The sequence below is a fragment of the Bacteroidia bacterium genome, assembly GCA_016218155.1.
Lineage (GTDB): Bacteria > Bacteroidota > Bacteroidia > Bacteroidales > GWA2-32-17 > GWA2-32-17.
Genome location: JACREQ010000102.1, coordinates 1 through 57,671 on the forward strand (window position 1 = coordinate 1; position 57,671 = coordinate 57,671).

Genomic DNA, 57,671 nt, shown 5'->3' on the forward strand with positions numbered 1-57,671 from the left:
GCTTAAAGAACAGGTCTGACCGTCGGGACCGGCATTTGCTACCGGTTGGGCGGTGAAGGTTATGTCCACCTGATCAAAGTTGGTGCAGTTTACACCATTGTTCTCGAACCATTGGAATGTATAAGTGCCGGATGTTGTTACAGTAACACTTGAGGTTGCTAAGCTGGAGTTTGAAAATACGCTTGTGCCTGGACCTGAAATCTGAGACCAGCTGCCAGTGCCTATATTTGGAACTGCTTGTAAAGTATAATTTAAAAGGCAAGTACTTCCATCTGGTCCGGCATCAGAAGCAGGAGCTACACAACAGTTTGGACTACCTGCAGTTTCAACAAAAACTGTAACAGTTGTATCATAAACACAACCAAAATCATCAGTAGCAGAAAAAGTATAAGTTACATTTCCTGTAACAGTAGGAGTTGCTGTAGCAATACCATTTGCCTGAGCTCCAACTCCACTACCAGTCCATACATAGTCAACAGGGTTATATGTGTTTCCAAAAGTCCACAATGGAGGAATTATAGAAGGATCAAAATTTAACATCCAGTAAAATATATAACCATCATCTGCTCCTAAATGATCTATAACATGTATTGTCCAATCGCCATTTAACGGACAACCTAAAAGATTTGTAAAAGGGGTTTCAGGAGCATAGTTTCCAATAGGAATATAAGAAGCACTTGTGATAGAATTACCTTCCAAATCTGTAAAACTGTGAGTCACAGTATTTGCAACTGAGGCCATAGTAGCTGTGGCTGAAGGATTCCAGCAATAATCATACCCAACACCTGGGCTTGTTGCAGGTGTCATATCACAAGGTTCTCCTAAGTGAGTTGCACCTGGACTTGGAGAAAGTGGATAAGTTGCTGCTATAAAATTAATAATTTGTCCATTGGGACAAGTTAAATACATTTCAAGATCTCCCATATAAGAATGCTCCATATTTAAGCAAATAGATTGGAGATCATTAACATTTGTTAAGGTCTGACCCGGACCAAACATAGTATGAGTAATTGAAGTAGAATAAGAAGCTCCGCTACCATCCGGAAGAAAAGTTAATCCAGATACAATATTAGGAACAGGTTGTGTCCATGGGTTAGTTGTTGCCATTCCTGTTAAATTAACAGTTTGTCCAATACATATTGTGTCTGGTGTTAAGCTTGTACCCGTAAATAATGGCGAAGTAGAAACCATCACCATATTTCTTGCATAATTAGAGTTATTACAACCGCTAATGTCAACACCTGAAACTGATGTAAAATACCCACCACCATTAGGAAACATATGAGTTACTGTAGAAAGTCCAGCACCTGTCTGTACAGGCGAACCATCACCAAAATCCCATGTAAATACTGTTGTTGCATCTGATTGCGGGTAATTCACATTATTATTAGGATATGTACCAGCTGCATTGAATGTTATAGGCTGACCCTGACAAACTCTTATTGTATCTCCATTAAAATACGGAACATTTGCACCTGTAATATTCACATCAAATACCTGACAAGGAAAAGTACAACTGATTGCAGCTGCCCATCCAGCATGGGTTACAGATCCATCTGCAGTAAATACAAGTGTTAAACACCCACTCCCCTGAGAAGTTATTGTTTGCCCTTGCAAAGTAGTTCCTGTAGCATTTACAATTAACAATCCACCAGAAGTATTTCCCTCATAAATTGCAAGATGTTCGAAACCACTTTCTATATCAAATTGTGTAAAATTTAATGAAACCTGTGCACCAGGAATACCAGCACATATTGTTAGTGTATAATTTTCACTATTTTGATATGTACCACCTGATCCACCACTATCATAAAATATTCCACCACATTGACTTACCGATCCAGTATGCATATTCACATTCTGCGAAAATGCATATGAACTAAAAAACATTGCTAAAACAAAAAATATTTTTTTCATTATCTGTTATTTTACAGATTGTTTTAATTTATTATATCTGTCTGCCATTTCTTTTAAAGAATAAAAAATAACAACCTCATTGCTATTTCCAATTCTGTATGAAGTTCTTTGGCTATAACTTAACTTCAAATCATAATTAAGAATATTAAAACTTGATTTATTTATTGACTCAACAACATTCTGAGTTGATGATTTTGTTTGATTATCAAAAAGAGTAAGTTTTGGAGAATTCACAAATTTATCGCTACCTTCTGAAATAAAATAACACGAATTATCCAAACAAAAATTCAAATAGTCTATATTTTCAGGATTATTAATTAACATACTAGAAATATAATCTTGACTATACTTTACAAATAGCCTTTCGTCAGGTTTAATTTCGTTCTGAGCAATAATTCTAACACTAAAGCTTAAAAAAACAATAACAAAAAAAAGACAACCAGCTAAATATTTGCACTTTAACATATTCTTCAATATTAAATTAACAATTAGAAGACGTAAAAGTAACTAAATCGTTGCCTTAAATAATATGTTTTTAAATATAAACTCGAAATTTTTAATTAATTAGAGCTTCAATATTTTTATTATTTACAATATTTTTTCCTTCAGAACTATATAAAAATTCAATTCTTGTTTTATATTTTTCTGTTATTTTACCTCTAACCATTTTAAGAGTAGAATTTAATAAATGATTTTCTTCGGTAAAAGCTTCGCTTACAATAGCAAATGTTGCCGGCATCCATCTTTGAGGAAATGTTCCTTCAAATCTACCTCCACTTTTAAATTCGTCTAACTCTTTCTGAATCATTGCCAATGCCGCATTTTGTCCATTTTCATTGCTAATACTTAAACCATTTTTTTGCAAATCAGCAAGTAAAGCAGACTTATTAATAACAACAAGTACAATAGTGTACGTATTCTGATTATTGTACAACATGCATTGGTCAATATATTTTGAGTTTTCTACAAATGCTTCCTCAATTCCTTCTGGGCTATACTTTTCACCATCATTCGCAATCAGTAAACTTTTAAAACGTCCCATAACATATATAAAACCATCATTATCCATATAGCCTAAATCACCGGTATAAAGCCAGCCATCTCTTAAAGCTTCTGATGTGGCTTTCTCATTTTTCCAATACCCAACCATAACATTCTCACCTTTAACGACAATCTCACCTTTTTGACCTACAGGTAAAGAATTTCCTTTTTCATCACAAATTTTAAGCTCAAGATTTTTTACTAAAAATCCTGATGTACCAATTTTATGTTTCCCCATTGAATTAGCAGAAATTATAGGAGCTGCTTCAGACAAACCATAGCCTTGAAACATTGGAATTTTTAGTGCATAAAAAAACTTTTGTAAATCAATATCCAACAAAGCACCACCACCAATAAAAAATTGCAATTCGCCACCAAATCCGGCTCTTACTTTAGAAAAAATAAGTTTATCATAAATTGCATACATAATTTTATTCCAAATCTGGAATCCAGTTCCCTTCGACCAACCATCACGATTATATGCATAAGCAACTTTCAATGCCTTGTTAAATAATTTCTCAACTTTTGGTCCTTTTGCCTGAATTCCCTTTTCAATGTTTTTTCTAAAGTTCTTTGCTAAAGCAGGAACAGACATTAAAACATGAGGTTTAATTTCATTTATATTTATTGGAATATTTTTAATAGTTTCCATTGGTGTATTTCCTGCCTGCACAGAAGCAACGCTCGCTCCATATGCCATAAACGCATAAATTCCTGCTGTATGGGCAAAAGAGTGATCCCATGGTAATATTAACAACGTGCGATAATTTTCTTCTATTGTCATTAAAGAACATGCTTGTTCTACATTTGCTGTATAGTTTCTATGCGAAAGTATTATACCTTTAGGATCGGCAGTAGTACCTGAAGTATAACAAATGTTAGCATAGTCATTTCCTCTTACCGATGTCCATCTCTCTTCAAATTGTTTGTAATTATTTTTGATAAACTCATTACCTGATTTTTCGATATCACTAAAATATAATTCATTTTCATTCAAAATTTCATTATCATCAATAACAATGACCTTTTCAACCAAAGGTAACTGCCCCTTCAGTGATCTTATTTTTTTTAAGTGGTTTTTAGAAACTATTATAAATCTTGATTCTGAATGTTCAATTCTAAATTTTAACTCTGATAATTCATCTAATTTAACAGAAAGTGGAACATTTACAGCACCTGCATACAACATACCTAATTCTGATATAACCCATGCATTTCTACCTTCAGATAATAGTGCAATTCTGTCACCCTTATTAACACCTAATGCTATTAGTCCAGCTGCAAACGAATAAACTTTTTCTCTAACTTCCTTATAAGAAGATGATACAAATACATCACCTTTCTTTTCCATTAAGTATATATTGTTAGAATATTTCTTTACACTTTCTTCAAATAAGTTAATTATGGTTTTCATGTTTAATAAATTTGGGTGTAAATATACAATATCTGATTAAAGTCATAAAAAATCGAATATAGAATAAAATAAAATTTATCAAAACTATATCTTTACACTTTAATTTATTCATTGCATTAATGAACAATAAGCCAACAAATTTTAATTTCATATCTTCAGAACTTACTGAGTGCAAAATCTGTCCAAGAAACTGTAAAGTAAACCGCATTAACCGTGAATTAGGTTATTGTAAAACTGATGCAGGGTTTAATATTTCTTCAATCTGTATTCATAAAGGCGAAGAACCTGCTATTGGTGGAAATTTAGGTGTTTGTAATATATTTTTTTCACATTGTAATTTGCAATGTATTTATTGCCAAAATCACCAAATCAGTTGTAATGATATTTTTACCAATAATTCCATTTCACTTGAAACAATACTATCCCAAATCTTAAAAATATTAAATACTGGAATTAATGTAGTTGGTTTCGTTTCTCCTTCACATGTAGCACCTCAGGTAAAAGAAATAATTACTGCAATTAGAAACTCAGGCTATAACCCTAAGTTTGTCTGGAACTCCAACGGGTATGACAAACCGGAAACTCTTAGAAGTTTAGAAACATTTATTGACATTTATTTGCCAGATTTTAAATACATTGATGAAGTTGATTCCAAACAGTTTTCTGATGCAAACAATTATCCAGAAGTAGCAATTAAAGCTATTAAGGAAATGTATTTTCAAAAGGGTTCAAAGTTAATAACAGATGAAAATGGAATTGCTGAAAGTGGTTTGATAATTCGTCATTTGGTTTTGCCGGGAAAAGCAGATTCAAGCATTAAACTTTTAAATACAATTGCTGAAGAAATAAGTACCAGGGTAACTATCTCACTTATGGCACAATATTTCCCGACCGATAATGTAAAGAATCATCCAATATTAAAAAAACAAATTACAGAAGAAGAATACAAAAAAGTAACTGAAGCTATGTATAAATTGGGTTTTAATAACGGATGGATTCAGGAATATGAGAGTCATTTAAATTATCGTCCCGATTTTGAAAAAGAAAATCCGTTTGAAAACTAAAAACCCCACGTTAAATTAACAATGGGGTTTTCTTCGTTCGGGTTAAAATATTATTTATTTTGTTAAGATAACAAATTCAACTCTCCTGTTTAAAGCTCTTCCTTCTTCTGTGTCATTTGTTGCAACAAATTTTGTTTCACCATAACCTTTTGCTATTATTCTGTTTTCGGTAATTAATTTTCCTAATAAATATGTAACAACAGCTTTAGCTCTATCGTCTGAAAGTTTCATATTTGCCTGTTCACCTCCAACATTATCTGTATGTCCGCTGATTTCTATATTAACCTTTGGATTTTCTAACAAAAATGCAGTTAGCTTTTCGAGTTCGAAATTTGACTCAGGTTTTAAATCAGCTTTACCTGTTTCGAAAAATATATTATTTAAACGAATAATCTGACCAACTTCAATAGGAGCAAGATACAAATCTCTTTTTATTTCTTTATACTCTGTAATATTAGTAGCATCCATATTTTCACTTATGGTAATATACTTATCAGAAACTGCTCTGAATGAATAATTTTCTCCTGCCGGCAAAGTAATTGTATATTCTCCCGTTGTCGCATTAGAACGTGCATAACCTACAGTTTTATTTTGTGATAACAATTCAAAAGTAATTTCAGCCTCTAATGGAAGATTTGTTTTTTTATCAAGAACTTTACCAGAAATAAGTACTACAGGTTTAGGGCGAATTGTTTCAACAATAGGAGTTTCAGCTTTTGGTTTAGCAAGTTTAATTCTATATAAATCTTTTGTATCTACTGTCGCACCTTTTGTAAAATAGGCATATTCGCCGGATGCAGTTATAGTAAAATACCTTTCTTTTTCCGAACTGTTTATTTGAGATCCTAAATTTACTGGTTCTGACCAATTTGTCCATGTTTCATCCAATCTTCTGGTAACATATATATCATAATCCCCATAACCCAAATGACCATTACTACTAAAATATAATGTAGCATTATCAGGAGAAAGAAAACAAGGAATTTCATCACCAGTAGTATTTATAATATCACCCATATTTATCAACTCAGAAAAATCCCCATTGGGTAATCGCTTAGCAAAATATAGATCTTCGTGAAATATATCTAAACTTCCGGGTCTCCATTGTGTAATAATAAATGTACTCCCATCTGCAGACATAATTTCATTTTGGTTTGCGTCTTCATTATTAAGATATCCTTTTACCCTAATTTCGCGTTTTTTTAATTTTGATTTCTTATCAATATACACTTCATAATAAATAGGTTTTTTGCTCATGTTGCTAATTATTGCAGAATTTCTATCAGGCATTACAGCAACCAATCCAGTTGCAGTAGATGTTTCTACCGGTAAATTAAAAAAACTTGGCATTACACCAAGACATTTTCCGTCTGTTCCTAATTTAGAAGAATATATATTTTCGTAACCATTGTTATGGTCAAAATATATATAGTTACCATCTGCTGATATTCTTGGTGCCGACGGTCCCTTTTCACCAGTAATATCTTCATTAATATTAAAAGGTTCTCCTTCAAATGGTAGTTCTGCCGGTAAATTAATTTTAGGACTATATGGTTCTTTAGAATCAGAAATTGCAACTGCTGCTATTTGATTAACCCCTTCTACCGCCTTATAATCAACACTAATCCAAACATCAGTCACATCAAAATCTGTAAGGGGGCAAGTTAAATTTAGAATTCTATATTTTTTTTCAGTTGCTTTTGCTTCTGCTGAATAAATTTCTTTTTTAATTCCATTTTTTCCATCTGTCCCATATTCAATTTTTGTTATAGCTCCAGGATTATAATTTTCGATTACAATAATTTGTTGAATTTTTAAAGGTTTAAATTTATAATGTAAAATCGCAGGACTTTTTTCACTTTTCTTCAGGGATTCTCCAACTGCATCTTCTGCCTCAACAGCACCAGAATATTTCCAGAATCTATAATCGGATACCCATGGCTTTCCGTAACCCCATACAGAACCATCTACTTTATACGACCAACGTACCTTTTGAGCAACTGAAAAGTTTGCAATTATTAAAAGCAAAATAAGAATTATTATATTTTTCATTATATAAATTTTTTATAAAAAAGACCTCACAATATTTTTATCTGTGAGGTCTTTACATACTTGGGTTAACGAAAATGTTTTATTTATTTTTTAACTTTGTTAATAACATAATTACAAAGTCTTCCGGATATAGCTTTCATAACATTATCCATATTATCATAACTCTGTGTTTTTTCTTTTTCGTTCTGGAATTCTAACATTCCCTGACTGAAGAATCTAACTCCACAATAGAACTGTCCTCTATTTTTATCTTCGGGTCCTTCACTTTTTGGATTTGGTCCGAACATATAAAGGTTTACAGCATTTACAACATAATTTTCTTTATTCATTTTAGGTTTACGAGTAACAATATAGCATACAACAACAGCATCTACTCCTAACCCTTTGCAAAGTTCATATCCAAGACTTGAAGACATTGTTCTGTTTGCACCCATAACACCAGCGTTCATAAAATGTGTAACAACAGACTCAGTCATCTCTTCATTTGTTACAAAAAAAGCTCTATAACCTTTTCCTGTCGGACAAATTTTTAATGTAGAAACAGAAGCTTCTGCAACACTTGAAATTGATGAACCTGCTGCTTTTCTAATTGTTCTTTCTGTTTTTTCTTTTCTAGCACTTTCCTGACTAAAATTATAATAAAAATCAGCTTTCTCATCTGTATCAATAAATTCTTCAGGAGTTAATAATTCCATTCCATAAGTTTTAAATTCTGATTTTAATACATCAATACTTTTAGCATAAAACCCATCCACATGAGTTTGTGCAACTTCGTTTGCAGTTCTCCAGCAAGAAACAGAAACCGAGCCGGTATAAGAACCACCTGTTGACTTACCACAAGCAGGATCATAAAGATAATAGCTAACTAGGGCTACTTTTTTAGGTTTTGGGTCAAGTAAATCTACATTTACACTATAACCACCGCCATTTTTAGCATTTCTTCCTTCAGCTGGGAAATCGAGCCATGATCCGATTTTATCTACATTTGCAGTTTTATCGGCAAACTCTGTTGTTGTTTGTGCAATTGTTGGCATGGCAAACATTGCAAACATTAAACCTGTAAAAATTGTTTTTTTCATAATTATATAATTTAAATTGTTATTATTACTCTATTGATTTTAAAACTATAGTGCCAAGTATGCAACCATATTGGTCATAATTAATAGTTTTGGCGACTGTTAAACCCGGAATAATCCACTCTTCTTTATATGTAACAACATACCCTTCTTCATTAGCACCAGTGTACTCATTCATTTTTGCTGCTAATTTTTTTCCTCCTTTGTCATAATTCTTTTGAAGTTGTTTATTTATCTTATCGTTGATCGGGTCATTAAAATAATTTTGTCTTTCAACTACTACATTTGCTTTGTTATCGTTTTTTGTCCATATCTCAGTTCCAACTACAAAACTTTTATAATCTTTTCCTGAAATATTTAACATTTCTTCGCTGTTTACTGTACCACCCTGATATAATTTTAACATTCTGAAAGATATATCATAATCGACAGTTGCCGTAACATAACCGGAATAATTATAGCCACCATCACCTACATTAAAGTTTTGTTTAACTTTAGATTGAGATGTTGTTGACATCACAGATTCATCTATATAACCAGGAGTATTTCCACCAACTTTTAAGTTAACAGGTATTCCTTGTGCACCATAAGTATAAAAGCCCATTGTATCGTTGTTTGTAACAAGTGGCATCATTCCTTTTGCACGAAGAATATAAAAAGTATCATTTTTACAGGACAAATAACTATCATATGTTTTATCTGCTATTACTGTAGAAAAAATATATTCACCAGTTGGTGTAGTTCCTGAGATAGTATAAACCATGTTTGAAACTGACTTAGGTGTTACCTTTCCGGAATTAATAGCTGTTTTATATTCATCAATTTTTTTATCCTTATCTTTTTGCTTCATTGTATAAAAAGCAGCACCTTCTTTTTCGAGTATCATTGGATAAGAAGTAACCTCAAAAGTAAATTTCATTCCTTTTGATAACATTGTGCAATTTTGCGCAATAGTACTGATTGAATTTGCTATGAACAAAGCAGCAATCAGGATAAACAAATTTGATTTTTTCATGATTTTATCTATTATTGGTTTTTATTTAATAATTATTAGATTTTGATTCTTAATCCAATTTTAAGATCATATCTTCTGATTTTAACTTCGTTTCCAAGACCATCATTTAATTTTGAAAATCTAAGTAGATCAAGACCTGCAAACAATCCAAATTTTGTAAAGAGTTCAATGTTATGCTCCCAAATTGCAGGATTGCCTTTTCCTTTTTGTCCGCTTGCATATGAAAACAGAGGTCCTGTTGAAAGTCTTACTGCAAACCAATCAGTTATTGCTCTATCTACATAAACATTTGGTCCAACAGACAACCAATCATTTTTAACACTTGCCAAACCATTTGTTATAAAGTAACTATGATTAAGCCCTACATTTAAAACAAAATTATCTTTTCCTATAACATTTAACCCTAATCGGAAATTAGGCAAAAATCCGAAATCAGATAAATAATAAACTCCACTAAAATTCTTTTTCTTTGAGCTTTTAATAACTATACCTTTTAATAAAAAAAACATGTCGGATAACTGACGTTCTCCACAATAAAAAGATAATCCCCATTGCTTGGATTTTGATAGTGTTGTTCCAAGATCTATCACACCCCAAAAATTCATGCTCTTATCCATACCTAAAGAATCTCTGGTTTTGGATACTGACGACATTCCGCTAAAAGGAGTATATATTTCGAATGATTTGTTATAAAAATCATCTAAAGATTGAGCAAAAATATTTACAGTCAGAAATCCAAAAACTAATATCGTTACTAACTTTTTCATAAAGTTTTTTTTAATTATTTGTTACTACTAAAGTTTATCGTTAAGTCTTACCGCACCTTTACTTATAAGATAATCCATTATTTCCTGATTTTTCACCAGATAAGCCTGATCTAAGGGACCTACGATATACCATTCTGTATAACCAGTCGATCCTTCTTTATAATTTTTTGTAGCTTTCTTGCCATTTGTTAAGTTAGCACCACCTTCTACTAAAATCTTAACAAGTTCCAGATTTTGCTTCTCAATAGCTTCTAATAAAGGAGTGTTTTTTTCAGGAACTTTTGCCCAATCTCTTGCTACATCCTTATCTACATACTTATAAGCACTCAAATAATTTACATTTCCCTGTACTTTTTCAAGCCATGCATCAAATCTATATTCTAAATTTACTTTTTTAGAATCAATCATTACTTTAACTATTTCTAACTTATTTTTTTGAACAGCATTTAAAAATGGAGTACCTATTTTAACAGACATATTACCAAGCAAGAAATTAGGATCTGCACCTAAATCAATAAGAGTTTTTACCTTGTCTGCAACTTTTGAAAATCTATTAATATCTTCATGAACTAACCATTTTGCCACTTTTGCAGTATCACCCTTAACTCTGCCAATAAGTTTTTCGTTAATTTTTTTATTCTTTTCTAATAATATTTCTGGCTCTTCACCATTATCAACTAGAAAACTTAATGCAGTGCTGCCACTCATATTTGTTTCATCAACTTTAGCCCCTTTTTCAACCAAAAGTTTTATCATTTCACTATTACCGCTATTAGCAGCCCATAAAATCATAGGTGCACCCGAATATTTTTCATTTGCATCTGCTCCAGCATCTAATAATTCTTTCATTAATTTCATATCCTGACGACTTACAGCTTCATATAAACTTGGACTTTTTCCAGGTTTAAACGACATTAAAAAAATTGCTACTAAAGCAATTAAACTGATAAAATAATTCTTTTTCATATTGTTGATTTTTAATTTACATTAATTAATTTCTACTAAATTATTTTTTAAAGCATATTTGAATAATGCTATTAAATTATTTGATGAAGTCTTTCTCATAATATTTCGTCTATGAGTATCTATCGTTCTTTTGCTAACACAAAGCTTATTGGCAATTTCAACGGTTGATATTTCTTCAAGAATTAATTTGAGGATTTCAGTTTCTCTGTCGGTTAAATTTTTCATTCAAATATTCATTTAATTCTTCCATACAAAGAAAATATGTTATTTGACATAAAAATATCGGTATCTGTACTGAATTTTTATCAGTACAAATACCGATTAATAAATTTTAATGATTTAAGAAAACTACTCTTTTATGGAAATAAGATTATTTCTGACGGCATATTTAATAAGCCCTACAAGAGTTTTAGAGTTTGTTTTAGATAGAATATTTATTCGATGAGTGTCAACAGTTCGTTTACTTATAAATAATTTTTCGGCAATCTGTTCACTTGAAAATTCCTCTACTATTAATTTTAGTATTTCAATTTCTCTTTCGCTAAGATGTTTCATTTCATCAGTAGATTTTTTATCTACTTTCATTGTCTGCATCATAACTGATAAAACATCGCTGCTATAATATGTACCATTGTTAGCAACTTTAGTTAGCGCTTCGAACAATTCCTTTTTACCAGTATTTTTAAGGATATAACCTTCTGCTTCAGAATTTATAATTTCAGATACAACCGAACTATCATTATGCATACTAATAACAATAACTTTGATTTCAGGATGCTTTGATTTTACAATTTTTGTAAGTTCAATGCCCGTCATTAAAGGCATACTGATATCACTTAAAATTATATCTATTTTCTCCTTCTCAATAATATCCAATGCGCTTTGACCATTTAAAGCTTCTGCAACTACGACAAAAGTTTCCTGTTTTCTAAGTAACGATTTTAGACCATCTATAAACATTTGATGGTCATCAACTATTAATAATCTTTGGGGTTCTAACTCCATTTTTTATACTTTAATAGTTATTGAAATTTCTGTACCAATTCCAATTTGTGAATTTACTAATATTTTGCCATTTAAAAGCGAAACACGCGAATAAATATTTTGCCAGCCAATACCAGTACTTTTATCTATCTCGGTTACATCAAAGCCCTTACCATTATCTTTAATTAGCATTTTGAGTTTATCTTCCTCATTAAAAAAGAGCATATCGATATTTTTTGCTGAAGAATGCTTTAGCATGTTGTTAATAATCTCCTGAACTATTCTGAATATTGCAATTTCTAATTCTTTCTCTAATGATATATCTAAACCTTCATAATCAAACTTTATTGCAATTTGTTTTGTATCATTTATCTTTGTTACAAATCCATTTATTGCTTCAATAATCCCATAATTCATCAATGCAGTTGGCATCATGTTATGAGAAATATTTCTCACCTCTTTAACTGCATCATCTATTATTGTTAATGAATTTTTAAGCAATTGCTCATCTTCTTTCTGAATACCGTCTTCTAACCCAGACATATTTAGCTTTGCTGAAGACAATAATTGGCCTAAACCATCATGTAATTCTTTGGCAATACGTATTCGCTCTTTCTCTTCAGAATCAATTATTGATTTAAACCTAAGTTTTTCTTGCCTATTATTCTCATTAATTAATTCTGCTTTTTGTCGTTGTTTGTTTCTGTATATAATAAAGCCTGATATTATTATTATAAATACAGCAATGGCAGTAAATAAAAGTATCTGGATTTTATTTCTGTATTTTTGCTTTTCAACTTCAACAGATTTGAGTTTTAATTGCTGTTCTTTTTTTTCGGTTTCATACTTTGTTTGCATTTCGCTCATATTTCTTGAGCTTTCTGATGTGTAAATTGAGTCTTTTACTAAATCATATTTCTCAAAATAAAATAAAGAATTTTTATAATCATTTATTTCCTTATAATAAATGTATAAGAACTTATATACCATTTTTAACTTAGTTTTTGACTCCAACTTATTTGCCAACTCTAAAGATTTTAAACTATATTCTAAAGATAATTTCAAGTCGCGTTTCCAACGATATAACTCGGCTAAATTATTATACGTTGTTATAAGTCCATATTCATCATTAATTTTTTCTCTTATCGGCAATGCTAACAAATGATATTTTAAGGCATCATCCATTTTACCCTGTGCATAATATGTTGTTCCAATATTATTATAAACAATTGCTAACCCATACAAGTCATTTGTTTTAATCTTAAAATTTATCGATTCTTGGTAATATTTTACTGCTAAACTTATACTGTCCATTTCTTCATAAGTCAAGCCAATATTTGTTAACGAAACCCCTATTCCATAATCATCATTTTGTTTCTCTCTGATATTTAATGACTGAAAATGATATTTCAGCGATTCCTTTAGTTTACCAAGATCATAATATATAAGCCCGACATTACTATATACCTTTGATATACCTTTATTGTCTTTTAAATTCTCATAAATTTTCAATGAAATAAAATACACTTTTAATGCTTTCTCGTACTCACCTTTATTCCAAAAAACTAAACCAATATTGTTATAAACATTGGCTTTAAGTCCTGCATTATTAATTTCAGTTGCAATTTTTAAAGCATCATTATAATAATAAAGTGCTGAATCGTAATTTCCGATAACATCGTATACAATTCCCTTATTATTCAAAGCATTTGCCTTCCCTTTTAAATAACGCAACTTATCACTTAGATTAATTGCTTCATTTGCATAACTATTAGAAATGCTATCATCTCTTTCAGAATAATAAAAACTAAGTTGATTTAAAATATTAATACGGTTGGTGTCAGTAGAATTTTTAAGTTTATTCTTTAAGCTGTCTGCATAATTCTGAGAAAAAGCATTAAAACTTATTAAAAAAAATAATAAAAGAAGATATTTACATTTCACTTTATAACTTAAATTCAATATTAATACATGTACCCATTGTTAAGTTTGATTCAATATTTATTTTTCCATTTAACATTGACACTCTTGAATAAATATTCTGCCACCCAATACCTTTACTATTCTTGATTTCTGAAATATTAAAACCTACTCCATTATCACTAATCATTAAACAAATGAGATTTTCTTTATTTGATAACATTATCTCAATAATTTTTGCTTTTGAATGTTTTAGCATATTGTTTATTACTTCCTGCACAATCCGATAAAATGTTATTTCAGTTTCTTTCTCAAGAGTAATATTAAAATTCTCTTTATTAAAATGTATTGTTAATTGTTTTGAATCGTTTATTTTACTAACCAGACCTGATATAGCCTCAACCAAACCATAATTCATAAGTGCAGTTGGCATCATATTATGAGAAATATTTCGTACTTCCTTAACCGCCTCATCAATTATATTTAAAGAATTCTTTAGTAAATACTCATCTTCCTTTTGTATACCGTCTTCCAAACCAGAAATATTTAATTTTGCAGATGACAGCAATTGCCCAAGCCCATCATGAAGTTCTTTAGCAATTCTTATTCTTTCTTTTTCTTCAGAATCAATAACAGCCTTAAATCTTAGTTTCTCTTGCCTGCTATTTTCTTTCATAGTTTCTGCCTTCTGACGTTGTTTATTCCTATAAAAAACAAATCCGAATATTGAAATGATTAATATTGCCAGTCCAATAAAAGAAAGTATCTGAACCTTATTTCTGTATTTTTGCTTTTCAACTTCAACAGATTTTAACTTTAATTGTTGCTCTTTTTTTTCAGTTTCATATTTTGTTTGCATTTCTATAAGTTGCTTAGACTTCTCAGTGTTAAGCACACTGTCCTTTAAACTCATTAACAAATTCTGATATTTGAAAGCAGACTTATAATCATTAGTTCCCGAATAAAGTAAAGCAAAATCTTCAAAAAACATTCGTTTTATATAAATAGGAGTATTTAACAAAACATAAGAATATCCATTATTTAAATATCTTTTTGCCAGTTCATATTGTTTTTGCAATAAATATGCTTCACCCAATGCAAGGTAAGAACTGGCAATTCCAGAACTGTCATTTAAAGCAGCTCTTATTTTTATGGATTCAGAAATCATTTCTTTTCCCTTTTCCATATTTCCGATATCAAGATAAAATGCTGCCAAATTCTTAAACGATGATGCCAGTTTCATGCTGTCACCGGCAATCAATCTAACAGCATGTGATTTTTCATAATACTTTATAGCCAGACTATCCTTATATGTGTCGTAATAAATATTACCAATAGTATTATAGATATCTGCAATAAGTGATTTATTTTGAAGTCTGTTTATTAATTTTTCTGCCTTCTGAAGAAATTTGTGTGCATTTCCATAGTCCTGTATTTCCTTGTAAGCCGTACCAATATTATTATAGATAGAGACTATTGAAAATGTGTCTTTTAGCGATTCTGCTAGTTTAAGTGCATCAAAATACATTTTTATTGCTTTCGAATATTGTCCTGAAATAACAAAGCTATTGCCTTGTTCTTTCATTTCAACAAGCTTATCATTTAAAGTATCTTTACTATTTACTGAAAAAACGAATTGTATATTTATAACAACTAACAATAATAAAATTAAAAATCTCATTCTACTTTGTTTTTTCAATTGCCATTAAAACTGCATTATATAAATTAACTACACCACCTGTTTCTGATAAAGTTCCAAATTTTGCTTTCTTCGGTTTTGGTTCAGTACTATTTGGAATATTTACTTTTAATTTTTTAAAAGGAACTGCAGACTTTAGAATTATTTCCTTAATTTCAGCTGGTGAAAGTTGTGGAAAATATGACATTAGTAATGCTGCAACTCCACATACTACCGGAGAAGCAGAACTTGTTCCATCTGCTGATTCAAATTTCTGACCTGGTTCTAAAGAATAAATCTGAACTCCCGGAGCAAAAACATCAACATTTTTTTGTCCATAATTTGAAAATACAGCGGGTAAGGTTTTATCTGCCTTTAATGATGACGCCCCTACTTCAATCCAATAATCAGTTATTGTTCTCGAACTGTCATTTGTTAAATTTATTGGATAATGCCATTTAATATCATTATCTTCTGATTCATTTCCTGCTGCATGTATTAACAGAACTTTTTTCTTATTTGCATATGCAAGTGCCTCATCAACCAAATACTTTTGCTGTGAATAATCTTTACCAAAACTCATATTTACAACCTGTGCACCATTATTTACAGCATACTTTATTGCATTTGCAACGTCTTTATCGCGTTCATCACCATCCGGAACAACTCTTAATACCATAATCTTAACATTATCCGCAATACCATATGCATCATTTGAATTACCGCGATTAGCACCTACAATTCCTGAAACAAATGTGCCATGACCGCAACGTGGTCCCATTACATTATTATTTCCATATATGCTATCATTCTTATAAGGATCATCTCCAATAATATCTCTGGGATGATAATCAACATTAAATCTATATTTATATTCAGTCTCTACATGTTGTTTATATGAATTATAATTAGCCTGACTAAATCCTCTTTCCATTAGCTGAAGTAAATAAAGTGCTGAACTTTTTATTACCCTGTCTGTAGAATTAGATAGAAGCTTTAAATCTTCTTCGGTATATGTTTCTTTTTTTAATTCTTCTTTAACATTACTTTCAGCCTTCTTATAATATTCGCTAAAAAGCATAAACTCATCATAACCCTTTTTTGCTTCATTATACCTTGACAAAAAATCTTTTCTCATTAATTTATAAAAATCAAATTCCTTTTTAATCTGACCAGAAATATTAACAGTATCAATACTGCTAAATTTAGCTTTTAAGTCATGGTACATACGAGTTACTTCAAGATTTTCATTTAAAATATTTTCGCCTTTTGAATTTCCAATAAAATTCCAGCCATTTATATCATCAATGTAACCATTGTTATCATCATCAATCCCATTTCCAGAAATTTCATCTTCGTTTATCCAGAATTTACCTTTCAAATCCTGATGAGTTGTATCTACTCCACTATCAATTATTGCAACAATAACTGTCTTGGATTTTCTTCCCTTTAATAATTCTTCATACGCTTTGTTTGTACTTATCACTTGATATTTATCAAGTTTAGAATCTTTATGATGCCAGTTTTTAATATCATCTTTTTTCTGGGCAATAGCATTACCATAACATATTGCAATTACAACTATTAATACGCTAAATATTTTCATATTACTTTGTTTTTTTGAATTCGGTTAAAGCTTCAATTAATTTATCAATATCCTCAAAATTATTAAAAATATTAAAAGCTATTCTAATTACCCCACCTCTTAAAGAAGTATAAACATTTTTTGATTCTAAAAAGAAAACTGCTTTTGAGTTCAGCTCGGCACCCATTGTAATTGAGATTATTGCTGAACGCTCTTGTATTGAATCTACCGGCGAAACAATTTTAATTTCTACCTGATTTAGTTTCTTTATTAAATAATCGCCGAGTTCAAATAATCTTGACACTATGTTATCAAAGCCTATATTATTTAGATAAGCCATTGAAGCTTTAAGGCCTATAAGGGTTTGAAGATTATATGTGCCGGTATAGTATTTTCTTGATGAAGAATGTAAGCTAAAAGGTTCATTTTTCCCTGCATGTATTAATTCCATACCTGTATCAACAGAAAGCCATCCTGCTATTGGACTTGCAAATCGCTCTCTAAACTCAGGAGAAGTATAAAAAATTGTTCCTGTATGCCCTATAAAACCCCATTTATGAATAGAGCAGGTCATAACATCAATATTAAATTCTTTTACATTAACATTAAAAAGTGGAAATCCCTGAGTAGCATTAACAACAAACAAAATATTTTTTTGTTTTAATAATTGTCCTAATTTCTTTAAATCCTGCCTGAAACCTGTACCAAACTGAACATAAGATGTAACAACGGCTAAAGTATTTTCATCAACTGCCGACATTATATCATCAATATTAAATCTAGAATTGATTGGGTTAACATATTTCATTGTTATACCCTTATATTCATAAGGTACAGTGTTTGAAGGAAATTCATCAAACATTGAGACTATATTAAATTGAGTTTTAACAGTATCTATAAAAGACAAAGCCAATAATGACATTGCATAAGAATTACTTGGAACAATGTTCACATTATCTGCTTCGGTATTTAGCATTGATGCTAACACACCCCTAAGTCTTTCAGTTTCTATCAGATCTTCCATAAAATGTATATCGCCATACTGATTTAGCTTAGTATATGCTTTAATTATTGCATCCAATACCTGATTTGGCAATGGTGACATACCCGCACTTTGAAAATATACAGTATTTCTTGCTACTGGAAAATCATCTCTTATCTGTTCCCAATTCATATTATATTATTTTATACCAAAAGTAATTTATTTTGTTTGAATGTGTAATTTTGATCACTAAATTTTAATAAGATGGAAAATATTGAAGCAATACTATTCTGGCTTAACGAGAACAAAAACGATAGTTTCCGTATTAAAATGGAAAGATTTGCAATAAAAACAGATACAGCTTTTGGAATAAGAGTTCCATTGCTTAGAAATTTTGCAAAAATAATTGGAAAAAACACTGAATTAGCTCGCGAACTTTGGAAGTCAAATTATCATGAAGCTCGGATTATTTCCGTTTTAATTTCTAAACATAACGAATTAACCGAAAAAGATATGGATCAATGGGTTAATGATTTTAATTCTTGGGATATTTGCGATCAGGCATGCATGAATATTTTTGACAAAACTCCTTTTGCTGATAAAAAAATACACGAATGGGCATTACGTGAAGAAGAATTTGTGCGACGCGCAGCTTTTGCATTAATCGCGAGTATTGCAATTCATGATAAAAAAGCTAAAAACGATAAATTTTTTCCATATTTAAATTTAATAGAGAAATACTCTTTTGATAATAGAAATTTTGTAAAAAAAGCTGTAAACTGGGCATTAAGGCAAATTGGAAAAAGAAATATAGAACTAGGAACTTTAGCAATAGAATGTTCTGAAAGACTATTAAAACAACCACATAAATCGGCACAATGGATTGCGAAAGACGCAATAAAGGAATTAAATAATAAATGGGGGTTCAGCAAATAAAAATAATATTTTTACTTTGCAACATTTGGAAGTTTTTCTAACTCATCGTCAACCTTATCATCAAAGCGAAGATTTTGTATTTGCCATTTATCTTTTGGTTTATATAAAATAAAGGAAATCTGAATAGGTTGACGGTCATATTTTATCATGTAACTTAAGAATACGTATGATTGACCGGCTTGCTTTTTAATAAATAAATCGTACCCTTCATATGGACCCAAAAGTGGAGTTGCACGGTTTAATCTTAGTTTAATGTTATCAATAACCTCTTTGCTTTGGTCCATATATTTATTAGTAGCAAAAACAAAATCAATAGCTTTATCAATTCCTGCAGTTTTATAATAAACAAAGAAGCTGTCTATTAACGATTCAGGACTAGATTGTGCTTTTGTAACATTATAAATAGCAGAAACAAAAAATAAAATAAATATCCCTTTTTTCATAATTATCTGATTACTGTTACAGCACCTGTCTTATTTCTAGTAACCCCGTTCATATCTTTAAATGAAGCCATCCATGTATATGACCCAACTTGTACAAGTTCACTGCCTTTTGCTCTGCCATCCCATCCAGTATTTATGTCATTAGTATTAAATATTATTTCTCCCCAACGATCAACAATAAATAATTTAAATGATTCAAAATCTATATTAGTTGCATAAACTTTAAACACTTCATTTCTGTCATCCGCATCAGGAGAAAAGGCAGATGGAGCATAAAAAGTATAGTCACCACTAACATTCATGTTAGATTTAGTAGTGTCAGAACAACCATAAGAATTCAATGCTATTAATGTAACAATATACTGATTAGGAATATTTAAGTATATGTGATGAGGGTTAACTTCGCTTGTAGAATCGCCATCACCAAAATACCATAAATAATCATTTGCATCTGTAGATAAGTTAATGAAATTAACTGAAGGGTTTATTATATTAACAGCTATTGGATTTGTAATAAACTTGGCATCTGGGTTTGGATATACATGAATCATTTCAGGAATTTCGGAATAAGAAGTACATCCACCCATAGAAGTAACTGTTAAAGAAACATCATAAGTTCCCGGCACTTCATAAATATGCTGAGGATTTTTAATTATACTTGTATTTGAAGAATTATCATCTCCAAAATTCCAAATATAAGTTTGCCCAATTATTGGACTTACTTCATTAAAACTTACAGTCAAAGGCGCGCAATCACTTGTAACATCTGCGAGAAAACCTATAGGAGGTGATGCTAATACAATAATATCTTTATAGAAAACAATAGGAGGAGTGCTACAATTATCTTCTACTGTTATTACATATTGTGACGAAACAAGAGGATAGTATACATATGGTAAATTAATAATAATTGTATCATTTAAACTAACTGAATATTGAGAATTACCTCCTGAAATATTGCCTGTTATCAGCACTGCTTCGCCCGGGCAAATTGTATCTTTATCTACATTTATTTCGGCAGTTAATGGTGGATATACATACACTGCTTCTATATCTGTAGCAATACATCCATGATTATCAGTAACCGTGACCTTATAATTTGTTGTAACATTTGGCAACACATGAATTAGGGTATCAGTTTGTCCTGTATTCCATAAATAAGAATACCAGGCTGTTCCGCCAGTTGCAGAAACAATAATATTAGCAGTATCTCCTATACAAATTCTAACATTTTCTGTTATTGAAGCGAACAACTCACCCGGCTCAATTATTTTAACACTATCCACAACAGAGCAATTATGACTATCAGTTACTGTAACATAATATATTCCTGCATAAAGGGTATTAATATCTTCAAGAGAAGAACCGGTATTCCACTCAATAACATAAGGCGGAACACCACCAGTTACTGTTAAATCTGCAGCTCCATTAACCTCTCCAAAACAACGAACATCAGTTGCTATAATTATTGTTGCTACTGCCTGAGGAGGCTCAGAAACTGTAGCATTTGTTGTATAACTGCATAAATTAAAATCAGTAATTGTTACTGAGTAATTACCTGCAAGTATATTATTTAAATCCTGAGTTGTTTGCCCTGAACTCCATTCATATGCATATGGAAGCGTGCCTCCGGTTGGACTAACATTTATTGCACCTATGCTTAAGCCATGGCACAAAACATCTGTAACAATATAAGTGGCAGATAACGGCGCTTGTGGCTGAGTAATATAAATACTAGATACAGATGTACACAAATTCTGATCAGTAATAGTTACTGTATAATCACCATAAGACAAATTAGAAAGATCTTCGGTAATCTCACCATTATTCCATATAAAGTTATAAGGTGGAACGCCTCCACTTACAATTAAATTTGCTGTACCATCGGAAAGTCCGTAACAACTGACATTTGTTGAGGCAATAGCTGATAATAGTAGTGGTGGTTGAGTAACTGTCTCAGTAAATATCTCTGTACATAAATGAGTATCTGTAACGGTTACAGTGTATGTATTCGCTGTTAAATTACTAATATCCTGCACAGTATTACCATTTGACCAATTATAAGTATAACCTGGACTTCCACCAACAACAGTTATAGAAATAGCGCCATTGTTCCCATTAAAACAAAGTACATGAACAATTGAATCCAGAGTTATTAAAACAGGAGCAGCAGGTTCTGTAATAGTTGTTGTGGCAGTTTGTGGACATCCTGCAGCATCTGTTACCGAAAGAGAATAAATACCTGCTGGCAAATTAATAGCATTTGGATTTACTCCACCAATAGGAGTCCATTGATAAGTATAGCCCGGAGTTCCTCCCCAAACATTTGAAGTTATAGAACCTGTAATTCCTCCGTTACATAATACATGAGTTGGGGTTAATGTTACAAAAATTGGTGGATTAGTCTCAGTAATCGTATCAACTGCAGTTAATGTACAACCATTAATATCGCTGACTGTTATACCATAAATTCCGGACAGTAATCCGGTCTGAGTATTTACATTTGAAAACGATGTATCTATTACTCCATTTGACCATGTAAAAATATATGGTAATGTCCCATAATTCATTGTTATGGTAATGTTACCAATACTATCACCAAAACAAACATTATCATTATCGGTAACAGAAACAATTTCCATCACTGGATTTGGTATCATTATTATTCCATCAAATGTAGTGTCAGTATCAAAACCTGCTAATTCCCACGTGTTATTATACCAGGTTAATGGTATATATCCCAACGGAAGCGACAAATCTACCAATGGTCCTATATGATAATCCCAATCCAGAATATGTGGTGGATCAATATCTCCATCACCATCATCATATATCGGACCACCATGGCTATCTTTCAATGCACAATATGGTTCATTTGTTATTTCGGGCGAACAAATTTCATAATAACATGTAGAATCAGCACAATTAAAAGGCACTTTTATGCAAAATTCGGGAACAGTAACTGATTTTAAAATTGGAAATGGTATGTGAATATCAAATTCAAGAGCTGTTAAAAGGAAAGTAAAAGCAATACTATCCCATACATGATTTGTAAAATCATTATCAAGATGTGCTGCTATACCTATTGGCATTTGTGGCCAACCAAAGCATGGATAACGATAATTAAAATCCATACATGTTGCAAAAGCTATTGAATCTGAAACACCCTGATCAACTATAGCATTCCCATTATTTGGGTCTGAAACAAAATACTCTACAGGAGTTGGAAACGTAAACACAGTATTTACAGTCGGGTTGAAAGTAAGATCCTGCTGCATAGTGTTAGTTATAGACATATGTGCTGTAAGCAAGGAGTAGTCAATAGTAATTCCTCCTCCAGCGTCATATGTGCCATTTAGCATACCTAAAAATTGTTGAATAGCCGGACCCTGTGGTGGTGGAATTAGCCCTGCAACTGCTGAAAGAAATTGAATAATATCTATATCAAGATTCATGTAGGTACTATCACCATTGGCTCCCAAAATCTGATGACATTGATCTGTACTATCTAACCAGTCAGTTGTTTCAATATATGGCAATGTTATCCATCCACTCAACCCTATTCCAAATAAATTGTTAAATGTTATCGGTAAAATTGTATCATGACAAAAACCAAAACCTAAAGGGCTACTTGGATCTGCACATGGATAAATGGTTTCACCGGTTAGTCCGTTTAGATAAAAAATTACAATTGAATCGGTAGGTACCTGAATGTTCATAATACTTATACTATCACAACCAACCAAACAAACATCTGCATCGATATTAAGGCCAAAACCAAAATCAAGATCTAGAGAAATTACACCAGCCTGTGGAAAATGAGAATACAATTCCCAACCTGGCTGAACTTCGTAATCTGAGTGTATTGTTACAACTTCACCAGGATTAAAAGTATAATTATTAGGAACCTCTAAATTTATTTCAACAGGATAATCAACATCTAACCACCCAGTTGTCCATCCATGCATATCAAAAGTAGAACCCACAACAAACCATGTGTCAATATTAAACATAGCTCCTACAGGTTCGCCCAATATAGTATCCATATATCCAATTGAAATTGCTGTATCAAAAGCTACATGAAATAAATCAAAATTTACATTTATGTTAAAAGGACTACCATTGGGTCCCCACATATTTTGATTAGAAGTTGAATAAGGAATGTCGTGATTTATGAAATAAGTCTGGGCATTACTATTGCTATGCAGGCAAATAGCAATAATTAAAATAAATAATATGCGAGTAATCCATTTCATTTATTTTACTATTTGCTATCATTAAATTTAACTGTAAGCAAACTCTCTCTTAATACAGGATACAACAATTTTTTCAACAATGCAGGATAATTAGCAGTTAACCATATTGTTCGGTTATAATCACCGGTAAAAAACATCATTCTTTCAAACTGAAGAACTTTTTTTGAAGTATCATTTGAAGTAGTTTGAAAACTAAGAGTATATAATTTCCCTTCCATTCCCAATGCAGTTTTAACATCTTCACATGAAATTAACACGGCATTTTGTGTATTAAAATATTCAGACGTAAGACCTTCTGCTACCTGCAGATATGACGTCCCATCAACAGCAGTTGCAGTAATTGAGGCAGAACTGCCAAGATGAATAAAACCGTTGATTTTTTCAACAAATTTGAAATGGGCTGGAGGAGTAATTAATATTTCAGTATTTGGAATTAGGTATGGCTTGACCTTGCCAGACTTTAATGTATCAGCAGTTTGAGCATATGACGCAAATGTCAAACAGAATAATATTATACACAACAAAAATAATTTCATTACAGTTTTCTGTAAGTTAAAAAAGTAAAAAGAGGTATTCCTTGGTTTATAAATACGAATGCAAATTATAAAATTTTTATGACTTTTAAAAGATAACAAAACATGTTTTTAGTCATTAAAAATCTTTATTTAAACCATAAAATTATCTTTGTAAAAAAATAAATTATGTGGACAATTCTTTTACTAACCGTTTCAAATATTTTTATGACTATTGCCTGGTATGGTCATTTAAAATTTAAAGATGTAACATTATGGAAAGTTGTACTTATTTCCTGGCTTATTGCATTTGTTGAATATTGTTTTATGGTTCCTGCTAACAGAGTTGGATACGGTCAGTTTAATGCATTTGAACTTAAAACAATTCAGGAAGTGATTAGTCTTGTAGTTTTCTCTGCTTTTGCAATTATATATTTAAACGAGAGTTTAAAATGGAATTATATAGTAGGCTTTGCTTTTATAGTACTTGCAGTATTTTTTATTTTTAAGAAGTGGTAAATAAATACAAGTTTAAATCCTTTTTAAATGCCAGGTAAAAAGACCTAACAAAAAAATAATTCTAGTGCTTAACTAGCTTTGTGCTTTTCCTATAACCATTTGTACCTGTAACACAAATTTCATAAATTGATTTTGGAAAATCTGAAATATCAAATTCTAGTTTACCCTCATTTGTATTAATCTTTTTAATTGCTAGTCTTTCACCTAACAAATTATACATTTCAATGGATAAAGCTTCAGCATTTTCAGGCAACCTCCATTCAACTTTTACTAATGAAGTACATGCAGGGTTTGGAGATATTGACAAATAAATATTATCTGATAAAGGATCAGATATAGTTGTACAATTTTGAACAAAAACAGAATCAGTAACTCTATAATTACAAAGAGTATCAGCATAGACCATTTGCCCATAACAATTCACAGAGAAATCATCAATATTCCATCCGTTATAATTAACAGAACCATCTGTAGATCCCATACCAAATCGTACCATAAAACTGGAGTTATTATTTGCAATACTCACAGGATATTCTCTAAAGGTCCATGAAGATTCGGATACAGTACTAATATTAGCATATAATGAATTCCAGGTTAATCCACCATTTCCAGAAACCTCTATATACATGTGATCAAAGCTTGCCGATTCGCATCCGCTTAAACTATAGAATTGAATTGAACATGTATTAAAATTACTACAATTAATTATGGGAGAACTAAGCCAATATGTTTGATTCATACTATTTGGATAACAACCTCCAATATAATTTCCTATAATATTATTATCTAAAGTTGAAGCTGTATTATCCTGAGACGGATCTTGAGCACCGGAACATCCAACACTTGCAACAGCAGGACCACGGGACCATTCGACCCCATATCCGGTCCAACCTTTATCTGTACTAAAGTCATCATAAAACACAGGCTGTAATCCATTAATTGTATCATTAATAATTGTATAATAATTGTAATAAATTGTATTCATTCCAGCTGACGCTAAAGAAGGATTAAATAAATTTCCCTGCATTGCCGAACCTGAAAATGTTCCACCTGCAGGAATTCCAGTTAATGCTACTGGCATTTCATTATGGCAGATTGTATCCATCAAACCCGAAAAAGATAATGGAATGCTATCATAAACTGTAATAAAAACTGTGTCAGATAGTATTATTGGCAAATTAGTATAAGTTACAGTTAGCCACATTGAACTATCCGGATAAAACAATGGAGGGTTTTGACCATTATAAAAAAGTCCATTTGCAGTATTCCAGACGGTATTTCCATTAGAAGCAGAATAATTGCTTGTTGTTATTGTGACATTATCCAGCCCCCAATGGTCAAAATCATTGCCTGAAGTCACATCCTGATACCATCTGAACCAAACATTACCACTTGTAATTAAATGAAAACAGTATCTATTCCAACTAGTCATTATAGGGTCATAACCACCTAAAGGATCCCAATAACCCAGATCTACCCAGGGACCGCCTTGACCGGTATTTGAATATTGAAAATGCACCCCTTCTGTTGCCATATCTGGACCTTCGCAGGGAGTTGAATTAGATTGACTTGCATAGGTCATATCAAAACAAATATCAACTGAATCTGAAACAACGTACACTGTAGATATTACTTCCCTTGGGAAAGTAGAAGCCGGACCAATCCATAAATAAGTACTACCATCAGAACCAGCACCACATGGATTAGTAAACATAGGAGATGAAGGAGAAAACCACCCTACATTTAGCGAACCACTATTAAAATTAGAATCATCTAAAGTATCAGCACATATTATACTTGACGAAAGTTGAACCGGAGTTCCTTCACAAATATTAAATTCTGTTTGCGACACAGTTAAATTACATTGCGCAAAAGTTAAAGAGGATATTAAAAAAGAAACCAGTAAACTAATTATATATTTTCTCATACTTAAAATTATTATAATCGGTTGAAATATACAACTTATGAGAATAAAAAGCAAATAATTATTTATTAGTTCAAAATTTTATTTTTTTTAATAAAGCTTAATAAACCTCATAATTGTAAAGAAAACCATCTTTATTTCCTACAATAAGATTATACATTCTTTCATTAGTGCTAAAATGACTAATACTAAATGGCGTACCTCCATCAAGCGGAAAACCCTTAGGCAATTTTCCATCTTTATCAATTAAGTATATTTTGTTATTTTCTTTACATACAATTCCTATTTTATGCCGCGCACCAGGAAACTCATAATAAACAGGGCGAAATAATGGAGTTTCCGAAAAATCATATGAACAGGTCTTTTTCTTTAACCGATTATAAATTGAGAGTTCGTCCTGGTCAAGATAAATAAATTCGCAATACCCATCGCCATCCATGTCATGATAATCAAAAAAATGATTTTGTGTAAAATTACCAATATTCTGTTTTTTTACTGTACCGTCAAAGTAAATATATCTAATACCTCCATCAACAGTAGTTGTAACTAACCTATCTTCTGTTTCTGGATTTTTTTGCTCATAAAAGAAACGACTTTTACGGTTTATGGGAAAATATTCTTTAAGTTTAATTACTTCCTTCCCTTTACGATCAAGAAGATAACAATTTAAAGTATCTGCAAATACTACGTAATTTTTATCTTTTACTTTAAAGAACTGAATAGGCTGATAAACAAAATTATCAGTTTGTTCGAATTTCCAATCCTTAACAATATTCCCATCAGGTGTATAACAATATATCTTTTTATCAGAACAAGCAACAAAAATTCTAATATTTCCTTTTCCGTCAAAGTCAACTATACTAATACCATTTGTTGCGGGCGACTGTAGTTTTATAGGAAATCGTTCAAGATAATCACCGTTTCTATCTATTAAATAAATATAATTTCTTGTGTTAAAAAGGTATTGTAGTTTTTTATTTTTAAAAGCATCAACCTGAAAAACATCACTCAAAATTGTTTCGGTAATATTATTTTTCCAAAGTATTCTACCTGTACTGTTTATCAGGTAAAGTGTTCGCCCATCGTCCTGAACAAATACTTCTTTCTCATCAGTTAAATGATTTATAAGAAAATATGGCTTTTGAGATATTGTAGAATCTAAGCGACTTTCCCAAATAGTATGGGTTTTTTCTTTAATCTCAGGATTATATTTAATAATAATACTATTGTAAATCATCCCTCTTGAAACATTCATCTGACAGGAAATAGCATCAAGTCTTTTAAACACCTCAAAATTTGCATTAAATATTTGCGATAATTCTTTATTTAAAAAACCAGAAGCAAAGTCTTTTGCTCTTGATAAATCGATATAAAAAAGAAAATTACTTTTAGAATCTAGATTTTCAGTATAGCTCTGGTAAAAGCCATCATTAGCCAGAGTTTTTTTAAGCAAATATGAATGATGAAGCTTTTTTAAAGCAAGTTTTGAAGAACTAAACACTAAGTAATTATCTAAATATGTAAAATAAGAAGTTGGAACACGGTCAAACACATTTCCAAAAAGCAATCCTCCAATATTTTTAATCGGAAACGAGTAAACAGGAAATGAGGTTTCTGCGTCTATAACACATTGCGATTGATAAGATTCGGGCTTTCTATTTTGAACCTGTGCAATTCTGTTTATTAATAAATTCATTCCTTCTTCGGTAAGACTTCTGCTTTTTGTTTTAATAAAAACATATTCCGACTTTACAGAATCATTTGCATTTAATTGATTATCGGCAAAAGCCATTACAACTTCACCATCTATTATACTACCGAATGCTGCTTCGATATCAATTTTATAACTCTTTTTTATAAAATCGATGTCTTTATTATAGGTATTTATTTTTCCACCAGCTTCTAGATAATTTTTATAATCAGTCATGTATTTTTTAAAATCAGAGATGCCTAAAAAAAGATAAGAATACACATCGCCAGGCATAACTTCTGAAGTAGAAAATTTCTGAGGCTCCTGATTCATGAAAATATTCGTGTAATTTGCGATAGAATCACCAGGGTATGTAAACCCATTAAACATAAACATATCAGGCTTTACATGAAAATCAATCTCGCTCCACTCGGCAATATTAGTTGAAGCTGAAACAGATTTCTGATAACAATTTGCAAGTTGAACAGAAACTAAGCCCGGAAAGGCTTTATGGTTTACATAAATATTTCCATCAACATTTTTACCCGCTGTCTCCAATACTTTTCTAAATCCGGGTTTATCTAACAACGAGTAGTCGGATTGCACCTGACGAATAGCATCTTCAACAAGTAATGAAGATTCGCTAAAAACAAAAACTCCCTGTGAAATTGCCCAGCTGAAATTTTTTATTTTTGATTCATCAGGTAGTATTGTTTCATACATTATTGTTTCGTTATAATTTCTTTCGTTTATACGAATACTATCTCCAAACTCGGTTTTTAAAAAAGTTTTTATTTTTTCTTCAGTTATAAATGAGCCAAAATTCATTAAAAAAAGAGTTTCGTATCTTTTTTTACCTGAAAGGTGAACTGATACAATTAGTGGTCCTTTTGCCGAAACAGCAGCTAGTTCTTTTGAATTAATAAACAGACTATCGAGCCACGAAACCTTTGAATTTATTTCATTAATTTCTGTTACCTGAATTAACAAATTCCACACATTACTTTTAGTTTGCAGATGGTTAAAGAAAGTAGTAGCATTTTTACATTCAACTACAATTGCTGCATCTGTAGGAACAGCTTTTAAAAGCTGAGTTACTACTATTTCTTCTTTATTGTAATAAAAATAACCTATTACCGAACCTGAAATAATAATTAATGCAAGTAGCAATAATAATATATTCCTAACTATTTTGCCCATAGTACAAAAATTTTCAATTCAAACGTACACGTTTTTTAACTTCAATATTCGCACACAAGTTAAAACTTATCAAACATCTGTGTTTAATAACTATGTTAAACCGAGAATCCATTATATCACTCTTAGTTAAAAGCAAAGCATAAAATATTTTGTTGTAGTAGAACTCCAACAAATGTAATCCCAGGCTCATTTTCTGGTTTATTAAAGATCTTTTTAAACAATTCGCTGCACCGTCGTGGCCAATGTCATTGACTTAAGCTAAAACTCCCTGTAGTTCTCGATTGAATTCTCCGCCGCGGCGGACTATCATTCTAGCTTGTTCCTCAGCCGCTCTGCGGCTGAGGAACAATTTCTATTTGCAACTTCGAGTAGCAAAGCGTATCGAGAAGTAAGCAAATGGATTAACAAAATTACATTTTCTTAAGTCAATGACATTGCCGCCGTGGCGGATAACAATTTATCAGTAAGGCACTTAACTTATATTTGAAAAACTTTGTGAATAATTGTTACACTTTCATTCATTGTTAAAAATTGTCTGATTTAAAAATTATAGAAATTTTTCCATTGCAAGCATAAACTCATCTTTCTTTGTTCGTGCAATATAAAGCTTAGTGCCATCAGTTAATTCAACAATTCCACCATCTGTTTTTAAATGCTTTTTTACAAAAGCAAGATTTACCGTATTTGATTTGTGAATTCTGAAGAAATTTTCAGTTGGCAGAAGGTCTTCTATTTCACTTAATCCTTTTGAGACTAGAATACTTCTGTTATTTGTTAGAACAATTTTACAATAACTTCTGTCAGCTGTAAAATACATAATTTCATCTATTGCAAGGTACTCTATTCCATTGGTAGTAGGCACAGCAATCTTTTTTACTTTTTGTACCTTCATGTGCTCGAGTAATCTTTCAATATCTGATGGCACTTTTAAATTATTTGTTTTTTGAGAAACAAAATTTGCAACTGCATTCTTTAAATCTTCAACATCAATAGGCTTTAACACATAATCAATAGCATGAAATTTAATTGCTTTTAAAGCATAATGGTCGTGAGCTGTAACAAATATTACTTTAAAATTACGTTCGGGCAAACTTTCCAGCAAATCAAATCCACTGCCACCGGTCATTTCTACATCAAGAAATAAGAGGTCGGGTTTTTTGCTAATTACTTCTTTTGCACCTTCAATTGCAGAATGTGCAAAACCAATAACTTCAACATCCGGACAATATTCTTTAAGCATTAAAGACATTGTTTGCACAGATTTTTTTTCGTCATCAACAATTATTGCCTTAATCATAATTATATATTTTATTTTTCCATAACAGGAATATTCAATTCCACTTTTGTACCAATTGGATTGCCTTTTGAATCGGTCAAGTCAAAGGTATTGATAAACATTTCGCTACCATACAATTTATTAATAAGTCGTAAACGCGATTCAGTTATTTGTGTTCCAAGTGACTGGTGATCTGGTTTAGTTTTTAATCTGATTTCTTCAGCTTTCTCTCTACCTATACCATTATCTTCTATTGAACAAAGAATTCTGCCGGCTTCTTCTTTTCTCACAGTAATTTGCAACATCCCTTTTTCTTTCCTGTGAATCAATCCATGCCTTATCGCATTTTCAACATAAGGTTGAAGTATCATTGAAGGAATCTGATAATCCAATATGCTATCATCGGGAAATACAGAAATTTTAAAATCAAACAAATTTTCAAAACGAAGTAGCTCAAGTTCTATATATAATTCAAGTGCAGTTAAATAATCCCTTAACAATATTGTATTTTGCTGGCTGTTAATAAGTATCTGTCTAATCAATTTTGAGAACATTGAGATATACTTATTTGCCGACAATTTATCGTTCTGAAAAATAAAATATTGAATTGCATTTAAAGTATTAAAGATAAAATGAGGATTCATTTGAAGTCTTAATGCCTTTCTTTCGGTATCAAATATTTTCTTTTCCATTTCCAGCATTGTTCTCTCAATTTCATTTTTTCTTCTGATACGTTTAAGCTGAGTTCTAACAATGTAGACAATAATTAAAATAATTGTAAATGCTAATAAAATTCTGAATGTCCATGTCTGCCACCAAGGCGGTAAAATAATTAGAGTGATTACAGTTTCTTCAGATTCGCCAAAATAATTTGTTGACGAAGATTTAACTCTGAATTTATATACCCCCGGTGCAATATTGGTAAACTCTGACAGCCTATGATCGGCATCTGTTTTTATCCAATATTTATTTACATTCTCTAATTTAAACTCATAAAAAAGATTTGATCCATTTGATAAATCAAGTGATGCAAATTCAAACGAAAAAAAGTTGTCAGAATAATTTAATTGTATAGTATCACCATTAAAATATTCGCGATAATTTAATTCATTAAAAATACGGAAGCTTGTAATAACAGGTCTGGGAGGGATTTGCCTATTTGGAATTTCATCAGGTGCAAAAAGGTTAAAGCCATTCATCCCACCAAAGAATATTTCACCATTATGAGTTCGGCATTGAGCTCCGCCATTATACTCGTAACTTTGTAATCCATCTTTTACATCATAATTTACACAGGCACCATTTATAGGATTAAACCGGCATAAACCATGATTAGTATTTAGCCAGAAATAACCTGATTTATCTGGCACAACTGCATAAACGACATTATTTGGCAAGCCTTCTTTATCTGTATAATATGTAAACTTATTTTTTTTAACATCGAACTTATTCAACCCACCTCCCATTGTACATATCCATAAGTTATCATAATTATCTTCGAAAATCGAAAATATTGTATTATTATTTATTGAAGTTCCTTTATTAGAATTTGTTTTAAATACTTTAAAGTTATCTTCACTTGGATTATAAAGATTCAGACCATTATTTGTTGATATCCATATGTTTTTCTTACTATCCTAAAAAATATGATAAATAAGATTATTGCTTAAACTTGTTGAATCTGATGGATTGTTATAAAAATATTTAAATGTATTTTGCTTAGTGTTATATTTAGCTAAACCATTAGAGGTGCCTAGCCATATAAAACCATAACTATCCTGAAATATATCCCACACAGTATTGTCACATAAATAATTCTGACTTTTTTCTGCTGAGAAATTTGTTATTTCACCTGTAACAACATTTAAACGATCAACACCTGCATCATCTGTGCCAATCCACATATTACCTTCTTTATCTTTACATATTGAACGAACATTATTACTTGAAAGCGTTTTTGGTTTACCAGGTTCATTTACTAATTGCATCCATATATTTTTCTTTCTGTTCCATATATTTAGTCCTCCGGCAGTTCCTATCCATAACAAATCATTCTCATCTTCAAAAACTGCCCAAACAATGTTATTACATAAACTATTTTGGTTATAAGGTATATGGCGATAAGTATCAAATGAGAAATGATGTGGATCGATTTTGTCAACTCCCTTATATGCATTACCTATCCATATTATTCCGGATTTATCTTCATAAATACAATTAATAAAATTATTAGTAACACTAAACTGGTCGCTTGGATTATTTTTATAACTAATAAACTTTCCTGTTTTTTTGTTAAACAAGTTAAGCCCCCCACCAAAAGTTCCAACCCAGAACCGGCCTTTAGAATCTTCGAGCAAGGAGGTAACAATATTATTATTAATAGAATACCTGTCCTTTGTATTATTCACAAAACGAATAAATTTTTTATTCTTTTCGTCAAAATAATTTAGACCATTAGATGTACCAAACCATAATTTTCCTGAATTATCCTGCGTTATTGCATAAATTTGATTACTGCTAATTGAATTTAAATTATTTGATTCTGAATAATATTTAATAACTTTTTTACTCTTTTTATCAAAACAATTTAACCCATTTTCTGTCGCAATCCAGAGCAGTCCTGATTTGTCCTGAAAAATTTGATAGATAGAATCACAAGAGAATAAAGTACTGTTTCTTGAATAATTTTCAAATTTTCCTGTTGCTTTGTTAAAAACACTTATCCCATTTGTAGTACCAATCCACAACAATCCATCATTGTCTTCAGAAATACAATTAATAGTATCGCAATGAATTGCATTCAGATCTTTTCTGTTTGAAGTATATTTTGTAAATTGTTGTGTTTTTCTGTTTAATAAAGCCAGTCCCCATTCTGTACCCACCCATAGATTAGCTTTATTATCTTCATAAATTGCACGTATAGTTTGATTACCCAGATTCTGTTTATTTTCTTTAAAACCTGGCAAATAAATAACAAAGTTTAAACCATCAAAACGATTTAAACCGTCCCACGTTCCAAACCATAAAAAACCTTTACTATCCTGAATAATAGAACTTACAGAATTTTGAGAAAGTCCCTTTACAACTTTAAAATCTTCAGATGAAAAATTATTAAACCTTATTCGTGATGAATCCTGAGAAAAACAAACCACAGTTATCGCTAAGAATAGGTTCAGAAATAATATTTTCAAAAGCAATTTCATATAAATTAACAATCGGTTAATTTAATTAAACATTATGATTCTGCAAAAGAAAATGTTGCATAGCAATAGAGAACTCATCTTTTTTGACTTTTGCAATATACAATTTTGTCCCATCGGTTAATTCTACAACCCCTCCATCTGTTTTTAAATGTTTTTTCACAAAATTTAAATTAACAGTATGAGATTTATGAATTCTGAAGAAGCTATCCGAAGGAAGTAACATTTCTAATTCGCTCAAACTTTTTGAGACAATCAGATTTCTTTTCTCTCCGAGAAAAATCTGACAATAACTTCTGTCAGCTGTTATGTATAAAATTTCTTCTATTGAAATAAATTCTGTTCCATTTGTTGTTGGCACAGCAATTTTTCGGGGAGAAGACTGTTTTAAATTCATTAACAATGTACCAATATCGAGAGGAGAATAATCATCTTTAATTCTTCTTTTTTTAATTTTTTCAATTGTTATTATAATTTCTTCAATATCTACAGGTTTTAAGATATAATCGGCTGCTGAAAATTTTATAGCTTTTAATGCATAATGATTATAAGCAGTAACAAATACCACATCAAATTTTCTGTCAGGAATAGCATCAAGAACATCAAAGCCGGTTCCATTAGGCATTTCAATATCCAGAAAAACCAAATCGGGCTGAAGTTGATTTATTTTTTTTACAGCTTCTAATGGAGACTTGGCTGTACCAACAACTTCAATATCCGGACAATAATCCCTCATTATCAGTTCAAGGCTTTGAATTGCCATATTTTCATCATCAACTATTATTGTTTTAATCATAATATTAAAATTTAAACAGGAAATTCTATTTCTACTTTTGTACCTATTGGCAAATTGTTATTATCCTTAAGATCTGTATATCTAATATTTAATTTACTCTTATGAAGTTCATTAATTAACGAGATTCTGGATTCTGTAATTTTTGTTCCCCACGACACATGATCCGGTTTCTTTTTTTGTCTTATTTCTTTTGCTCTTTCGCGACCAATTCCATTATCCTCTATAGTACATATAAGAACATTGTTATTTGATGTAAACTTAATCTTTAACATTCCACCTTCAGAATTTTCTCGATGCATAATACCGTGCCATATAGAATTTTCAACAAATGGTTGCAAAATTAATGGAGGCAAACTTATTAATTCAAAATCAGGAATCGAGTCGAACTGCAGATCAAAAGAAAATTTGTTTTCAAATCTCAACTGTTCAAGTTCTACATATAGTTTTAGCGATTCTATTTCATCAGATAATGGGATAACAGGTTTTTGTGAATTATCTAAAGTAAGCCTCATTAGTCGGGCAAATTTAGACAGATATTTACTTGATGCAATTTTATCATTATTCAACAGAAAAAACTGAATAGAATTTAACGTATTAAAAATAAAATGTGGGTTCATTTGTTGACTAAGCGCTTTCTGCATATATAAATTGAGATTCTTCTCAAGTATATGCCGATTTTTAATTGCTCTGTTCATTGAAGAAATATAAAAAACTGCAACAACTAGTAGAATTATAATAGCAACAGCAAACAGCCAGTATTTTAATAGCCTTTGATTATTAAGTTCTTCTTCTTTTTGTTTAAATTGTAAATCTTTTAATTGTTTTTCGTGATTTAAAATAGAAATCTCATGTTCCTTTTTTTCATTTTCATAGTAGGTTTGCAGTGCATCTAATTTTTTTTTACTTTCAGATGTAAATAATGAGTCTTTTAATCTATTATACTTATCAGAATACACAAATGCCTGTTTATAATTATTTTGAGAAGCATAAAGCTCAGAAAACAATTTATAGTCATCAATAATAATATTCTGAGCATGTGTTTCATTTGCTAATTTAACACTTTCAGAAATTGATTCCAATGCTTTTGCAATTTGTTTAGTTTCAAAATAAGCATTTCCCAAACTATACAATACAGTGGCAATAGCCGTTTTATTTTCTGATTTTCTATTTATGATTAGAGCTTTATCAAATAAATTAATTGCCTCATTGTATTCTTTCTTTAAAAGATAGGCATTACCTAAATTATTATATCTAATGGCTAAATTAAACTCATTTTTTAATTCAGTATCTATTACTATAGCTTTATTTAAATAAGTTATAGCTTGGTCAGGTTTTTTCATTTTAAGATATACCCATCCAATATTGCTTAATCTTGCTGCACATAATGCTTTATCATTTCTGACACTATCTGTTTTATATGCATTAATAAAATAATCTAATGCTTTTGCATATTGTTCAAAACGTGTATATACAATGCCTATATTATTTAATCTGATTGCTATTTTAGCAGTATCATTTCTTTCATGATCAATTTTCAGTGCTTCGTGAAAATTATCAATTGCTATAGAATAATTTCCAATTGCACAATATGCAAGACCGATATTATTCAATCTGGTTGCAATATCGAAATTATTCTTTAGCTTTTTATCAATAATAAGAGCTAGCTCGTAACACTCAATAGCCTTAACATATTGATCATTTAAGTAATAAACAACACCCATTTCATTACTAGCAGCTGAAAGTTTTTGAACACTACCAAGCTTTTTAGCCAGACTAATTGCTTTTTGGTTATAAAAAATAGCAGAATCTGTATTAATTCCTCTATACTGCGCAGCAATATCGAGATAAAGATTAAATTTAGTTGAATCTGGACTATTAATTAAAGCATACTTTAAACTATCAACTACACTTGCAATTGAAGATAAAGAGCTTAAAATAATCGTAATAAAAATAAACAGTATTTTTCTTTTCATTGTATTAAATTACACAAAAGTAAAAATACACAAAAAAGGATTAAAAAGCACCTCTCAGTTTCCTAACAACGTATATGAGTTTCCCAACTGCAAAAAATAATCTCTAGCACCCCAAATATGTTAATTAGCATCTTTACACTTGTGAAAGAATACTAAAAGTAAATTATATCAAAGCTTTTTTAACCCTAAAAATAGCATAAAAGAAACTAATGTTTTATATTTGTATGTTTTTTAACATGTTTTTACATAAACTAAAATTTAATTTTTTATGAAAAAATTATACTTTTTACTTATCGGTATTTTCTTAAATGTTTTAGTTTCTGGGCAATGTTATACCTATCAGGTTCCAGTCACAACATATAATACATCAAATAGTTATTGCTATAACGATGGTTTATCCATCGGCTTAAATACTATTTCTGCAAGTTCTGGATATCAAACATCGGGGAATAGCTATCAGTCTTTTCCAACTTCATTTATAAATGTTCAAATTGGAGGCGATTACTCGTGTCAACTAGCCGGATCATCGAATGGGAATTACGATTTAGGCATGTGGATTGACTTTAATGGCAATCAGATATATGAACAATCTGAACTAACATATTTTGTGTCTTTTTCAAACTATATGGTACAAACTTTTAATATACACATCCCTCTTGATGCAATTAAAGACACAGTAGATATGAGAATCGTTAAACTTATAAGCACAGGTGCATGGGGTACAGGAACTAATGATGCTTGTAATATTATTTCAATTGGAGAGATAGAAGATTACAAAGTTATTATTAATTGTGCAAATTTTGATTACCTTTCTTATGAACCAAATCCATTAGTTTGTTACAGTAATCCTATTGAACTCTCTGCTTTTCAAAATTATGGTGATGTTTCATGGTACACAGATACTAATTTAGCACCTGTTTACACAGGAAATTATTACAATTTATTTATTTCACCATCAATTACAGATACTGTTGTATATATTCAAAACACTTATGGAACATGCTTTAATGGACCAAAATATCCAATGCATGTACATATTGTTACAATTCCACAAGTTGTAATTGATGGTCCAGATACTCTTCATTCTTGCACGGCACATACTTTTAATGCAAGCCCGGGTTTTGAATCATATTATTGGGCTTGGGGCAATGGAAATGAAGGGTTTGATCCATTTCTTGAGATAACATCAGGTGCTGGTGGAATGCTTAATCTAACTGCGACTATCTCGGGATGTAACTCATACGACCAGGTCTGGATTTCTATTGCTACAGATACTATTTCAAATTATGCTCATTATTTTAAAAGTTCTGATTTCTGTAACGACCATACTTTTTATTTAACTTATGACAGTATTATTTCTCCTGGAACCTGCAATTGGTATTTAATGCCATCAAATACTTTAATTGGGAGTGGTAGTATTGTAAATTACTATGTCCCAACTGTTGGCAATTATAATGTTGAAGCAAGAATTAATTCGATCTGTGGCATTGATACCGCTTATTTTATTTTAGAGAATTTACCAAATCCAACTTATGATAGCCTTACATTTCCCAATGGTCATATAAACAATAATGGTATTTTTGAAGTCTGTTATAATGAAAACAATCTTATTGTAAAATGTGCCGGATTAAATGGAGTTGTTTATAGTTGGAATGGATCGCCCAACGGTGTTAACTGGTTTTACTTAAATAACGGATCAGATTCACTATTAATACCAGGTGCTATGGTGAGTCCCGGAAATAATTTTTATGTATTTGCTCAAATTACCAACTCTAACGGATGCTTATTTAACACTGACACTTTAATTTTTACTCCACTTAGTACTTTATCATTAAACTTACCAGACAATTATACTATGTGTAATTATCCTAACAATTACGGAATACCTGCTGTTGACTATAGTAGATATGATTTGTTATGGAATACCGGTGATACAGTTAACAACATTTATATAAACACAGAAGGAGTATATACAATAAACACTTTCGATAATTTAACCGGATGTTACAATCAGGACCATGTATATATAACAAATGGCTCAAATATTTCTATTTTTCCTTCTACTACCTATTCCTGCACTTCTAATGTTAATCTTTTCTATGATAATGCTATCAGTTGGACAGAATATGATGAAAGCTGGGGATATATTAATCAGTCTGCCGACATATTTTACAGCTTTAACTGGCAAGGATTTAATGAATATATTGTAGTAGAAGCTAATATAAATGGCTGTAACATTATAGATACAACCTACGTTAATTTTAATGAGAACTTTACATTTAACTTAGGAAACGATACAACTGTTTATTCAGCATCATTAACTTTAAATGCACCTTTAGATTTTCAGAATGGAAATTATTCGTTAATCTGGAATCCCGGAAGTGTTGCATCTCTAACTTACAATATAACACAATCGGGTCAATATATGTTAACTATTAATAATGGTCAAGGATGTACATATACAGACACCATAAACGTATCATTATTACCTAACAATATTCAATCAAATACTTTAACTAACAATATTTCTGTTTTTCCTAATCCCGCAAAAAATTATTTAAACTTTATTTCAGAAAACAGTTTAATTACTGAAATAAGAATTTCTGATTTAACAGGTCGAATTATATCACACAAACAATTTAATAGCTTATCAAAAATTGAATTAAATATTTCCGACTTCCCTGACGGTTATTATTTTTCTGAAACAACTACAAATAAAGGAAAATATTTAAATAAAATAATAATTTCAAAATAAAAATTAACATTAAAAAAAACAATTAGAGGTTGCAAATATTGCAACCTCTTTTGGCTGATATAATCGAGGGTTAATTTTTAAGAAGTTGATTTATTTGTTTTTGTTGCTCTGCTACTATTGTTTTTAAAGCTTCTATTTGTTTTTGTTGTTCTTTAATTGCTTCGGTTACAACTGGTATTATAGCTTCATAATTAACCGCCTTATAACCAGTATTTTTATTTATTGTTACAACCTCTGGAAGAACTAATTCTAATTCCTGAGCAATAAATCCTATTTTATTTTTCAGTTCATCATATGAAACTGGCTTTCCAGCATCGATCTCTCCTTTGAATAATATTTCCTCTCTCCAATCAAACACTTTTCCATTAAGTGATAATATTTTATTTAATGAAGATTCTAAAGGGCGAATATTTTTCTTTAATCGTGCATCTGAAGTTGCATTGTTTGTTAATGCATACCAATTTCCAGAACCATCTAATCTTGCCCTTAATATCATTCCATCTTCATCCCATAATTTCAGCAAATCGTTATCTCCTGGAGCCCAAATTCCAGCCATATCACCATCTGCATAAAAACCACCACTTTCAGTTTCTCCATTTTCTAACACAATACCTGAAGCAGTACTTACACTATTAAAATCAAAAGCTGCTACACCTCCATATTTACCGACTGAACTTCGGTATAAGTCATTTGTGGCATTAAATACTTTGTATCCTCCACTTTCAGCATAAACATTTCCTAAAACATGTAATTTCTGAGAAGGTCCTGCTACTCCAATTCCTATATTACCTCCTGACATTACCCTCATCCATTCTATGCTATTTGTTTTAAAAACTAAATCAATCGCATCGGTTGTTCCTATGTAATTTGTACCAGCTACTGTTCCTGCATTTCCCGATAATCCCCAGGCTGTTCCTAAACCTGCTAAAGTTTGCCAGCTTGCTAATCCTGTGGCATCAGAAACAAGAGCCTTGCCTAAGCCAGGAGATCCCCCTGTAATTTTTATTTGCCCTGCAATTTCTAATTTGGCAGAAAGTGATGGAGTAAAGGTTCCTATTCCAACGTTACCATTATTTGGCTGTAATAGCAAATATGGATAAAATGGATCGACACCAGCTTTATCAGTTTGTATAAAGGCAGCAAAATCAGTATTTTGAAATCCTAAATTTAGAGACCGGATTAAATTTGCATCATCCATACATCTAATCTGGCCAATATAATTTGGTCGGTCAGTTATGCTGCTTACAACTAATCTGGTTTGGGGATCTTTTTTACCAATTCCAATATTTCCTGTACTCATATTTGTACCTATTCCATTAATGTTAGTTCCAAAAATTATATTTCCAATATTTAGTTGATTACTTGCTGTTGAAGACTGTAAATCAATTCTATCTCCAATAATTATATTTTTATTTCCAATTGTTAAATTATCACCTGACTGAAAACCTACAAAAATATTATTGGAACCTAATGAATTAAATCCTGCACTATCTCCGCTAGCTGTATTATAATTGCCATTAATATTTGCGTAAAGTGCATTAACCCCTATAACTGTATTACTTTTTCCATTAGAGTTAAAAAACAATGCATTTTGTCCGAGAACAGTATTTCTGGAACCACTTTGATTATTAAAAAGTGCCCCGTCACCAAATACGGAATTATTACTTCCGGATTCCATATAATGAAGTGCATTAACGCCTATTGCGGTATTGTAATTCCCATTTGTAATATTATGCATAGCAGAATTCCCTATTGCTGTATTCGAGATTCCCGTAGTAGTTTCGTTCAATGCCCCATAACCCCATGATGTGTTTTGAGCCGAGTTGTTTATAAGTCCTGACAAATAATTATTTCTTCTAAAAACTAAATCAGTATTATCCGTTGTTCCAATAAAATTGACAGTTGCATTTGTGCCTGCATTTCCAGTAAGCGACCAATCATTTCCTGCGCCAGGTACTGTTCCCCAGACTCCTGTTCCTAACAAAACTTCCGAAGCAGCACCTGCAGTCATTTGAATTAAAGTTCCATTTGCATCAGCTTGGATCATTCTGTTTCCAGTACCAGATAAAGATGAAATTCTTGTGTTACCAACAACGTGCAATTCAGACAATGGATTATTTGTACCTATTCCTACCTTTCCACCAGACATTATTCTTATTCTCTCTGTATTATTTGTTTTAAAAACTAAATCATTTACATCATATGTTCCTATAAAATCGGTTCCAGGTATAGTTCCTCCATTACCCATAAGCGACCAATCGTTTCCTGAACCAGGCACAGGACCCCACACCCCAGTGCCTAAAAGAACTTGCGAAGGAGTCCCATCCGCAAGAGCAACAATTGTACCATTAGCATCCGCTTGCAATACACGAGTTGTACCTCCAGCCAAAGATGATATTCTTGTGTTACCAACAACGTGCAGTATTTCTTGTGGCGAAGTGGTTCCAATTCCAACTTTACCATTACTACTCAATCTAATTATTTCATTACCATTTGTACCTATTTCAATATCGCCGGACATATAATTCCATATTTTTCCATTATTTTGAGCCCATTGATTTAAACCAAATAACATTCCGTTTGAACCTGGAGCTAAAAAAGGAGTTGTTACCATTAAGCCTGGTTGAACACCAACATTATCTTGAATTGAAAGCGTTGCTAAAGGATTTGTATTTCCAATAGTAACTTGTCCAAAAGTTGTAATTTTCATTCGGTCAAATCCATTTGTTGCAAAATTCATATTACCAGCATTTGCAGTGATATTTAAATCGCCAGTTTGAAAATAAGTTAATGCTGCATTATTTCCCATTATATCAACCCCTAATAATAATCCATTAGTTGTATTTGAAGCATAAGTTGGATGAATAATGCGAATTCCATCATAAGATGCTCCAACACCATTAATATAAGGACGAACAGTTAGAACACTAACTGGATTTGGTTCATTAAATCCAAACCAACCATCTTTATCAATCCTCATTCGTTCAACGTCTTGTGTGCCAAAACGCAAAAAACCAGGTTCAAAATTCCAAAGTTGTGCATTTTGACCCATAACACCAGAAATAGAACCATCTTCAATCCCCAAAAGAGTGCCTCTATTATAATTAGTATTTAATGGAGATTGAATTTTAATTCCATCAAATGGGTTAGTAATAATTCCATTTGCATAAGTTTTTATCTGTAAACTTGAATTAGGGTTACTTTCGTTAATACCAACTTTTCCGCTTGTAGTAATGCGCATTACTTCATAGTTATTTGTTTTAATCACCAAATCTTTATTATCAATTGTACCTATAAAATTGATTGTAGGATCAGTTCCCAAATTTCCAGTTGTTGACCATCCACCAGTAGTGGAAGGAGGAAGATAATTCCAACTTGGTGTAGTTGTTGTGCTTGTGTTATAATAAAATCCCTGAATGCCATCAGTTTGATATATCATCAATCCTTGTGCTGCTTCAGGTAATGTAACTAAAGCCGTTTTTTCAGCATTTGTCATACGAGGTATCAGCAAACCTTTTTTTGATGCCAAAGCTGAAACATCTATGTCGAGCATTGCAGAACTGTTAGGAGTAGCTCCTGTGCTATTAATCCCAATGTTTTGCGCCTTTACATTTAATGTAAAAACAATAAACACAATTGCAAGGATTATCGAAACCGTTAAAAGATTTCTTGTTTTCATGGGGTAGTTATTAATAATTTTTGATTACACATTGTTGTAGAGCTTTCTGCTCTAAAAAGATAAATTGCACTTGCAATTTGTTCTAAAGTAATTGAATAAAGCTGATTTCCAGTATTAGCATTAAAATTTCCTATTGTAATTAATTTTCCTTGAATATCAAATAATGAATAATTCACATTGCTTGAGTTTTGAAAAACTGAATGTATCTGAATTGTATTTCCATCTGAAAAAGCATTTAAAAAATCAGCATTTACTCCGCATGGTGTAGCTGAAATTTCCTCACTTAAATCAAAATTTCCGTCATTATTGTTAGTTTTAAGACGATAATAAATAACTTTATCGCTAATCTCAGTATCAGAGAAACTATAATTAGTAATTGAAATCTTATTTGATGGCAAAGCAGTATAAATTGTAGTCCATACACTTAAATCGTAAGATTTTTGCAACTCAATATTAACAACATTTATTTCTGAAGCTGTAGTCCAGTTAATATTCATCACATTATCAGTACAATTTGACGTGAAGCTAATAAGATCAATTGGAAGCGGTGACAAATTACAAGATAAAATAAAAGGCGTACTTACACTTAATCCATGAGGTATTAAATCTATATTATTAACTGCACCAGTTCCTGTTGTAACACCCGCACCCGAACCAGTAGATAAAAGCCAAATATCTGTAGGATCGTCATATTGTTGTGCATTAAAAGTTCCAGTTGGGTTTGAAGTAGTATTTTCAACTCCACGGTAAGTTACATCAAAAGTAGCACTTACATTAGTACCAGCAAGCACTTGCCACCATCTATCAATCACAGAATTTAATTCGTTTATTCCTGCTAATCCTATCATATTTGTAACCGAATTTGCCCAATCAACATTATTTGCAGGAGTTCCCCATGTAGAAACTACTATTGGCGAAGCATTGTTAACGTGACCTACACCACTACCAACTGAATTTTTGTGAATTGTAACTGGTAAATAGTCAGTATTACTATATCCCAATGGAATTACAAAATCAGTATTAGAATTTACATCAGCAGTATTTAATTGCACATAATTACCTTCTTTCTCAGAAATAATATGTCCACTATTTCGTGTTATTGCAGTTGATTGCCCACTATTTATAACCAAATACACTGGATTTGCATATGAGCCATTATTGAGTTTTATAAAAGCTCCGTTTAAAACCAAAGAATTGTTTTGCGCGAATATATTTGTAAAACCAAATATAATTTGCAAGCAAATAAAGGTGAGTGAATTATATTTTTTTATGTTAAAAAACATGCTTTTTGTGAATATTTCAAAATTATCCCTATTTTTGATATTATGCAATACTGTAAATAGGTATATTCAAATGAGAAAATTTTTATTGATTTTATTCATAATTCAATTAAATTTAACAAACTTGTTTTCTCAACCTGATTCTACAATAATAAATCAAGTATTTAATTTATATGACAAGTACTATAACACACCACAAAACAATTTTGATTCTGCTCTTATTTACCTTGACTCTGCATTAAAAATTTCAAGAAAACATAATTATTATGAAGGTATATCCTATGTTCTAAGAGAAAAAGGGTATATTTATTCTGAGCGTGGTGAGTTTGTTAAAGCTATGAAGATTATTATAGAGGCTTTAAGACTGGACGAGAAAATTAATAATAAAGATGGTGCTGGTAGCGATCTTAATCTTATCGGACTAATTTATAACCAACAAGAAAAACTTGATGAAGCATTAAGTTATTTCATAAAAGCAAGAGATAAGTTTGCAGAAATAAAAGATGAACATGGAATTGCAATGGTTACTGGAAATATGGGAATGGTTTACAGAAACAAAAATGAATTTGAATTATCTTTAAAATGTTATTTTAATTCACTTGAATATTACCAGCAAGAAAAGAATGAGCAAAATGAAATTAACATTGCTAATCTTGAAAATAATATAGGTAATATATATAAAGACATTAAAAAATACGATAAAGCACTTGAATATTTCTTTAAAGCTAAAGAAGGCAAGTCAAAATATAAACAATACACCTCATTGGTGTCAACATTATCAAATATTGGCGATATTTATGTTGAAAAAAAACTATTCAACGAAGCTCTTTCAATATACAATGAAGCATTAGCAATGGCAGTAGAACAAAAATCTATCAGACTTCAGAAGGATGTTTATTTTGATTTATCATACATGTACAAGGAACAGGGAAATTTTAAATTAGCCTATGAAACATTTAAAGAATCTACCCAGCTTAAAGACTCAATAATTTCTGAAAAAAATAACGAAGAAATTGCAAATTTAAAAGTAAGATATGAAACAGATAAAAAAGAAAAAGAAAATGTTATTTTAACAAAAGACAATGAATTAAAATCTACCCGTATTGCAAATGAAAGAAAACAAAAATTATTGTTTGCTTCTCTATCATTGATAATTCTAATGGTAGGAGTATTTATTTTCATTCAATTCAGAACAAAACAAAAACTCAGTAAACAACTTGCACTAATAAATGATAAAATAAAAAATCAAAATACCACACTTAAAACTTTAAATAAAGAATTAATTGATTCTGAAGAAAACCTGACTTTATCAAACTCAACAAAAGATCAGCTTATAAGTATGTTATCTCACGACTTATACAATCCAATAACTTCTGTTATTAATTATACAAATTTAACTCTCGAATCAATTGAGCAAAAAAGCAAAGAAGAGCTTCAGGGTGCACTAACCAGCATAAACGGAGCTGTAATTCCACTTCAAGATTTACTAGATAACATTTTGCAATGGGCAAGAGTTCAAAAAATTCATTTACAACCAAATATTGATAAAATACATTTAAATATTGTTATTTCTGATATTATTAAATTATATCAACCTCTTGCAACATTTAAGCAAATTCAAATTAATTATAATAAACTCACAGAAGATATAATCAAATCTGACAAATTAATGATTTACTTTATTATAAGAAATATTGTAAATAATTCTGTTAAATTTTCACCAAAAGAAAACATTATTAATATTGAAGCTAACATTATAAATAACACATGCAAAATATTAGTTAAAGATTATGGTGCAGGTTTTAAGCATGAAATATTATCGCAGCTAAATGATATTGAAACTAATGAACTAAAAGGTCAGATAAGTGGAAGCGGAATAGGTCTAAGTGTTAGCAAAAAATTCATAAAATTACTTAAAGGGAATATTGAATTTAGAAACGCAGAAAAAGGTGGAGCCGAAATTCTTATAACTATTCCTCAGTATTAAGCAGACCGTGTTTCAATGCATATTTTACTAATCCAACTGTATTTGAAATCCCCAACTTCTGCAGAATGTTTTTTCGATGAGTATCAACTGTGCCAATACTTATAAATAATTTTTTAGCAATTTCGGCACTACTTAATTCATTACAAACAAAAACTAAAATTTCCTTTTCCCTCGCAGTAAGCATTATTTCAGGTGTATCACCGCTTAATATAACTGATGATTTGATATAAAAATCTTCCTCTTTTGTAATATTTTGAATGCCTTCAGAAAAATAAGTTCCACCTTCATATACTATTTTCAATGCCTTAATTAATTCTTCTTTTGTAATATTCTTAAGAAGATAACCCTTGATTCCAAGTTTTTCTAGTTTACTTAAAAATCTACTGCCTTTCTGATGGGTAAGCATTAATATTTTTTGCTCTGGTTTAAATTTTTGAATTTCTTCCACAATTTCAAGACCAGTCATATCTGTAAGGTGAAGATCTAACAATAGTATATCACAATTTCTCTTCTTTAAAACTGAAATGGCTTCTGCTCCCGAATTACATTTTGTAACAACTTTAAAATCATCCCCTTTTGTCAACAACAATTCAAGTCCATCAATATATAAAGAATGATCATCGGCAAGTATTAATGAAATCATTTGTCAATAATTAAAATCTATTCAAATATAACAATTATTCTCAACTATAAAAAAAGAGAAATTAATGTGTTATATGAATTCCGGTATTTGTAAGAAATAATTTAATTGCAATTGCCAAAAGAATTATACCAAAGAATTTTCTTAATATCATAATTCCAGCTTTTCCAATAATTCTCTCGAACCATTCCGCAGATTTAACAACAACGTACACAATAACCATATTTAACACTAATGCAATTAAAATATTGGCAGCATGATATTCTGCTTTTAAAGAAAGCATGGATGTAATAGCTCCTGCACCAGCAACTAAAGGAAATGCGATAGGAACAATACTTACTCCTGCCGGTGTACTACCACGAAAAAAATCAATTCCTAAAACCATTTCTAATCCAACAAAAAACACAACAAGTGAACCGGCAATAGCAAAAGAATATATATCAACTCCAAAAATACCTAATAAAGGTTCGCCAATAAAGAAAAAAAGCAACATAATACCTAATGCAAATGAAGCTGCCTTTAATGCATCAATTTTTCCATGCTTTTGCTTTAAATCAATAATAATTGGTAAAGATCCTGTAATATCAATTACAGCAAAAAGTACCATGAATGCTGAGAATATTTCACGAAAATTTAGATGTAAGTCAAACATATAAAATAATTTGACGCAAAGATATGAAAAATATTTTTGTTACTGTCAGGTCGAAAGACCTAACATACTATGTTTTGCAGTCATGTCTTTCGACCTGACTGCAAGATTTTTTATTTTACTAATTTCATTTCATCAATAAGATTTTTTGCACCGGCAAATTTATCTATTACAAAAAGAACATATCGTACATCAACGTTTATGCACTTTTGCAATGTGTTTTCATAGGCTATATCGCCACTCATTGCCTCCCAGTTACCATCAAATGCAATTCCTATAAGTTCTCCATTTCCGTTAATTACAGCACTACCAGAATTTCCGCCGGTAATATCGTTATTTGTTGTAAAGCAAACACGCATCTCGCCTGTTGTTGCAGCATACTGACCAAAATCTTTTTTATTATAAAGATCTTTTAGTTTTGGAGAAACAACAAATTCGTCATTTTTAGGATCTTCTTTCTCCATTATGCCGGTTAAGGTAGTATAATAATGATATGACACAGCGTCAGTAGGCTTATAATCACCTACTGTGCCATATGTTAATCGTATTGTTGAATTAGCATCAGGATAGAAAGATTTATTTGTCTGCATTTCCATAATACCTTTCTCAAATAGTCTTTTTGCATTTTTAGCATCATCAGACTCTAGCCCTTCTAAACTGTAATAACGCATAACAATTTGACGAGCAATGTCAAACGCATAATCATTTTCAATTATTTTTTTTGAAGGCTTATCTAAAAATTTATTAAATCTTTCTTCGTCGGCAAAAATCGATTTTTTATACACCTCATCGGCAAATTTATTAAAATCGCCTTTAAATTTATTTTGTATTGTTGAAAATATCTCTAAATGGTAGGTTTGTGGTAAGTCCTCATAATACATTTTTAAAAGGGCAATAAATATTTTCTTATCTGTTGATTGATTATAATCTTTAAAAAAAGCTTTAGCTGCTATTTTTATTTCTTGAGCAGTAGTTGTTATAGCCTGTTCATCTGGTTTTTCAGTTGACAAAATCTGATAAAGTTGCATAGATTGAAATGGAAATAACACTAATTCTGGTCCCTGAAATAAAGCTTCAGATACATATTGGTATGCCAAGGATTTTTCTTTAGTATCAGAATATGATTTTTCGATTGTAGAAAGAACATTTCCATATAATTTCTGACGTTCGGGTGAAGCATTTACCCAATCGGTAAATTGCTTTTCTAATGTTTGCTTTTTTCCAATAACATCTAATCTTCTTAATCCTTTGTTCTGACCAATAAAATATTTCCAGTAATTTGCAGTCTGAGCATATTTTGAAGCATACTGAATTCTTATTTTATCAGATACATCCATATCTTCTTTCATCAATTCAAGCTTTTTTGTACGAATTTTAATTGCTGCCGGATTTAACACTTCCATCTGCTCTTTTACACCATAAGAAGTTAAATATCGCTCAGTTGTTCCGGGAAATCCAATAACCATAGCATAATCGCCTTTCTCCTGACCCTTTAAAGAAATAGGCAAAAACTGTTTTGGTTGATAAGGAATATTATCTTTTGAATATTTTGCTGGTTTCCCATCTGGACCTGAATAAACTCTTAAAATAGAAAAATCTCCGGTATGTCTGGGCCACATCCAGTTATCAGTATCACCGCCAAATTTTCCTATTGATGAAGGTGGTGCACCAACTAATCTTACATCCTTAAAAGTTTCAAAAACAAACAAGAAATACTGATTCCCGGCAAACATATCAACTACCTCAACATTATAACCATTACCAGTTTTAGCTTCCTTTTCAATTTCTTTTATAATCTTTTCTATTGCTGCTTGTCTTTTTTCATAAGAAAAATCTTCGGTAATATCTTTTAATACCCTATCGGTAACATCTTCTATTCTTACAAGAAATGAGGCACAAACTCCTTCGTTTGATAATTCCTGATCTTTTGACATTGCCCAAAAACCATCGGTTAAATAATCGTGTTCAACAGAGCTATGATTTTGAATTGCATCAAAACCACAATGATGATTGGTAAATAAAAGTCCTTGTGCAGAAACTACTTCAGCAGAACAGAAAAAACCCATTGGATAACTCTCATTACTTAATCCGCAAATAGCATCCTTTAAACTTGCTTTATTAATATTATAAATATCTTCAGGGGTTAACTTCAACCCTTGACGACGCATATCGTCATAGTTTTTGTTAATTAAAGACAAAATCCACATCCCCTCATCAGCTTTAACCGAACTGGTAAAAGCAATGAATAAAGCAATAAAAAACACAAATAATTTTTTTGTCATTTTCTTAAAATATAAGATTTTTCAATTACAAATTTTTACAAATTAAATCATTCTAAAAGGGTTTTCAAAGAATTTTTGAAAGCAATTTACCAATCTTAAGTTTTTAAACATTAAATTGAATTAAATTTGGACCATGCAAAATATCAGATCAATTTCTAGTGATTCTATTATTGAATTTTTAGAAAGTAATAACGAAAAAGCATTTAGAGCAAACCAGATTCTTGACTGGCTTTGGAAATATCGTGTTGAATCGTTTGATCAAATGAAAAACTTATCAAAAAATCTACAGGAAGTTTTATCTAAAAAATATTTTATCGATGCTGCAAAAATAACTACCCAGCAATTTTCTGATGATAATACAATAAAAGTAGCATTTACGCTTTTTGACAACCAAACAGTCGAAGGGGTTCTAATTCCTTCTGATAAACGGGTAACTGCTTGTATCTCTTCTCAGGTAGGTTGTGCTTTAGGTTGTAAATTTTGTGCAACCGGAAAATTTGGATTTAACAGAAATTTATCAGCCGGTGAAATATATGATCAAGCTTTTTTACTTTCAGAATTATCTCAAAAACAATACGATCTTCCATTAACTAACATAGTTTTTATGGGCATGGGGGAACCACTTTTAAATTATGAAAATTTATTAATGGCAATAAATTGGATTACCTCACAAAAAGCTATGGGGTTTTCATCAAAACGAATAACCATTTCTACAGCAGGAATCCCCGATAAAATTGAACAATTGGCAAAAGATAATATTAAGGTAAACCTTGCACTTTCGTTGCATACAGCCAAACCCGAAGTAAGACAAGAATTATTGCCGGTAGCAAATAAATATACTCTTGAAAGAATTGCTCAGGCTCTAAAGTTTTATACTAACACATTAAAAAAAGAAGTAACATTTGAATATCTTCTCCTTAAAGGTATTAATGATAGCCTTGACGATGCAAAAGCACTTATTAATTATTGTAGTCATATTGCAAGTAAAGTAAACATTATTGAATATAATCCAGTTGATGATTTACCTTTCCAGAAATCAACTTCAGAGAACACGGCACTATTTTTGAAAACGCTTTATGCTAAAAATTTAAATGTAAAATTAAGACGAAGCAGAGGAAAAGATATTGATGCTGCCTGCGGTCAACTAGCCAATAAAGAAAGAAATAACAGTAAAAAGATTAAAAAATGAGATTTATTTCAGATTTTTTATACTTTCGTAAAAAATTTAATTGTTAAAACTATAAATAATTTCAACTATGAGAGCAGTGAAATTCTTCCTTTTGTTAACTTTAGCTTTTGCAGGTTCAAATTTACTGGCCCAAACCCTTGAAATGGACTGGGGACAATCAAACGACCTTGCAAAAAACAATTGGTATCAAAAAATTATTGGCTCAGATAAAGATGGTTTTTTTGCTATACGTAGTGAAGGGATTTTAAAAGTTAATGAAGAAAATCTTTGGTTAGAGTATTATTCTACCACTACAAATGCACGTGAATCTTCAAACCAGATTATTATGCCAACTGTTGGGGGAAGTCCAACACATTACGAAGAACTATTTTATTTAAATGGCAAAGTAATTATTTTCACTTCATTAGTAAATGGTAGCAGAAAAATTTTATATGTTTCATATTTAAATAATGAAGGATTTTTAAAAAATAAACCCAAAGAAATCGGAAGTATACCTGTAAGTAATTCAAACTCTGATGGTTTTAACTTCCAATTAATGGAAGGCGGAAAGATATTATTAAGCTTTCACAATACATTTGCTCAATATAATGCCGAACCTTTTTCATATAAAATTATTAATTCTGACTTAGTTGAAGAATTAAATTGTTCACTTGAATTACCACTAAAAGACAGATCATTTGAAGTTATTCAATCAAAAGTTTCAAAAGCAGGCGACATTTGTATGCTGATTAAATTAGAAAAAGTTGCAGATAAAAAGAAAACCACAACAGGACCAGGAAGTGAGTTTACCATGATGGTTTATACTGTTAAGAAAAAAGAATTCCATCCTTTCCCTATTACTGTTGACAAATACAATGCAACTCATGCTGTTTTTGGTTTAGATAAAAATGATGACATCGTGATTACCGGATTCTTTGCTAACAAATCAGTTAAAATCGCAAATGAGTTTTCAGGATCTTTTTTCAGGAAAATAAATCCAAGAACCTTAAAAGCTGATGTTATGGATCCAAAAAAATCTATTAAATTATTTAGCAAAGAACTTTCTGCAGAATTCAGTCAGCAAAGAAATGGCGAAACACCTGATCAATATTTTAACTATGTTATTAGAGATATGATTTTCTTTGAAAATGGCGGATTTGCTTTTATTGCAGAACAGGAATACACAAAATCGACAACAATTATTGCTCCGGGAACTAAAGAAGAAACCAAGATAGATTACTACTATTACAATGATCTTTTAATAAGTGGTGTAACAAAAGAAGGTGTTTTAGACTGGCAGATAAGAATTCCTAAAAACCAGAACAGCTCCGACGATAAAGGATACTATCATTCAATTGCAACATTTGTTGACGCAAATAAATTAAAAATTATTTATAACGATAACAAAGCAAACTTAGAAAACAAAGTAGCTGAAAAAACAAAAGAACTTAAAAATAATCCTGTACTAACACCAAAAGGTCAGGCTGTGCTTGCAACATTATACAGTGATGGCAGCTATGAAAAATATCCAATGTTTAAAAATGAAGATGCAAGATTTGTTATTGTACCAAGACTGATTGCAAAAACCGGTAAACGATATGCTTCTTATGCACAGGATGGAAAAAGTATAAAGTTTGGTTCATTTGTGTTTGAATAACATATTCAATTTTTTATTGAAAAGCTGCCTTAAAATGGCAGCTTTTTTTATTTCATATTCAAATCTTTCGACTAACAAGTTAGAAATTACTTTTTAATTCATTTGGCATATAATAAAATAAATATTGTAACCATTTAATACAAATTAGCAGAGGCAGAAAAGTTCTTCACTAAGTTTCGAAAGAAAATAACAACTGAATTTGAACAAAAAAACATTAAGTTACACCAAGGTATTCAAGTCATCTAGCTGCATATTTTTGTTTATGTTACGCATTGTTTTTGCAGTCTCAGTGAAGTATTGATGGTTTCTGATAAATTCATATTGTAGCTTATTCCACTCATCAATTGAACGTATTTTACCGCGCTCATATAATTCTCTGAATAAATTCTGAGATACAGGAATAAAATCTGCACGCCCCAAGTAATCGAGGTCAGCATCACAAAGTATTTTTTCTAATTTAGTGCGAGGAGAAGGTGGAAATTTTGTAGCAAAAATCATTTCAGAAATTGTTTGTATCTGTTGTTCTGAATAATGATGGTGTGGCAAAATTTCCTTTGCCATTTTTATACTTAACAATTCATGATCGTCATAACCAATTAAAAATCCGGTATCGTGAAATAACGCTGCTGTTTTTAACAATAACATTTCATCACGAGTTATTCCTTCACCCAGCCCAAAAATCTCAACCTGAACCATCACATCTATTGTATGTTTCAAATTATGATAGTATAGGTCTTTTGGCAACCCCAAATCAAGCTTTGTCATTATAATCTCTTCAAGGTCGTCAAACCTTATAAATTGCATTTTGTTAAAAAACTTTTCATTTGGTTTTATCCCCTCACCATTCTCAGATAGTTCGGGCTTAATACCTCTAACAAAATACATATCAATTTCCCCTTTATATTTTACAGGTAATTTACCACGATACTCACAATCAAAATAATCTTTTACAAGATCATAAGTAATTTCAGAAATATTAATCTCGCCGGCCTTACCTGAAGATTCCATTCTACTAGCAATATTTACAGTATCTCCCCAAATATCGTATGAGAATTTTTTACTTCCCACTACTCCTGCTATTACTGGCCCTGTATGAATTCCAATTCTAATATCCCACTCATTTTCCGACTCAACCCTTAATATTTTCATAAACTGCTGCATTTCAATTGCAGCCATAATTACATCAATTGGATTAGTTCTGTTTTTTTGAGGAATACCACCAGCACACATGTATGCATCACCAATTGTTTTAATTTTCTCGATGTTAAGTTTCTCAACAACAATATCAAATTGCAAAAAGAATTTATCTAATTCGTCAAGGAGTTTTTCAGGATTCATATGCTCGGCAATCATTGTAAAGCCCTGCACATCGCTAAACAACACAGTAACCATTTTATATTTTTTTCTGGTTGCATGTCCCTTCGAAGCTAATTCCTCAGCAGTATCCTTTGGTAAAATATTTGCAATTAATTCTTCTGCACGTTCCTTTTGCTTAACAAGTTCCTCTGTTCTTTCTGCAAGAAGGTGTTCAAGTTTAAATTTTTCCTGAGCAAACAAATAAGCTCTCCATTTTAACAACATAATAATAAAGCTAGCTAACAATACAACATAAATTAACATTGCATACCATGTACGCCATAGTGGAGGCATTATAACAAAGTGATAACTGGCTTCTTTAGATACATTATTATATATATTTTTGGCCCTTACATGAAATACATATTCCCCTTCTGATAAATTAGTATATTCCTTAATATGACTTTTTTCCCACTCAGACCAATCTTTATCAAAATTTTCTAAATAATACTGATAATAAATATCTTCTGGACTCTCATAAAATGGAGCTGAGAATTGAAATACTATATGATTATAACGATAATTAAACTTAGGAATAATTGTATCATTATTAATTCCTACTAAAGAAGATGAACCAAAATCTACCAACGAATCTGTACCAATTGTTATTTGCCTTAACAAAGTATGCATTGCAGAAGTATCATTATTATAATATTTGGTATCAAATCTAATCAAGCCATCAAAACTACCAAACCATACTACGTTGTTATTATCAGGAAAAATTGATTCAATAGTAAAATCTTTAATTTTTTTAAAAGGTATTGTAACAAGTGTATATTTTCTTCCAAATCCATTATAATAAGCTAAAGCAGTTTCTTTAGAATATACCCCTTCAACACCTGTACTAAGCCATAGATTTTTATTTGCATCTTCTGTTACGGGAAACACCCATCTGTTACCATTTTTAAAATCAAAACCAATTAAAGTGTCTAAATAAAATCTATCAGTTTCTTTGTTATAACGATATATACCTCTCTGAGTTGAGAACAAAGTTCCCATAGAGGTAGAATAAACATCCAGCCAATTATAATCCTTAGGTAAACCGTGTCCTTCTTTATAAGAAACAAAGCTTGCGGTATTACTCCAGCCATTTGTTAAATTTACTTTAAAAGTTCCATAATAATCTGTTCCTAACCATAAACTACCATCAACCTCTTCTGCAATTGTTCTTACCTGATCATTTAACTTTGCAAGTTTTCCAAGCTCTGACCATTTTCCATTCTTAAAACTCAATGCCGACAATCCATTTGCTTTCCCTAAATAAATAATTTCGGGATACTTTTTTGAGCGAACGATTGCTTCCAGCTGACCTTCAGATATTTTCTTTGCGATATCATCATTTATAAGATAAATCCCATCTGTTGCAGATACCAGCAATCCTTCTTCCATAGGGAAAAAACGATTACAGTCAGAGTTTAAATTTTTAACAGAAATAAATTTTTCAGAAGCAAAATTTATTTTATTAAAATTATCATCAATATGAGTTTTAAGATAATAAACACCCTGTGATGTTGCAATATAAATTTTTCCCTTAAATCTGCAAATTGATGAGATTCCTCCATGTACACCCGTATTTCTGTTAAAATAAGTAAAAGCAGAAGGCACCTCAGTCCTGCATATCCCATTATTTAAACTTAACCACAAATTGTTACGACTATCAATATACATATCATGTACATAATCGTTAAACAAGCCATTTTTCTCGTTTAAACCTGTTATATATTTTCCATTCTTATCAATTACAACAAACCCACCTCTTATAGTTCCAACTGCATAAAACCCATCAAGGACAGGTATTGCACAGGTAAATACATTAAGCTCTATAAAAGAATCAATATCTGTAACAAATGGCTGAATATTTCCTTTTAAGCTTAAAATTTTAAACCCTCTTTCGGTAGTTTTAATAAGTAAATCTTTGTTGTAAGCTAAAATACCTAAAACAGATTTACTAGAAAACACTTCACTACCTTCAATTTTTTGCATTTTTAAATTATCATATCTATAAATCCCACCCGGTTGTCGTGAGATAAGAATCTTATTATTAACTTTAAAAATATTTATCTCAACTGCAGAACTATCAATCATTTTTAAAGATATATTATCCCATAAGTAAAGTCTTGATCCGGCAACAAATAACACATTTTGGTTTTGAGTAAGAATTTTTGAAATCTGACCTATGTTCCGATTCTTTAAAGGAATCTTATTTAATAAACTTATAAATTCATTTTTATTTTGCTTATTTCGATTTAAATATCCAAAGCTATTATATCCACCTATATAAACTCTGCCATTTATATCTGAGGCTAAATTTGGCAGACCATTCTGAGGAATCATACGCCAAGAATTGCCATCGTATTCAAGTATACCGCTTAAGTTTCCAACATATAAAATTCCTTCCTTGTCTTCAGTAATTGAAAAATTCTGACTTTCATATCCATAGCTTTTAGGAGGAAAATTCTGAGCAAATGGAATTCCCATCTCATTCTCCTGAGCAGATAAAAACACATTAACTAACAGCAATACAATTACTAAACAGATTTTTGTAAGTTTTAAATAAAAATTTTTAACTTTGCTATCTTTAAGTAATTTCATATACGAACAAACTAGAAATTTAATTTCGTTGTAAACATAAAAAAAATACGACAATTATTATGGAAAAAGGAAAAAAAACAATTTTGGTTCCCTGGGATTTTACAGAAGTTGCCGAAAATGCTCTTTTACATGCTGTGCGTTTGGTTAAAACTATTAACGCATCAATAACCTTAGTACATATTGCTAACAACCAAAGAGATGCGGCGGTAATACTTCCAAAGATTGAAGAAATTACAAAAGATGCATCTTTAAAATATAACCTTGAAATTAAGGGTATTGTAAAAGAAGGAAATATCTTTTCTACAATTAAAGAATGTGCAGAAGAACTGGAAGCTACATTTGTTGTTATGGGAACCCATGGAATTAAAGGAATGCAAAAACTTACCGGAAGCTGGGCTTTAAAGGTAATTGCAAACTCTTCTATTCCATTTATTGTTGTT

At 30.9% G+C, this 57,671-nt stretch carries 38 protein-coding genes and 1 pseudogene (1 of these 39 running past the window's edge); 8 read left to right on the top strand and 31 right to left on the bottom strand.

The features are described from left to right. The 3 genes from HY951_16055 to HY951_16065 all read right to left on the bottom strand — a co-directional run. Positions 1 to 1,917 (bottom strand): PKD domain-containing protein (locus tag HY951_16055; GenBank protein MBI5541575.1); only part of this gene is annotated, 1,917 nt, incomplete at its 3' end. A gap of 6 nt (positions 1,918 to 1,923) precedes the next feature. Beyond that, complete coding sequence (locus tag HY951_16060) at positions 1,924 to 2,382, bottom strand: hypothetical protein (GenBank protein ID MBI5541576.1); 459 nt, start codon at positions 2,380 to 2,382, stop codon at positions 1,924 to 1,926. 91 nt (positions 2,383 to 2,473) lie between these two features. After that, complete coding sequence (locus HY951_16065; GenBank protein ID MBI5541577.1) at positions 2,474 to 4,372, bottom strand: AMP-binding protein; 1,899 nt, start codon at positions 4,370 to 4,372, stop codon at positions 2,474 to 2,476. 119 nt (positions 4,373 to 4,491) lie between these two features. Between HY951_16065 and HY951_16070 the strand changes: the two genes are divergently transcribed. Then, positions 4,492 to 5,436: a 4Fe-4S cluster-binding domain-containing protein gene (locus HY951_16070; protein ID MBI5541578.1), complete on the top strand. Its 945-nt coding sequence runs from the start codon at positions 4,492 to 4,494 to the stop codon at positions 5,434 to 5,436. Positions 5,437 to 5,490: 54 nt separating this feature from the next. On the opposite strand, the gene HY951_16075 is transcribed toward HY951_16070, so the two are convergent. The 11 genes from HY951_16075 to HY951_16125 all read right to left on the bottom strand — a co-directional run bounded on the left by HY951_16075 (position 5,491) and on the right by HY951_16125 (position 18,653). After that, positions 5,491 to 7,488 (bottom strand): OmpA family protein, encoded by a 1,998-nt coding sequence (locus HY951_16075; protein MBI5541579.1) that lies wholly within the window; start codon positions 7,486 to 7,488, stop codon positions 5,491 to 5,493. Between the two features lie 83 nt (positions 7,489 to 7,571). After that, positions 7,572 to 8,567 (bottom strand): hypothetical protein, encoded by a 996-nt coding sequence (locus tag HY951_16080; GenBank protein MBI5541580.1) that lies wholly within the window; start codon positions 8,565 to 8,567, stop codon positions 7,572 to 7,574. A gap of 25 nt (positions 8,568 to 8,592) precedes the next feature. Next, a complete protein-coding gene (locus HY951_16085; GenBank protein MBI5541581.1) occupies positions 8,593 to 9,579 on the bottom strand; it encodes a hypothetical protein in 987 nt (328 codons plus the stop codon). A 35-nt stretch (positions 9,580 to 9,614) separates the two neighbouring features. Continuing rightward, a complete protein-coding gene (locus HY951_16090; protein ID MBI5541582.1) occupies positions 9,615 to 10,346 on the bottom strand; it encodes a hypothetical protein in 732 nt (243 codons plus the stop codon). A 27-nt stretch (positions 10,347 to 10,373) separates the two neighbouring features. Beyond that, complete coding sequence (locus HY951_16095) at positions 10,374 to 11,312, bottom strand: ankyrin repeat domain-containing protein (protein ID MBI5541583.1); 939 nt, start codon at positions 11,310 to 11,312, stop codon at positions 10,374 to 10,376. Positions 11,313 to 11,333: 21 nt separating this feature from the next. After that, positions 11,334 to 11,537, bottom strand: a complete 204-nt coding sequence (locus HY951_16100) for a response regulator transcription factor (protein ID MBI5541584.1) — start codon at positions 11,535 to 11,537, stop codon at positions 11,334 to 11,336. Positions 11,538 to 11,660: 123 nt separating this feature from the next. Beyond that, positions 11,661 to 12,317, bottom strand: a complete 657-nt coding sequence (locus HY951_16105) for a response regulator transcription factor (GenBank protein ID MBI5541585.1) — start codon at positions 12,315 to 12,317, stop codon at positions 11,661 to 11,663. 3 nt (positions 12,318 to 12,320) lie between these two features. Beyond that, entirely contained in the window at positions 12,321 to 14,240 is a 1,920-nt protein-coding gene (locus HY951_16110; GenBank protein MBI5541586.1) for a sensor histidine kinase, read from the bottom strand. Between the two features lies 1 nt (position 14,241). Beyond that, positions 14,242 to 15,897 carry a sensor histidine kinase gene (locus tag HY951_16115; GenBank protein MBI5541587.1) on the bottom strand — a complete coding sequence of 552 codons (1,656 nt, stop codon included), beginning with the start codon at positions 15,895 to 15,897 and terminating at the stop codon, positions 14,242 to 14,244. A gap of 1 nt (position 15,898) precedes the next feature. Then, positions 15,899 to 17,500 (bottom strand): S8 family serine peptidase, encoded by a 1,602-nt coding sequence (locus tag HY951_16120; GenBank protein ID MBI5541588.1) that lies wholly within the window; start codon positions 17,498 to 17,500, stop codon positions 15,899 to 15,901. 1 nt (position 17,501) lies between these two features. Beyond that, positions 17,502 to 18,653, bottom strand: coding sequence for an aminotransferase class V-fold PLP-dependent enzyme (locus HY951_16125; protein MBI5541589.1), 1,152 nt, complete (start codon positions 18,651 to 18,653; stop codon positions 17,502 to 17,504). Between the two features lie 72 nt (positions 18,654 to 18,725). Here HY951_16125 and HY951_16130 point away from each other — a divergent pair, with 72 nt between their 5' ends. Beyond that, positions 18,726 to 19,397: a DNA alkylation repair protein gene (locus HY951_16130; protein ID MBI5541590.1), complete on the top strand. Its 672-nt coding sequence runs from the start codon at positions 18,726 to 18,728 to the stop codon at positions 19,395 to 19,397. 11 nt (positions 19,398 to 19,408) lie between these two features. Here the strand turns inward: HY951_16130 and HY951_16135 are convergent, their stop codons facing one another. The 3 genes from HY951_16135 to HY951_16145 are packed head-to-tail and all read right to left on the bottom strand — an operon-like array spanning position 19,409 to position 24,596. Further along, a complete protein-coding gene (locus HY951_16135) occupies positions 19,409 to 19,840 on the bottom strand; it encodes a hypothetical protein (GenBank protein MBI5541591.1) in 432 nt (143 codons plus the stop codon). 2 nt (positions 19,841 to 19,842) lie between these two features. Continuing rightward, complete coding sequence (locus HY951_16140; GenBank protein ID MBI5541592.1) at positions 19,843 to 24,096, bottom strand: gliding motility-associated C-terminal domain-containing protein; 4,254 nt, start codon at positions 24,094 to 24,096, stop codon at positions 19,843 to 19,845. An 8-nt stretch (positions 24,097 to 24,104) separates the two neighbouring features. After that, on the bottom strand, positions 24,105 to 24,596 hold the full coding sequence (locus HY951_16145; protein MBI5541593.1) for a hypothetical protein: 492 nt from the start codon (positions 24,594 to 24,596) through the stop codon (positions 24,105 to 24,107). A 201-nt stretch (positions 24,597 to 24,797) separates the two neighbouring features. On the opposite strand from HY951_16145, the gene HY951_16150 reads away from it, so the two are divergent. Further along, positions 24,798 to 25,127 (top strand): DMT family protein, encoded by a 330-nt coding sequence (locus HY951_16150; GenBank protein MBI5541594.1) that lies wholly within the window; start codon positions 24,798 to 24,800, stop codon positions 25,125 to 25,127. 61 nt (positions 25,128 to 25,188) lie between these two features. On the opposite strand, the gene HY951_16155 is transcribed toward HY951_16150, so the two are convergent. The 8 genes and pseudogenes from HY951_16155 to HY951_16190 all read right to left on the bottom strand — a co-directional run bounded on the left by HY951_16155 (position 25,189) and on the right by HY951_16190 (position 37,186). Continuing rightward, on the bottom strand, positions 25,189 to 27,054 hold the full coding sequence (locus HY951_16155) for a T9SS type A sorting domain-containing protein (GenBank protein ID MBI5541595.1): 1,866 nt from the start codon (positions 27,052 to 27,054) through the stop codon (positions 25,189 to 25,191). 97 nt (positions 27,055 to 27,151) lie between these two features. Further along, on the bottom strand, positions 27,152 to 29,941 hold the full coding sequence (locus HY951_16160; GenBank protein MBI5541596.1) for a DUF3352 domain-containing protein: 2,790 nt from the start codon (positions 29,939 to 29,941) through the stop codon (positions 27,152 to 27,154). 547 nt (positions 29,942 to 30,488) lie between these two features. Continuing rightward, positions 30,489 to 31,238: a response regulator transcription factor gene (locus HY951_16165; GenBank protein MBI5541597.1), complete on the bottom strand. Its 750-nt coding sequence runs from the start codon at positions 31,236 to 31,238 to the stop codon at positions 30,489 to 30,491. A gap of 11 nt (positions 31,239 to 31,249) precedes the next feature. Next, complete coding sequence (locus tag HY951_16170) at positions 31,250 to 32,671, bottom strand: histidine kinase (GenBank protein ID MBI5541598.1); 1,422 nt, start codon at positions 32,669 to 32,671, stop codon at positions 31,250 to 31,252. A gap of 9 nt (positions 32,672 to 32,680) precedes the next feature. Then, positions 32,681 to 32,839 (bottom strand): annotated as a pseudogene (locus HY951_16175) (hypothetical protein). A gap of 15 nt (positions 32,840 to 32,854) precedes the next feature. Next, positions 32,855 to 34,408, bottom strand: coding sequence for a hypothetical protein (locus HY951_16180; protein MBI5541599.1), 1,554 nt, complete (start codon positions 34,406 to 34,408; stop codon positions 32,855 to 32,857). Positions 34,409 to 34,445: 37 nt separating this feature from the next. Continuing rightward, entirely contained in the window at positions 34,446 to 35,213 is a 768-nt protein-coding gene (locus tag HY951_16185) for a response regulator transcription factor (GenBank protein MBI5541600.1), read from the bottom strand. An 11-nt stretch (positions 35,214 to 35,224) separates the two neighbouring features. Beyond that, positions 35,225 to 37,186: a tetratricopeptide repeat protein gene (locus tag HY951_16190; protein MBI5541601.1), complete on the bottom strand. Its 1,962-nt coding sequence runs from the start codon at positions 37,184 to 37,186 to the stop codon at positions 35,225 to 35,227. 268 nt (positions 37,187 to 37,454) lie between these two features. On the opposite strand from HY951_16190, the gene HY951_16195 reads away from it, so the two are divergent. Further along, positions 37,455 to 39,941, top strand: a complete 2,487-nt coding sequence (locus HY951_16195; protein MBI5541602.1) for a T9SS type A sorting domain-containing protein — start codon at positions 37,455 to 37,457, stop codon at positions 39,939 to 39,941. Between the two features lie 70 nt (positions 39,942 to 40,011). Here HY951_16195 and HY951_16200 read toward each other — a convergent pair whose 3' ends face one another. Both HY951_16200 and HY951_16205 read right to left on the bottom strand, forming a co-directional pair. Then, positions 40,012 to 43,620, bottom strand: coding sequence for a tail fiber domain-containing protein (locus HY951_16200; GenBank protein ID MBI5541603.1), 3,609 nt, complete (start codon positions 43,618 to 43,620; stop codon positions 40,012 to 40,014). After that, positions 43,617 to 44,810 carry a T9SS type A sorting domain-containing protein gene (locus HY951_16205; protein ID MBI5541604.1) on the bottom strand — a complete coding sequence of 398 codons (1,194 nt, stop codon included), beginning with the start codon at positions 44,808 to 44,810 and terminating at the stop codon, positions 43,617 to 43,619. Before HY951_16205 ends, HY951_16200 begins: the two co-directional genes overlap by 4 nt. Before the next feature lie 163 nt (positions 44,811 to 44,973). Here HY951_16205 and HY951_16210 point away from each other — a divergent pair, with 163 nt between their 5' ends. Further along, positions 44,974 to 46,887, top strand: a complete 1,914-nt coding sequence (locus tag HY951_16210) for a tetratricopeptide repeat protein (protein ID MBI5541605.1) — start codon at positions 44,974 to 44,976, stop codon at positions 46,885 to 46,887. On the opposite strand, the gene HY951_16215 is transcribed toward HY951_16210, so the two are convergent. The 3 genes from HY951_16215 to HY951_16225 all read right to left on the bottom strand — a co-directional run bounded on the left by HY951_16215 (position 46,871) and on the right by HY951_16225 (position 50,458). Then, positions 46,871 to 47,530 carry a response regulator transcription factor gene (locus tag HY951_16215; GenBank protein ID MBI5541606.1) on the bottom strand — a complete coding sequence of 220 codons (660 nt, stop codon included), beginning with the start codon at positions 47,528 to 47,530 and terminating at the stop codon, positions 46,871 to 46,873. The genes HY951_16210 and HY951_16215 overlap by 17 nt on opposite strands. Positions 47,531 to 47,591: 61 nt before the next feature. Next, complete coding sequence (locus HY951_16220; protein MBI5541607.1) at positions 47,592 to 48,179, bottom strand: MarC family protein; 588 nt, start codon at positions 48,177 to 48,179, stop codon at positions 47,592 to 47,594. Between the two features lie 110 nt (positions 48,180 to 48,289). Then, positions 48,290 to 50,458 carry a S46 family peptidase gene (locus HY951_16225; protein MBI5541608.1) on the bottom strand — a complete coding sequence of 723 codons (2,169 nt, stop codon included), beginning with the start codon at positions 50,456 to 50,458 and terminating at the stop codon, positions 48,290 to 48,292. Between the two features lie 133 nt (positions 50,459 to 50,591). Here HY951_16225 and rlmN point away from each other — a divergent pair, with 133 nt between their 5' ends. Together rlmN and HY951_16235 are read left to right on the top strand one after the other, a co-directional pair. Next, complete coding sequence (gene rlmN, locus HY951_16230) at positions 50,592 to 51,647, top strand: 23S rRNA (adenine(2503)-C(2))-methyltransferase RlmN (protein ID MBI5541609.1); 1,056 nt, start codon at positions 50,592 to 50,594, stop codon at positions 51,645 to 51,647. Positions 51,648 to 51,714: 67 nt separating this feature from the next. After that, entirely contained in the window at positions 51,715 to 53,283 is a 1,569-nt protein-coding gene (locus HY951_16235) for a hypothetical protein (GenBank protein MBI5541610.1), read from the top strand. A gap of 219 nt (positions 53,284 to 53,502) precedes the next feature. Here HY951_16235 and HY951_16240 read toward each other — a convergent pair whose 3' ends face one another. Further along, positions 53,503 to 57,231: a hypothetical protein gene (locus HY951_16240; GenBank protein MBI5541611.1), complete on the bottom strand. Its 3,729-nt coding sequence runs from the start codon at positions 57,229 to 57,231 to the stop codon at positions 53,503 to 53,505. 59 nt (positions 57,232 to 57,290) lie between these two features. On the opposite strand from HY951_16240, the gene HY951_16245 reads away from it, so the two are divergent. Continuing rightward, positions 57,291 to 57,671 carry the 5' portion of a universal stress protein gene (locus tag HY951_16245; GenBank protein MBI5541612.1) on the top strand. The gene runs 447 nt beyond the window's last position, so only the first 381 of its 828 coding nucleotides appear in the window; it begins with the start codon at positions 57,291 to 57,293; its stop codon lies off the right edge, out of view.

What these genes read in the sequence shown, in the direction of transcription:
- HY951_16090 (MBI5541582.1), bottom strand. Translation starts at nt 10,346, where the DNA reads ATGAAAAAGTTAGTAACGATATTAGTTTTTGGATTTCTGACTGTAAAT.
- HY951_16080 (MBI5541580.1), bottom strand. Translation starts at nt 8,567, where the DNA reads ATGAAAAAAACAATTTTTACAGGTTTAATGTTTGCAATGTTTGCCATG.
- HY951_16155 (MBI5541595.1), bottom strand. Translation starts at nt 27,054, where the DNA reads ATGAGAAAATATATAATTAGTTTACTGGTTTCTTTTTTAATATCCTCT.
- HY951_16150 (MBI5541594.1), top strand. Translation starts at nt 24,798, where the DNA reads ATGTGGACAATTCTTTTACTAACCGTTTCAAATATTTTTATGACTATT.
- rlmN (MBI5541609.1), top strand. Translation starts at nt 50,592, where the DNA reads ATGCAAAATATCAGATCAATTTCTAGTGATTCTATTATTGAATTTTTA.
- HY951_16115 (MBI5541587.1), bottom strand. Translation starts at nt 15,897, where the DNA reads ATGAGATTTTTAATTTTATTATTGTTAGTTGTTATAAATATACAATTC.
- HY951_16240 (MBI5541611.1), bottom strand. Translation starts at nt 57,231, where the DNA reads ATGAAATTACTTAAAGATAGCAAAGTTAAAAATTTTTATTTAAAACTT.
- HY951_16220 (MBI5541607.1), bottom strand. Translation starts at nt 48,179, where the DNA reads ATGTTTGACTTACATCTAAATTTTCGTGAAATATTCTCAGCATTCATG.
- HY951_16160 (MBI5541596.1), bottom strand. Translation starts at nt 29,941, where the DNA reads ATGGGCAAAATAGTTAGGAATATATTATTATTGCTACTTGCATTAATT.
- HY951_16235 (MBI5541610.1), top strand. Translation starts at nt 51,715, where the DNA reads ATGAGAGCAGTGAAATTCTTCCTTTTGTTAACTTTAGCTTTTGCAGGT.
- HY951_16195 (MBI5541602.1), top strand. Translation starts at nt 37,455, where the DNA reads ATGAAAAAATTATACTTTTTACTTATCGGTATTTTCTTAAATGTTTTA.
- HY951_16140 (MBI5541592.1), bottom strand. Translation starts at nt 24,096, where the DNA reads ATGAAATGGATTACTCGCATATTATTTATTTTAATTATTGCTATTTGC.
- HY951_16215 (MBI5541606.1), bottom strand. Translation starts at nt 47,530, where the DNA reads ATGATTTCATTAATACTTGCCGATGATCATTCTTTATATATTGATGGA.
- HY951_16165 (MBI5541597.1), bottom strand. Translation starts at nt 31,238, where the DNA reads ATGATTAAGGCAATAATTGTTGATGACGAAAAAAAATCTGTGCAAACA.
- HY951_16060 (MBI5541576.1), bottom strand. Translation starts at nt 2,382, where the DNA reads ATGTTAAAGTGCAAATATTTAGCTGGTTGTCTTTTTTTTGTTATTGTT.
- HY951_16105 (MBI5541585.1), bottom strand. Translation starts at nt 12,317, where the DNA reads ATGGAGTTAGAACCCCAAAGATTATTAATAGTTGATGACCATCAAATG.
- HY951_16225 (MBI5541608.1), bottom strand. Translation starts at nt 50,458, where the DNA reads ATGACAAAAAAATTATTTGTGTTTTTTATTGCTTTATTCATTGCTTTT.
- HY951_16085 (MBI5541581.1), bottom strand. Translation starts at nt 9,579, where the DNA reads ATGAAAAAATCAAATTTGTTTATCCTGATTGCTGCTTTGTTCATAGCA.
- HY951_16200 (MBI5541603.1), bottom strand. Translation starts at nt 43,620, where the DNA reads ATGAAAACAAGAAATCTTTTAACGGTTTCGATAATCCTTGCAATTGTG.
- HY951_16120 (MBI5541588.1), bottom strand. Translation starts at nt 17,500, where the DNA reads ATGAAAATATTTAGCGTATTAATAGTTGTAATTGCAATATGTTATGGT.
- HY951_16065 (MBI5541577.1), bottom strand. Translation starts at nt 4,372, where the DNA reads ATGAAAACCATAATTAACTTATTTGAAGAAAGTGTAAAGAAATATTCT.
- HY951_16135 (MBI5541591.1), bottom strand. Translation starts at nt 19,840, where the DNA reads ATGAAAAAAGGGATATTTATTTTATTTTTTGTTTCTGCTATTTATAAT.
- HY951_16075 (MBI5541579.1), bottom strand. Translation starts at nt 7,488, where the DNA reads ATGAAAAATATAATAATTCTTATTTTGCTTTTAATAATTGCAAACTTT.
- HY951_16190 (MBI5541601.1), bottom strand. Translation starts at nt 37,186, where the DNA reads ATGAAAAGAAAAATACTGTTTATTTTTATTACGATTATTTTAAGCTCT.
- HY951_16210 (MBI5541605.1), top strand. Translation starts at nt 44,974, where the DNA reads ATGAGAAAATTTTTATTGATTTTATTCATAATTCAATTAAATTTAACA.
- HY951_16130 (MBI5541590.1), top strand. Translation starts at nt 18,726, where the DNA reads ATGGAAAATATTGAAGCAATACTATTCTGGCTTAACGAGAACAAAAAC.
- HY951_16125 (MBI5541589.1), bottom strand. Translation starts at nt 18,653, where the DNA reads ATGAATTGGGAACAGATAAGAGATGATTTTCCAGTAGCAAGAAATACT.
- HY951_16185 (MBI5541600.1), bottom strand. Translation starts at nt 35,213, where the DNA reads ATGATTAAAACAATAATAGTTGATGATGAAAATATGGCAATTCAAAGC.
- HY951_16095 (MBI5541583.1), bottom strand. Translation starts at nt 11,312, where the DNA reads ATGAAAAAGAATTATTTTATCAGTTTAATTGCTTTAGTAGCAATTTTT.
- HY951_16070 (MBI5541578.1), top strand. Translation starts at nt 4,492, where the DNA reads ATGAACAATAAGCCAACAAATTTTAATTTCATATCTTCAGAACTTACT.
- HY951_16100 (MBI5541584.1), bottom strand. Translation starts at nt 11,537, where the DNA reads ATGAAAAATTTAACCGACAGAGAAACTGAAATCCTCAAATTAATTCTT.